Origin of the sequence: Flavobacterium tyrosinilyticum (genome assembly GCF_023656565.1) — a bacterium.
Taxonomy (GTDB): domain Bacteria; phylum Bacteroidota; class Bacteroidia; order Flavobacteriales; family Flavobacteriaceae; genus Flavobacterium; species Flavobacterium tyrosinilyticum.
In genome coordinates, this window is sequence record NZ_JAMOKG010000001.1 from 991,197 (window position 1) to 1,048,867 (window position 57,671).

Annotated in this window: 54 protein-coding genes and 3 tRNA genes (2 of these 57 cut by a window edge); 18 read left to right on the forward strand and 39 right to left on the reverse strand. The window is 34.3% G+C overall.

Annotation, left to right across the window (positions count from 1 at the left end):
• The 4 genes from NCC77_RS04365 to NCC77_RS04380 all read left to right on the forward strand — a co-directional run.
• On the forward strand, positions 1-113 hold the 3' portion of the coding sequence (locus NCC77_RS04365; RefSeq protein ID WP_250834509.1) for a SufE family protein. Its footprint begins 313 nt before the window's first position; only the last 113 of its 426 coding nucleotides appear in the window; the start codon falls outside the window, past its left edge; the stop codon is at positions 111-113.
• A gap of 170 nt (positions 114-283) precedes the next feature.
• Positions 284-607 (forward strand): SUF system Fe-S cluster assembly protein, encoded by a 324-nt coding sequence (locus NCC77_RS04370; protein WP_012023258.1) that lies wholly within the window; start codon positions 284-286, stop codon positions 605-607.
• Between the two features lie 82 nt (positions 608-689).
• Entirely contained in the window at positions 690-1,199 is a 510-nt protein-coding gene (locus NCC77_RS04375) for a DUF2480 family protein (RefSeq protein WP_095929598.1), read from the forward strand.
• A gap of 78 nt (positions 1,200-1,277) precedes the next feature.
• Positions 1,278-2,228: a DUF3078 domain-containing protein gene (locus NCC77_RS04380; RefSeq protein ID WP_250834510.1), complete on the forward strand. Its 951-nt coding sequence runs from the start codon at positions 1,278-1,280 to the stop codon at positions 2,226-2,228.
• Between the two features lie 170 nt (positions 2,229-2,398).
• On the opposite strand, the gene hflX is transcribed toward NCC77_RS04380, so the two are convergent.
• The 7 genes from hflX to NCC77_RS04415 all read right to left on the reverse strand — a co-directional run bounded on the left by hflX (position 2,399) and on the right by NCC77_RS04415 (position 13,074).
• Complete coding sequence (hflX, locus tag NCC77_RS04385; RefSeq protein WP_250834511.1) at positions 2,399-3,637, reverse strand: GTPase HflX; 1,239 nt, start codon at positions 3,635-3,637, stop codon at positions 2,399-2,401.
• A 170-nt stretch (positions 3,638-3,807) separates the two neighbouring features.
• Positions 3,808-4,665 carry a hypothetical protein gene (locus NCC77_RS04390; RefSeq protein WP_095929595.1) on the reverse strand — a complete coding sequence of 286 codons (858 nt, stop codon included), beginning with the start codon at positions 4,663-4,665 and terminating at the stop codon, positions 3,808-3,810.
• 136 nt (positions 4,666-4,801) lie between these two features.
• On the reverse strand, positions 4,802-6,139 hold the full coding sequence (locus NCC77_RS04395) for a DUF5689 domain-containing protein (protein WP_250834512.1): 1,338 nt from the start codon (positions 6,137-6,139) through the stop codon (positions 4,802-4,804).
• A 17-nt stretch (positions 6,140-6,156) separates the two neighbouring features.
• The gene (locus NCC77_RS04400; RefSeq protein ID WP_250834513.1) at positions 6,157-8,976 is read right to left on the reverse strand and encodes a carboxypeptidase-like regulatory domain-containing protein; all 2,820 of its coding nucleotides are present in this window, start codon (positions 8,974-8,976) and stop codon (positions 6,157-6,159) included.
• 216 nt (positions 8,977-9,192) lie between these two features.
• Positions 9,193-10,413 (reverse strand): MFS transporter, encoded by a 1,221-nt coding sequence (locus tag NCC77_RS04405; RefSeq protein ID WP_250834514.1) that lies wholly within the window; start codon positions 10,411-10,413, stop codon positions 9,193-9,195.
• Between the two features lie 358 nt (positions 10,414-10,771).
• Complete coding sequence (locus tag NCC77_RS04410) at positions 10,772-11,815, reverse strand: Gfo/Idh/MocA family oxidoreductase (protein WP_250834515.1); 1,044 nt, start codon at positions 11,813-11,815, stop codon at positions 10,772-10,774.
• Between the two features lie 188 nt (positions 11,816-12,003).
• Entirely contained in the window at positions 12,004-13,074 is a 1,071-nt protein-coding gene (locus NCC77_RS04415) for an NADH:flavin oxidoreductase/NADH oxidase (protein WP_250834516.1), read from the reverse strand.
• 201 nt (positions 13,075-13,275) lie between these two features.
• Here NCC77_RS04415 and rseP point away from each other — a divergent pair, with 201 nt between their 5' ends.
• The 3 genes from rseP to NCC77_RS04430 all read left to right on the forward strand — a co-directional run bounded on the left by rseP (position 13,276) and on the right by NCC77_RS04430 (position 14,889).
• Positions 13,276-14,619, forward strand: coding sequence for an RIP metalloprotease RseP (gene rseP, locus NCC77_RS04420; RefSeq protein ID WP_250834517.1), 1,344 nt, complete (start codon positions 13,276-13,278; stop codon positions 14,617-14,619).
• Positions 14,620-14,702: 83 nt separating this feature from the next.
• Positions 14,703-14,776, forward strand: a tRNA-Asn gene (locus NCC77_RS04425).
• Between the two features lie 39 nt (positions 14,777-14,815).
• A tRNA-Asn gene (locus NCC77_RS04430) sits at positions 14,816-14,889 on the forward strand.
• Positions 14,890-15,762: 873 nt separating this feature from the next.
• Here NCC77_RS04430 and NCC77_RS04435 read toward each other — a convergent pair.
• Positions 15,763-16,443, reverse strand: a complete 681-nt coding sequence (locus NCC77_RS04435; protein ID WP_250834518.1) for a hypothetical protein — start codon at positions 16,441-16,443, stop codon at positions 15,763-15,765.
• Between the two features lie 119 nt (positions 16,444-16,562).
• On the reverse strand, positions 16,563-16,841 hold the full coding sequence (locus NCC77_RS04440) for a hypothetical protein (protein WP_250834519.1): 279 nt from the start codon (positions 16,839-16,841) through the stop codon (positions 16,563-16,565).
• Between the two features lie 178 nt (positions 16,842-17,019).
• Here NCC77_RS04440 and NCC77_RS04445 point away from each other — a divergent pair, with 178 nt between their 5' ends.
• From NCC77_RS04445 to NCC77_RS04455, 3 genes are all read left to right on the forward strand, one after another.
• Positions 17,020-17,415, forward strand: coding sequence for a helix-turn-helix domain-containing protein (locus NCC77_RS04445; protein WP_250834520.1), 396 nt, complete (start codon positions 17,020-17,022; stop codon positions 17,413-17,415).
• A gap of 67 nt (positions 17,416-17,482) precedes the next feature.
• The gene (locus tag NCC77_RS04450; RefSeq protein ID WP_165352402.1) at positions 17,483-17,647 is read left to right on the forward strand and encodes a hypothetical protein; all 165 of its coding nucleotides are present in this window, start codon (positions 17,483-17,485) and stop codon (positions 17,645-17,647) included.
• Positions 17,640-18,233 carry an ATPase gene (locus NCC77_RS04455; protein WP_250834521.1) on the forward strand — a complete coding sequence of 198 codons (594 nt, stop codon included), beginning with the start codon at positions 17,640-17,642 and terminating at the stop codon, positions 18,231-18,233. The genes NCC77_RS04450 and NCC77_RS04455 overlap by 8 nt, the downstream gene beginning before the upstream one ends.
• Positions 18,234-18,301: 68 nt before the next feature.
• On the opposite strand, the gene NCC77_RS04460 is transcribed toward NCC77_RS04455, so the two are convergent.
• The 16 genes from NCC77_RS04460 to NCC77_RS04535 form a co-directional block, all read right to left on the reverse strand.
• Entirely contained in the window at positions 18,302-19,498 is a 1,197-nt protein-coding gene (locus tag NCC77_RS04460) for a C1 family peptidase (RefSeq protein ID WP_250834522.1), read from the reverse strand.
• Between the two features lie 221 nt (positions 19,499-19,719).
• Complete coding sequence (locus NCC77_RS04465) at positions 19,720-20,880, reverse strand: BamA/TamA family outer membrane protein (protein ID WP_250834523.1); 1,161 nt, start codon at positions 20,878-20,880, stop codon at positions 19,720-19,722.
• 56 nt (positions 20,881-20,936) lie between these two features.
• Positions 20,937-21,905: a SphA family protein gene (locus tag NCC77_RS04470; protein WP_250834524.1), complete on the reverse strand. Its 969-nt coding sequence runs from the start codon at positions 21,903-21,905 to the stop codon at positions 20,937-20,939.
• A gap of 71 nt (positions 21,906-21,976) precedes the next feature.
• The gene (locus NCC77_RS04475; RefSeq protein ID WP_250834525.1) at positions 21,977-23,152 is read right to left on the reverse strand and encodes a helix-turn-helix domain-containing protein; all 1,176 of its coding nucleotides are present in this window, start codon (positions 23,150-23,152) and stop codon (positions 21,977-21,979) included.
• A 130-nt stretch (positions 23,153-23,282) separates the two neighbouring features.
• The gene (locus NCC77_RS04480; protein WP_095930698.1) at positions 23,283-23,861 is read right to left on the reverse strand and encodes a DUF4136 domain-containing protein; all 579 of its coding nucleotides are present in this window, start codon (positions 23,859-23,861) and stop codon (positions 23,283-23,285) included.
• 288 nt (positions 23,862-24,149) lie between these two features.
• Positions 24,150-25,547 (reverse strand): DUF2252 domain-containing protein, encoded by a 1,398-nt coding sequence (locus tag NCC77_RS04485; RefSeq protein WP_250834526.1) that lies wholly within the window; start codon positions 25,545-25,547, stop codon positions 24,150-24,152.
• Positions 25,548-25,558: 11 nt separating this feature from the next.
• Positions 25,559-27,007 carry a DUF1254 domain-containing protein gene (locus tag NCC77_RS04490; protein ID WP_250834527.1) on the reverse strand — a complete coding sequence of 483 codons (1,449 nt, stop codon included), beginning with the start codon at positions 27,005-27,007 and terminating at the stop codon, positions 25,559-25,561.
• 53 nt (positions 27,008-27,060) lie between these two features.
• Positions 27,061-27,873: a hypothetical protein gene (locus NCC77_RS04495; RefSeq protein WP_250834528.1), complete on the reverse strand. Its 813-nt coding sequence runs from the start codon at positions 27,871-27,873 to the stop codon at positions 27,061-27,063.
• Positions 27,874-27,977: 104 nt separating this feature from the next.
• Positions 27,978-29,600: an arylsulfatase gene (locus NCC77_RS04500; protein ID WP_250834529.1), complete on the reverse strand. Its 1,623-nt coding sequence runs from the start codon at positions 29,598-29,600 to the stop codon at positions 27,978-27,980.
• A gap of 75 nt (positions 29,601-29,675) precedes the next feature.
• Positions 29,676-30,692, reverse strand: coding sequence for an HAD family hydrolase (locus NCC77_RS04505; protein WP_250834530.1), 1,017 nt, complete (start codon positions 30,690-30,692; stop codon positions 29,676-29,678).
• A 67-nt stretch (positions 30,693-30,759) separates the two neighbouring features.
• Positions 30,760-32,415 carry an arylsulfatase gene (locus tag NCC77_RS04510; RefSeq protein WP_250834531.1) on the reverse strand — a complete coding sequence of 552 codons (1,656 nt, stop codon included), beginning with the start codon at positions 32,413-32,415 and terminating at the stop codon, positions 30,760-30,762.
• 587 nt (positions 32,416-33,002) lie between these two features.
• Positions 33,003-34,436: a pyruvate kinase gene (pyk, locus tag NCC77_RS04515; protein ID WP_095930693.1), complete on the reverse strand. Its 1,434-nt coding sequence runs from the start codon at positions 34,434-34,436 to the stop codon at positions 33,003-33,005.
• Positions 34,437-34,441: 5 nt separating this feature from the next.
• Positions 34,442-34,930, reverse strand: coding sequence for an IPExxxVDY family protein (locus NCC77_RS04520; RefSeq protein WP_095930692.1), 489 nt, complete (start codon positions 34,928-34,930; stop codon positions 34,442-34,444).
• A 125-nt stretch (positions 34,931-35,055) separates the two neighbouring features.
• Positions 35,056-35,796 (reverse strand): ribonuclease III, encoded by a 741-nt coding sequence (rnc, locus tag NCC77_RS04525; RefSeq protein WP_095930691.1) that lies wholly within the window; start codon positions 35,794-35,796, stop codon positions 35,056-35,058.
• 10 nt (positions 35,797-35,806) lie between these two features.
• A complete protein-coding gene (fabF, locus tag NCC77_RS04530) occupies positions 35,807-37,060 on the reverse strand; it encodes a beta-ketoacyl-ACP synthase II (RefSeq protein WP_250834532.1) in 1,254 nt (417 codons plus the stop codon).
• Positions 37,061-37,297: 237 nt separating this feature from the next.
• A complete protein-coding gene (locus NCC77_RS04535) occupies positions 37,298-37,534 on the reverse strand; it encodes an acyl carrier protein (RefSeq protein WP_007137004.1) in 237 nt (78 codons plus the stop codon).
• A 175-nt stretch (positions 37,535-37,709) separates the two neighbouring features.
• Between NCC77_RS04535 and purN the strand changes: the two genes are divergently transcribed.
• The gene (gene purN / locus NCC77_RS04540) at positions 37,710-38,273 is read left to right on the forward strand and encodes a phosphoribosylglycinamide formyltransferase (RefSeq protein WP_250834533.1); all 564 of its coding nucleotides are present in this window, start codon (positions 37,710-37,712) and stop codon (positions 38,271-38,273) included.
• Positions 38,274-38,343: 70 nt separating this feature from the next.
• Positions 38,344-38,820 (forward strand): ribonuclease HI, encoded by a 477-nt coding sequence (gene rnhA, locus NCC77_RS04545; protein WP_250834534.1) that lies wholly within the window; start codon positions 38,344-38,346, stop codon positions 38,818-38,820.
• A 51-nt stretch (positions 38,821-38,871) separates the two neighbouring features.
• Here the strand turns inward: rnhA and NCC77_RS04550 are convergent, their stop codons facing one another.
• The gene (locus NCC77_RS04550) at positions 38,872-39,219 is read right to left on the reverse strand and encodes a DUF6249 domain-containing protein (protein WP_250834535.1); all 348 of its coding nucleotides are present in this window, start codon (positions 39,217-39,219) and stop codon (positions 38,872-38,874) included.
• A gap of 301 nt (positions 39,220-39,520) precedes the next feature.
• On the opposite strand from NCC77_RS04550, the gene NCC77_RS04555 reads away from it, so the two are divergent.
• From NCC77_RS04555 to NCC77_RS04565, 3 genes are read left to right on the forward strand one after another with little or no spacing between them, the layout of a single operon-like run.
• Positions 39,521-40,108 (forward strand): RNA polymerase sigma factor, encoded by a 588-nt coding sequence (locus NCC77_RS04555; RefSeq protein ID WP_111286420.1) that lies wholly within the window; start codon positions 39,521-39,523, stop codon positions 40,106-40,108.
• The gene (locus NCC77_RS04560) at positions 40,092-40,496 is read left to right on the forward strand and encodes a hypothetical protein (RefSeq protein WP_250834536.1); all 405 of its coding nucleotides are present in this window, start codon (positions 40,092-40,094) and stop codon (positions 40,494-40,496) included. The genes NCC77_RS04555 and NCC77_RS04560 overlap by 17 nt, the downstream gene beginning before the upstream one ends.
• Positions 40,497-40,504: 8 nt before the next feature.
• A complete protein-coding gene (locus tag NCC77_RS04565; protein ID WP_250834537.1) occupies positions 40,505-41,425 on the forward strand; it encodes an alpha/beta hydrolase family protein in 921 nt (306 codons plus the stop codon).
• A gap of 186 nt (positions 41,426-41,611) precedes the next feature.
• On the opposite strand, the gene NCC77_RS04570 is transcribed toward NCC77_RS04565, so the two are convergent.
• Positions 41,612-42,178 (reverse strand): hypothetical protein, encoded by a 567-nt coding sequence (locus NCC77_RS04570; protein WP_250834538.1) that lies wholly within the window; start codon positions 42,176-42,178, stop codon positions 41,612-41,614.
• Between the two features lie 235 nt (positions 42,179-42,413).
• Between NCC77_RS04570 and NCC77_RS04575 the strand changes: the two genes are divergently transcribed.
• Positions 42,414-43,337, forward strand: coding sequence for a PfkB family carbohydrate kinase (locus NCC77_RS04575; RefSeq protein WP_095930683.1), 924 nt, complete (start codon positions 42,414-42,416; stop codon positions 43,335-43,337).
• Between the two features lie 86 nt (positions 43,338-43,423).
• Positions 43,424-45,322, forward strand: a complete 1,899-nt coding sequence (locus NCC77_RS04580; RefSeq protein ID WP_250834539.1) for an amidophosphoribosyltransferase — start codon at positions 43,424-43,426, stop codon at positions 45,320-45,322.
• Positions 45,323-46,180: 858 nt separating this feature from the next.
• On the opposite strand, the gene NCC77_RS04585 is transcribed toward NCC77_RS04580, so the two are convergent.
• The 4 genes from NCC77_RS04585 to NCC77_RS04600 all read right to left on the reverse strand — a co-directional run bounded on the left by NCC77_RS04585 (position 46,181) and on the right by NCC77_RS04600 (position 49,794).
• Positions 46,181-46,792: a superoxide dismutase gene (locus NCC77_RS04585; protein WP_095930681.1), complete on the reverse strand. Its 612-nt coding sequence runs from the start codon at positions 46,790-46,792 to the stop codon at positions 46,181-46,183.
• A 140-nt stretch (positions 46,793-46,932) separates the two neighbouring features.
• Positions 46,933-47,562 carry an aminoacyl-tRNA hydrolase gene (gene pth / locus NCC77_RS04590; RefSeq protein WP_250834540.1) on the reverse strand — a complete coding sequence of 210 codons (630 nt, stop codon included), beginning with the start codon at positions 47,560-47,562 and terminating at the stop codon, positions 46,933-46,935.
• A 572-nt stretch (positions 47,563-48,134) separates the two neighbouring features.
• Complete coding sequence (locus NCC77_RS04595; RefSeq protein WP_026727205.1) at positions 48,135-48,746, reverse strand: 50S ribosomal protein L25/general stress protein Ctc; 612 nt, start codon at positions 48,744-48,746, stop codon at positions 48,135-48,137.
• A gap of 106 nt (positions 48,747-48,852) precedes the next feature.
• Positions 48,853-49,794 carry a ribose-phosphate pyrophosphokinase gene (locus tag NCC77_RS04600; RefSeq protein WP_177211423.1) on the reverse strand — a complete coding sequence of 314 codons (942 nt, stop codon included), beginning with the start codon at positions 49,792-49,794 and terminating at the stop codon, positions 48,853-48,855.
• Between the two features lie 288 nt (positions 49,795-50,082).
• On the opposite strand from NCC77_RS04600, the gene NCC77_RS04605 reads away from it, so the two are divergent.
• Positions 50,083-50,162, forward strand: a tRNA-Leu gene (locus NCC77_RS04605).
• A gap of 63 nt (positions 50,163-50,225) precedes the next feature.
• On the opposite strand, the gene NCC77_RS04610 is transcribed toward NCC77_RS04605, so the two are convergent.
• The 8 genes from NCC77_RS04610 to NCC77_RS04645 all read right to left on the reverse strand — a co-directional run.
• The gene (locus NCC77_RS04610; RefSeq protein ID WP_250834541.1) at positions 50,226-50,366 is read right to left on the reverse strand and encodes a hypothetical protein; all 141 of its coding nucleotides are present in this window, start codon (positions 50,364-50,366) and stop codon (positions 50,226-50,228) included.
• 100 nt (positions 50,367-50,466) lie between these two features.
• A complete protein-coding gene (locus tag NCC77_RS04615; RefSeq protein ID WP_250834542.1) occupies positions 50,467-50,943 on the reverse strand; it encodes an OsmC family protein in 477 nt (158 codons plus the stop codon).
• Positions 50,944-51,009: 66 nt separating this feature from the next.
• Positions 51,010-52,266 carry a toll/interleukin-1 receptor domain-containing protein gene (locus NCC77_RS04620; protein WP_250834543.1) on the reverse strand — a complete coding sequence of 419 codons (1,257 nt, stop codon included), beginning with the start codon at positions 52,264-52,266 and terminating at the stop codon, positions 51,010-51,012.
• Between the two features lie 246 nt (positions 52,267-52,512).
• Positions 52,513-52,839: a hypothetical protein gene (locus tag NCC77_RS04625; RefSeq protein ID WP_250834544.1), complete on the reverse strand. Its 327-nt coding sequence runs from the start codon at positions 52,837-52,839 to the stop codon at positions 52,513-52,515.
• A gap of 202 nt (positions 52,840-53,041) precedes the next feature.
• Positions 53,042-54,226 carry an aldose epimerase family protein gene (locus NCC77_RS04630; RefSeq protein ID WP_250834545.1) on the reverse strand — a complete coding sequence of 395 codons (1,185 nt, stop codon included), beginning with the start codon at positions 54,224-54,226 and terminating at the stop codon, positions 53,042-53,044.
• 140 nt (positions 54,227-54,366) lie between these two features.
• Positions 54,367-55,875 (reverse strand): L-arabinose isomerase, encoded by a 1,509-nt coding sequence (gene araA, locus NCC77_RS04635; RefSeq protein WP_250834546.1) that lies wholly within the window; start codon positions 55,873-55,875, stop codon positions 54,367-54,369.
• 149 nt (positions 55,876-56,024) lie between these two features.
• The gene (locus NCC77_RS04640; RefSeq protein ID WP_095930674.1) at positions 56,025-56,726 is read right to left on the reverse strand and encodes an L-ribulose-5-phosphate 4-epimerase; all 702 of its coding nucleotides are present in this window, start codon (positions 56,724-56,726) and stop codon (positions 56,025-56,027) included.
• Positions 56,710-57,671: the 3' portion of a ribulokinase gene (locus NCC77_RS04645; protein ID WP_250834547.1), read on the reverse strand. The gene runs 730 nt beyond the window's last position; only the last 962 of its 1,692 coding nucleotides appear in the window; the start codon falls outside the window, past its right edge; its stop codon occupies positions 56,710-56,712. The genes NCC77_RS04640 and NCC77_RS04645 overlap by 17 nt, the downstream gene beginning before the upstream one ends.

The window sequence follows — 57,671 nt, forward strand, 5'->3', positions numbered from 1 at the left end:
ACGAAATTGGACTAAAAGAACATTTGTCTGCAACTCGTGCCAACGGTTTGGTTTCGATGATAAAAAACATCAAAATGTACGCTTTGGCTTTTGATGCAAAAAACAAAAATTAAATTTTAATTAAACCATTAAGAAATTAAGTTTCATAAAGATGATATGCTTAATTTCCTTAATCGTCAAAAGTAAATTAAGCTTGCTGTTTTGACACAAAGCAAAACTTAATTTTCTTAATGTCTTAATGGTAAAACATAGAAAACACTTAGTGTTCAAAAACAAAAAAACAATGGAACAAGAAATAGACACAAACGAATTAGGAGAATCAATTGTAAGAGTTTTAAAAGGCATTTACGATCCTGAGATTCCGGTAGATATTTACGAATTAGGATTAATTTACGATGTAATGGTAAACACAGATTACGAAGTAAAAATCCTTATGACGCTTACTTCTCCAAACTGCCCAGTTGCCGAAAGTTTACCAAGAGAAGTAGAAGAAAAAGTAAAAACAATCGAAAACATTAAAGATGTTGACGTTGAAATTACTTTTGATCCGCCTTGGAGCAAGGATTTAATGAGCGAAGAAGCGAAATTAGAATTAGGAATGCTTTAATATTTGTTTCAGGTTTAAAGTTTCACGTTTCAGGTTACACAACTTGAAACATGAAACCTCAAACTTGAAACTAACTTTTCATATGGAAGAAATTATCAATAAAGTTGCCAATAGTGCTTTAGAAGTTTTTGATTTGGAGGATTATTATCCAAAAGGAATGCGTGTGCAGATTGACATTTCGCAATGGCTTTTGGAAGGATTTTTATTGAAAGAAAAAGACTTTAGAGAACACCTTAAAAACCACGATTGGTCACAATATCAAGATCAATATGTGGCTGTACATTGCAGTACAGATGCTATAATTCCTGCTTGGGCATTAATTTTAGTAAGTGTTCATTTAGCACCTTTCGCAAAAAAAGTCGTTAACGGAACAATTGAAGATCTTGACGCCAGTCTTTACGAAGAAATTCTAACTAAAATTGATTACTCTGCTTACAAAGGCAAACCTGTAATTGTAAAAGGTTGCTCTAGAAAACCCGTTCCTATGAGGGCTTACATTTTGGCAACAACTTATCTGCAACCATTTGCCAGAAGCATTATGTACGGCGAAGCATGCTCTGCAGTGCCTTTATACAAAGAATCTAAGAAATAACCTGCAATAACAGGATAACATCACTTAACTTTCCATTGGTTTTTAGTATATTTGATAATACACTCTAAACTAAAAACCATGAGAAAGATTCTATTATTGCTCTTCGTTTTAGCAAATCTTACTTTTGTTCAAGCCCAAAACACCGAAAAAGAACTAGCACAAAACACCGAAAAAGCCGTAAAAAAAATCAATGATACAATTGAAAAAGAAGGCTGGAAAGCAAAAGGAACCGTATCTCTTTTATTAAATCAGTCCAGCTTCAATAACTGGATTGCGGGAGGTGAAGACAGCTTTTCTGGAACACTCGGAATCAATTACGACTTCAATTACAAAAAAGAAGATATAACCTGGGATAACAAAATACTAGCGTCATACGGTCTTTTACAAACTAAAAATACTGATTTCGGAAAAAAAACAGATGACCGTTTAGAATTTAACTCCATTCTGGGTAAAAGAGCCTTTGGTGAATGGTATTACTCTTATTTCTTAAACTTCAGAACTCAATTTACTACAGGTTATATTTATGGGCAGGATGCCAACGGCAAAGAAATCAGAACTGAACAGACGAAGTTTATGTCACCAGGATATCTTACCACTGGACCTGGTATTTATTGGTCTAAAGATGAAAATCTGAAAATTAACTTCGCACCACTGACTTCAAAATTCACTTTTGTAGACAACGCTTATACAAGCGGCATAGATAGATTTACTGGTCTGCCTTATGTAGATGGAGATTATTTTGGTGTTGATGAAGGCAAAACCATGCGCTATGAACTGGGTTTTTATGCATCAGTTTATTACAAATTAGCCATTATGACGAATGTAACGGCAGAAAACGCACTTAATTTATATTCTAATTATCTAGAAGATCCTCAAAATGTAGATATCAATTATTCTTTGAATATCATTATGAAAATTAACAAATTCTTATCTGCAAATTTTGCTTTTCAAGCGATATATGATGACAATGCCTTCAGAGGACTTCAAACAAGACAAGTATTTGGTTTAGGCGTTAATTTTGGATTTTAATCTAAAAATTGAAGCCGCTAATAATTTACCGCAAAGAACGCTAAGATTTTCATAAGTTACATTTATATATAAATACAAAGTTCGCAAAGCTATATGTAGATTTAGCTTTGCGAACTTTGTATTTTCTAAAGATACTTTAAATAATCTTAGCGCTTTGTGCGGTTGATTAACTATTCCTCTTCTTCATCATCCTTTTCAACTGCATCCTTATAATCTGGATATAAGAAGTTGTTATAAGGAAAACGTGTTATATGAATCTGGCGAACAGCTTCATAAACTGTTTCTCTGAATTCTTCAAAATTTTCTTTGTTTCTTGCAGAAATAAATAACGCTTTATTCTGACCAACATTACTCATCCAAGTTTGTTTCCACTCGTCAAGTGTCCAGTGTTTTCTGGTTCTTTCCGTGATCAAATCATCTTCCTCGATAGTTAAATGTTTGTAAGCATCGATTTTATTAAAAACCATAATGGTTGGTTTATCGTTGCTTTTGATCTCTTGTAAAGTCTTATTTACAGACTCGATATGATCCTCAAAATCTGGATGCGAAATATCTACAACATGCAATAACAAATCTGCTTCCCGAACCTCATCTAGGGTACTTTTAAAAGAATCAACCAATTGTGTTGGTAATTTTCTAATAAATCCAACTGTATCAGAAAGCAAAAAAGGAAGGTTTTTGATAACCACTTTTCTAACTGTTGTGTCTAAAGTTGCAAATAATTTATTCTCAACAAAAACATCACTTTTACCAATTGCATTCATCAAAGTCGATTTTCCAACATTGGTATATCCAACCAAGGCCACACGAACCATTGCTCCGCGATTGCTTCGCTGAATACTCATTTGCTTGTCAATCGTTTTGATTTTATCTTTCAGCAACGAAATTCTATCACGTACAATACGTCTGTCTGTTTCAATCTCCGTTTCTCCAGGTCCACGCATACCGATACCCCCTTTTTGACGCTCAAGGTGTGTCCATAAACCAGAAAGTCTTGGCAACAAATATTGGCATTGCGCCAATTCTACCTGCGTTCTTGCGTATGAAGTCTCTGCTCTCTGTGCAAAAATATCTAGAATCAAGTTCGTTCTGTCTAAGATTTTGCAGTCAATTATTCTTGAGATATTTTTTTGCTGAGATGGCGTTAATTCATCATCAAAAATTACAGTCGATATTTTGTTCTCTTTTACAAAAAGATTGATGTCGTCAATTTTCCCTGTTCCAACAAAAGTTTTCGGATTAGGGCGTTCCATTTTCTGCGAAAAGCGTTTAATAACCTCACCTCCAGCGGTAAAAGTTAAAAACTCCAATTCGTCTAAATATTCATTTAGTTTTTCTTCACTTTGATTCTGAGTAACAATACCAACGATAACTGTTCTCTCAAAATTTATAACTTCTTTTTCTAACATAGTCTTGAATAAGGTGCAAATTTAATCATTTGTCAGCTACAATCAATTATACAATTTTGTTTTTACGTTTATATTAAGACATTATAATTCAAAAAAAAAAAAATGGAACCCGTCAAGATAAACTCAACTAAAGTTCCACTTTTCAAATGAATGGTCTAAGTTTAAAACCTTTATTCGTAAATAAACGTTTTTTCCGTTTTCACAATTCCGTTTTCTTCTATTTGAGAACAAGAAATTGGGTAATTTAATTTGTTGTATTTGTATTTTCTGCTCACCGCAACTAAAGCTGTAGATGATGGGCTGAAATTCATTTCGTTATTATAAGAAATAGATTCAAACTCAAATTCCTCTTCATGATAAGAAACCATCGGAACAATTACTTTGTAATTATCTCCAAAAAGACTCTGAACGATTAACTGGTCAACCGATTTTTTATCATCATAAGTATATGATTTAGAGATCTTATCTCCTACCAATCCTTTATGTCTTGATACATTATCGTTTACATAAACATATTCTAATTTTCCAATAATAGCTTTATTTCTATCTCGTGAAGTACGTCTTACAATAATTCCGTTTTCAACAAGATATTCAATATCATCTACTAAATTCTGATGGTTGGTACTCTTTTTTGTAGTCACTTTTACCCTTGCTCCTTCGTATACAAACGAAACCACTTTTGTAATATAATTAGGCCCTTCCTGATATTTTTTTACAAATTTGGTAATATTGTTATCAGCGTTGTAAGTATAGTTGATTACTTCTTTCCAATCGCTTCCAACTTTGTCTTTTACAGTCATATCCAGCAAGCCGTTTTTGTTGTAATAGAAATGCTGTACAACATCTGAAGTGGTTATGGTTTGAAGTTTACCTTCTTTAAAAACTATTGTTTTGTTAACAATTTCGCCGTCTTTAGAGTTTTGGTAATTTGTTCTTACAATGTTAATCTGCTTTAGTTTAACGTCGTCTTGACTGTGCATCAAGAAAGGAAACACCATCATTAAGATGGCAATAAAGTAGGTTTTCATGTGGTATTTGTATTGATTTGGGATGACCAAAGTACAAAATTCAATTAGATTTTAACGTTTTGAAATACAAAAACTACAAACTTTTCAATAATACTTTAAAAATCAGCAGATTATTTTCATTATTCTAAATTAGTTCTTACTTCTCTCCAAATATCTTTATGTCGTCTACCATAAAAGCGCCATTCAATGTTTTGTCTTTTCCAGAACCAATATATTTAAATGCAATATGTATGTTTCCAGAATAAGCAGAAAGATCGATTCCGCCAGAACTTATAAATTCTCGAGCAGGCGTTGAAAGCGTTGGCACCTTTGCTTCCAATTTTGTCCATTTTGCTTTGGTCACACTTGCACCGTCAAAATTGGTTGAAACATAAACTTCTAAAGTATTTAGAGGCGAATCTACTTTCAAATCATGCTGTGCACTTCTAAACGAAAGAACAGCATTTTTATACCCCGTAAGATTTATTTTTGGCGAAACTAACCAAGCTATATTCTCAGCTGCAGTTGTACTTGTGGTATTAAATTCTGCATAACCATTTCCAGAATACACCATACTTTTCCACAATTTTGCCGCTTTTTCAACAATATTACTCCAACCTGGAAGCGTAAAATTGACATTGTTTTTAACCGATTGGAAATCTTCTGAAAAAAACGGAGTATTTCTTTTTCCATTCATCACAATATCACTTTCATATCGGACCATAAATTGATAATCAGTTCCAAATTTTGTTAGAATACCTCTCACTTTTCCACTTCCCTCTGGCACAAAATGATCTGCAAATTTTGCATAAGCGCTTGTTCTAAAAATAATCTGATTTCCTGTTTTATCTCTCAAATACCAATTGGTAGAACCTCCAACGTTATTGGATTCTTCAAAATAATGGCGTCCTAATGCCGCTTCTGTAAATTCAACATCGTTTAATTCAATCAAAGTATTTAGTTTAGAATCTGAAAACGCTTCTTCCACAGAAAGTGATTTTACCAATTGATTCTCGTCTATAGTTGTACAGGAAGCATTCAGCACATTTCTATATTCGTTTTGAGAGATCCTTCCAATTGTCGGGTCTCCAGCATTGCTCACATACAAACTTCCGATTCTTAAACCACCATAATACAAATCTGTAAATTGATTTTTAAGTTTTACAAACACTTTATTTCCCACTCGATAATCAATATAAGTATTTGTGGCATCAACTGGAGCACTAAAACCAATAGCAGGTATATTTTCAGTTTCTTTTGTCTGTAATGAAATCGTTTTGAAAAAATTACCTCCTTCATCACTCGATATAACATAAGCTTCTATGATATCATCATATAAATATTGTTTAGCAGTCGTTCCCGAAAGCTCGTAGACTTTTGCTACCGATTTGTTTACAGTAAAATTGGGTTGATTACATTTTAATTCTGGTGTTTCAACTTCATTACTGCAACCATACAGTAACGATATAACAAAAAATAAAATTAGTTTTTTCATGAGAAGTAGGTTTTCGTTTATAAACCGATTGTAAGATTTAGAAAATAAGTTCGGCCATAGCCATAATAATATCTTGGTCCAAAAGATGGCGTTCCACTAGATGCGTCCTGATTTAGTGCTCTAAAATTGGCATTTCTTGCCTGTTCAAAACCACCAGTTTTATACATTAAATCGAAAACATTATTTATACTGGCAAAAAGTCCCACGTATTTTTTATGAATACGCCAAGATTTGCCTCCGCTAAAATTCAGTAACGTGGCAGGATTAAACTTTTCTTGTTTTAACAATTCATTTCCTCTTTCGGAAGTTGCTTCAGGAAAAGGAAAACCATTGGCTGGATTTATATAAAATTGAGAAGTACGAGAAATTGGTGAAACATCAATATAGTTTTCTGCCAAATAATTGATGTTGCCTCCAATCCACCAGAACTTTGGATCACGATATTCTAATCCAAAAGAATAGGCCTGTTGTGGAGTTCCTGGCTGCTTATAGTTCTTTAAATAAGCGCTTCCAAAATCAAAAGTTGTTTGCGCTCCTTCTTTCGCTCTATTGGCATCGTTTACAATGATTACGTTCGGATTGCTATTGTAGATGTAATTCCCGAATGCTGCAGATAAAGTTGTTTTTACTGTTGGCCAAATCTGATATTCAAAACTTAATTCTGCTCCAGTATTTTTCTTATCCAAATTGGTCAAAGTCTGACTTACAAATGCATTGGTTGAATCATAACCCGAACCGTTGTCAAAAATTCCTTCTGCATAGAAGTAAGAAGTTTTCGAAGTGTTTTTAATCAAAGAATAATATGCTGTTAAACGTAATTTGAGTTTTGCGGAACGATAAACATAATTAGCCTCGGCACTACTTATATTTTCACTTTCGATTCCGTCAACGACATTATTATTTAAGCGTGAATTTGAAAACGTATTACGAAGCGAAGGCGCTCTGGTAAAATGTGCAGCATTAAAAAACAACAATTGTTTTCCTGAAATTTTATAGGTAAAACCTCCTTTGAAACCGAAATTCTCAAAATTTACTTTCTCACTTTTACCTAGCGAATTTGTTGGATACAATCCGTTTTGATACAATCCTTCTCTTTGGTAATCTGACATGGAATAGGATTGCGCCAAAAAGAATTCTGTTTTATTATAGCTAAATTTAAACTGCGCAAAAACATCTAAAGTATTGGCCAGTAAATTATAATTGTATCCATAAATATCTCCTTTTACGACTTGGCGATCTGGATGCTGCAAATCGGACTGAGAAAGGCTTCCTTTATAAAACGGATCAATATCTTCAAAATAGGCTCCGCCCAGAAGATCTAATAGATACTGAAAATTATGCGATTTTAATTGCTTAAAAGTAAATCCACCATCAAAAGAAATATTTGGAGTTATCTGTGTATTTAGATTTGAATTTATTGCCAAAGTCCGATCATCTGTTCGGTCTTCATAAAGCACATAATGACTTTGAGCAGGCAAATAACCATTTTGCCCTATTTTTTGATTGGCAAAATACATCTCATCCCAATTTATATGCGGACGTTCCAGAAATACCACTTTGTTTTTTTCTGCATTTTCATAATCTGGAGTAAACGCGCCCGAAAATTCGCCTTGATCTTTCGCGTAAAGCGAACTAAAATAACTTGGCATTTTTTTATAATAAACAGGATCTGGACTATCAGCATTCTGATAATCAATATTGCTGTTTCCAACTTTTCCAAATTGATACATAATTGCAGAATTCAGATTGGTTTTATCATCTATTTTAAAATAATGATTCAGCATAAAGAGCGGCTCTTTTACATTTTTCACTCTTGCATTTCTCTTTTCACCATTCTGAAATCCCCAATACGAATTGTATTTTGCGCCCATTAAATCAGTAACCTCAGCCGTATTAGCAGAATTCTTTCCTCGAGAATTTGGCGTGTAAAATCCTGTAAAATTGAGAGAATGTCTGTTGTTTAATTTCTTTTCGACACTAAGAAAAAAAGAATCAGCATCGAAATTGGTTCCTTCAAAATACCCTTCATCTGTCCACCGTTTTCCTGCTGAAACGACATATGCCCAACCAGAGGCATTCATTCCTGAAGCATATGTTCCGATTGCTCGCCATAAATAAGTAGTATTGCTTCCCGAAAACGTGAGTGATGTTCCTTTTCTATATAAAGAAGCACGAGTAAAAATCTGTTGTGTTCCTAAAATGCCTCCAAAAGTATAATTGGAAGCGGCTGTTCCTACTGAGAATTCCTGATTTCGAAGCACATTGTTTAGGCCACCCCAATTTCCCCATTGTGGTCTGCCATCATAGATTTTATTCATTGGCATTCCGTTAAGCATCGTGACTGCATTTTCGCTGTCTAAACCACGCATACGAAATCTAGCCTGTCCCCAATTGAATGCCGATGCCTGCATAAAAGCATCTCTTGAGGATTGTAAAAGTCCAGATGTCATTTCTGATGAACTGTTGTCATCTGAAAAATCATTATCTGAGAGCGTAATCAATGCAGCTGGAACCTCGTCTGAATACGTATCTTCTAATTGTAAAATACCGAGATTAATATCCTGTCCAGAATTAGACTTTACTTTTAAAAGAAAATCTTTGTATCCTTGACTTCTTAGTAAAAGTAGCTGTTCTTTTTTAGGAAATATATGAAGTTCAAATTTCCCTGTTTTTGATGTAAGCTGCATCACGGCTGTGTTCTGGATCGTTACCACTACACTTTCCAACGGATTCTGCGTTCGGGCATCAATAACAATTCCTGTTACCGTAATTTCTTTCTGCGAAAAAGCAAAATTAAAGAACCAAAAAATAAAGAAGACTGCGTAATTTTTTACCATTAAAACCTATTATTAACTTTGAAAATACTCTAGGATTGTAATCCTTAATTCAAAAGATAAAATTGGTTTTTGGAAAAAAAGAAAATTTCAAACTTCTGTGCTTGAAGTTTGAAATTCAAAAATAAACAAATTTTTTAATTATAAGTAAATTCTCTCAAATTTATTTTAATGTAATGAAAGAATAGTTAATAAAAGACAATTTTAAAAGGCAAACTATTACGCTTCTGTTCTAATTTTAGAAACCATAAAAGCAATTAGAACTCCAAAAATTCCGATAAAGGCAAAAGAAAACTGCAGTCCGAAACTTTGTGCAATATGTCCAATTACAGGCGGCCCCATTAAGAAACCTAAGAAACTTACACTCGAAACAATGGTTAAAGCTTCACCCGCTGGAACTGTTGGGTTTTTACCTGCAATACTATATACGGTAGGAACGATCGTTGCAACGCCCAAACCTACAAACATAAAGGCGATTGTGCACGGAATGATATAAGGAAGAAAAACAGCTGTAAAAAGCCCAGCCGAAATCATAACACCGCTGATCTGCATAACGCGTTCGCGTCCAAATTTATTGATTAATCCGTCGCCAAGAAATCTTCCGCTGGCCATCATAATCATAAAAGAAGTGTAGCCTAAAACCACCAATGGCCCAGGGGCTTTTACAATATCTTTAAAGTAAACACCGCTCCAGTCGAACATAACACCTTCGCTGGCCATACTGCAGAATCCGATAACACCTAACCAAAGTAAAGCGGTATCTGGTTTCACAAATAGCTTTTTGCCTTCTTCTTTTGGTTTCTTTTTTTCTTTGGCTCTAACCAAAAATTTAAAGTTAAATGCCACCATCAATAAAACAATTCCGGCTACAATTATAAAATGATGCAGCGGACTTAATTTTAAAGCCAGCATTCCTAAACCTACAAGTGCACCTGTAAATCCAGCAAAACTCCACATTCCGTGAAAAGAGGACATGATTGTTTTTTTGAACAAAACTTCAGTATAAACCCCTTGCGTATTTACAGCAATATTGGCAAGATTTCCAAACACACCAAATAAAAATAATCCTAATGATAATTGTAACGATGTTGTTGCCAATCCTAAATTGATTAAGCACATAACATACATTATTAAAGAGAAAATTAGAATACGATGGCTGCCAAATTTGGTTACCATTTTTCCTGAAAAAGGCATAACAATCAGCTGTCCAACCGGAAGTGCAAAAAGAATAGAACCTAAATCTCCTTCTGTTAAATGCAAAGCTGTTTTGATATCTGGGATCCTACTGGCCCATGTGGCAAAACTCAAACCCATTCCGAAATAAAACATTCCCACAGCAAAACGAATCCGATTTAAATAGGAAGCCTTGGCTTCTCTAAATACTTTCTTGATTTTGGCTTTGGTCTGAAAAAGCGATAATGGATTAATGTTTAACAGCATATTGAATTTTATTGGAATAGGATCAAAAATACTAAAAACGCTCGTTAAAGTGCATAAAGCCTAATGTTATACACAATATACAACGTTATTGTTTATAAATTCAAAGGTTTTGAGTTGAATTCTTATTACTAAAATTACAATTTTTCGCCTTTAGTAGAATTATAATTAGTTTGATTTTTTTTATTGAAGCAAAAAAGGAGCATTCTCAAAATTGAAAATGCTCCTTTTTTAAATATTATACTTCTTTGTTCCTACAGAATGTGTTATGATATGCCTATTACCTTTTGCTGGGCATTACTCGCAATTGCAGCTTCTATAACATGCTTTACTACCGATCAGACATTCCTACGGAATGTTTTTATGATATGCCTATTACTTTTTGTTGTGCATTACTAGCAATTGCGGCTTCTATCACTTGCATCACTTTTACACCTTCATCTGCGGTAACAGGCTCTTTTTTATCGTTTGCAATAGAATCATAAACGCCATCGAAGAAACTGAAATAATTGCCTTGAAGCGTTGGTATTTTTTCTCGCACAATTTTACCGTCTATTTCGGTGTGTAAAAGTCCCTGTAAACTTTCATCTTCTGTTCCCCAAGAATCTAGGTTTGGTTTTTTGCCGACTTTTAAATCATCTTCCTGAACATCTCCGCGAGGTTTTAAGAAAGAACCTTTTTTTCCGTGCAAGGTATACGCCGGATTGGCTTCTCTCACAAAAAATCCTGCTTTTAAACGGACTCTGAAATTAGAATAAAACAAAGTAAGATCGATCCAGTCGTCTACAACAGAATTCTCTCTCGTTACCCGAATATCTCCAAAGACAGCTTTTGGACAGCCAAATAAACTTACCGCCTGATCTATAATATGAGGGCCTAAATCTTTTAGAACCCCTGCTCCATCATTGGCAGTTTCTTTATGAGCTTTCGGACTCAATAACGGATTGTATCTGTCAAAATGAAATTCGGCCTCAACCAAATCTCCCAAAAGACCATCATCGATTACTTTTTTAACGGTTTTAAAATCGCTATCCCATCTTCTGTTCTGGAAAACAGCCAATTTCAAGCCTTTTTCTTTTGTAATTTTTGCCAGTTCTTTTGCTTCTTCAGCCGTTGTTGTAAAGGCTTTTTCTACAACAGCATGTTTTCCTGCCAAAAGCACTTTTTTAGCATATTCGTAATGCGTTCCAACTGGCGTATTCACAATTACCAAATCGACATCATCGTTTAATAATTCGTCTAGCGAAGCATAGCTTTTTACGTATGGATAATCTTCTTGAATTAATTTTTTGCTTCTTTCCCAAGAACCTAAAAGTTCAAATCCTTCGTGAATATCTAAAAACGGAGCGTGGAAAACTTTTCCCGACATTCCGTAAGATAATAATGCTGTTTTTATCTTTTGCATGTTGTTATGTTTTTTTTGCCACAGATTATATGGATTAAAAGGATTTTCTGTCTGCCACGAATTACACAAATTTACACAAATCATAATGTTCAAAACCTAAATAAACTTTGTGAAAATTTGTGTAATTCGTGGCGAAAAAAAATAAAAAAAATCATTTTAATCTGTGTAATCTGTGGCTAATAAAAATATTAAAGTTTAGCTCTTTCGTATTGTTTTGGCCATTGAATATCGTCGTTTAGTTCTTTGGCAAAATCCAAGGGAAGGTTTGGGTTTCTTAAAGATTCTCTGGCAAATAAAATCAGGTCGGCTTGACTGTTATTTAAAATTTCTTCGGCTTGTTTGGCTTCTGTAATTAAACCCACCGCTCCTGTAGAAATTCCTGCTTCTTGTTTTACTTTTTCTGCAAAAGGAACCTGATAACCTGGTCCTAATGTGATTTTCTGATGCGAAACCAATCCGCCTGACGAAACATCAATTAAATCTACTCCTTTTTCTTTTAATATTTTAGAAAGCTGTACAGATTCTTCTGGATTCCATCCGTTTTCTGCCCAATCTGTTGCCGAAATTCTAACCAATAAAGGTAGATCTGAAGGCCATTCTGACTGAACTGCTTCTACAATTTCTAAAGTAAAACGGATTCTGTTTTCGAAACTTCCTCCATATTCATCGGTTCTTACGTTTGTTAAAGGCGATAGAAATTGGTGCAATAAATAACCGTGAGCCGCATGGATTTCTACAACCTGATATCCTGCTTCCACCACTCTTTTGGTTGCCGTTTTAAAATCGGAGATCACTTTCTGAATTCCGTTTTTATCTAACGCTTCTGGAAGAAAGGGTTCGTTGTCATGATACGGAATCGTACTTGGTGCAACGGTTTGCCATCCGCCTTGAGCGAAATCTAACTTTTTATTTCCCAACCATGGAGCCGAAACACTTGCTTTTCTTCCCGCATGCGCTAACTGAATTCCAGGAATTGAATTCTGAGAAACAATAAAAGCGTTGATTTGTTTTAGTTTTTCGATGTGTTCGTCTTTCCAGATTCCTAAATCGGCAGGAGAAATTCTCGCTTCTGGAGAAACTGCTGTCGCTTCCTGAATAATTAATCCCGCGCCGCCTGTTGCTCTACTTCCTAGATGAACGAGATGCCAATCGTTTGCAAATCCGTCAACGGCAGAATACTGGCACATTGGCGAGATTGCAATTCTATTTTTTAAAGTGATATTTTTTATAGTAAGCGGAGAAAATAATTTCGTTGCCATATACGTGTAACTTTTAATGAGTTTATACTACCAATTGAGTAAGGCAGTGTTCAAAAAGTAAAGTTACAGTATCTTGTTAAAACGAGAAATCGAAATGTTTATTAATTAACAAACATTTAAAACCTTAAACACTATCTTGCACTCTTATATTAAAATAGAAAACGCTACTTTTGTGCGTTAAATACGAATTAAAAACAAAAAATGGATATAGTTATCAAACTCTCTCAATTTCTATTGAGTTTATCTTTACTTATTATTCTTCATGAATTAGGGCATTTTATCCCTGCTAAATTGTTTAAAACCAGAGTCGAAAAATTTTATTTGTTTTTTGATGTAAAATATTCACTTTTCAAAAAGAAAATCGGAGAAACAGAATACGGTATCGGATGGCTTCCGCTTGGTGGTTATGTGAAAATTTCTGGAATGATTGACGAAAGTATGGACAAAGAGCAAATGGCGCTTCCGCCTGAGCCTTGGGAATTTCGTACTAAACCAGCTTGGCAGCGTTTAATTATTATGCTTGGTGGTGTTACTGTAAACTTTATTCTGGCTTTTATTATTTATATCGGAATGGCATTTGCTTACGGAGATACTTACATTGCAAACTCCGACTTAAAAGATGGTGTTGCGATCGAAAATCCTGCTATGCTTAAAGCTGGGTTTAAAACTGGCGATAAAATTATTTCTATTGATGGTAAAGCGGTAGAAAACTTTGACAGTGATATGAACATGAATGTAATCATGGCAAAACACGTTTTGATTGAAAGAAACGGACAACAGCAAACGATTACTATGCCAACTGATTTTGTTGATCAGCTTTCTAAAACAGAAAAAGGCTTATTAGTTGGCATTAGAATGCCATTTGTTGTGGGCAAAATTACTGAAGAATCTGAGAATACTGCTCTAAAACCAAAAGATTTAGTGGTAAGTCTGAACGGACAGAAAATTAAATATTTTGATGAAGCCAAAGTTATTTTAGAAAGCAATAAAGGAAAATCTATTCCTGCTGTTGTTTTGCGTGATTTAAAAGAAACTCCTATTACAGTAAAAGTATCTAATGCAGGGAAACTTGGAGTTGCTGTTGGTGGCTTAGGAATGGATTCTTTAGAAAAATTAGGCTACTATAAAGTAAGCAAAAAAGAATACGGTTTCTTCGAATCTATTCCGGTTGGTCTTCAAAAAGGAAAAGATCAATTAGTAGGTTACGGAAAACAATTGAAAATGATTTTTAACCCAGAAACAAAAGCTTACAAACAAGTGGGTGGTTTTGCTGCGATTTACAATATTTTCCCTAGTTCTTGGAGCTGGGAAGTTTTCTGGTCAATCACGGCTTTATTGTCAATTATGCTTGGAGTTATGAATTTATTGCCAATTCCGGCACTTGATGGTGGACACGTAATGTTTTTATTGTATGAAATTGTAAGCGGCAAAAAACCGAGCGATAAATTCCTAGAGAATGCGCAAATGGTTGGTTTTGTTTTACTTATTTCACTACTACTATTTGCTAACGGTAACGACATTTACAAAGCAATTGTAGGCAAGTAAAAAAAAGTCAAAAAAAGAGTGAAAATGTTTTTGAGAAACTAAAAATAGTTTTATATTTGCACTCGCTAAAAAGAGCAACACTTTCCTCCTTAGCTCAGTTGGTTAGAGCATCTGACTGTTAATCAGAGGGTCCTTGGTTCGAGCCCAAGAGGGGGAGCAACTTTTTTTAGCAAACATATTAACCTTTTAAGGTGATTCCTCCTTAGCTCAGTTGGTTAGAGCATCTGACTGTTAATCAGAGGGTCCTTGGTTCGAGCCCAAGAGGGGGAGCTTAAAAAAAGACGATCAAATTTGATCGTCTTTTTTTTTGTTCAAATTCCAATACTATAGGACTGCTTATTTAAACGCAAAGAGCGCAAGGTTTTTACGCAAATTTCGCTAAGATTTAACGCAGAGGTCGCTAAGAGTTTTTTTTTATGCGAGACTTAATAGGAATCTATAAAAGAGATGGCAAAGATTGCCAATCTTTGTCGATATACGAGTGTGATCCTTCGTTCCTCAGGATGACAAACTGTAAGTAAAACAAAAAATTCGCAAAGCATTATCTACACAAAGCTTTGCGAACTTAATCTTTAGATTTAACTCAAAATAACCTTAGCGAACTCTGCGTAAATCTTAGCGCTCTCTGCGGTAAAAAAATTAGAAATTCCAATATATTGGATTGTTTATTTAACCGCAAAGAGCGCAAGGTTTTTACGCAAAGTTCGCTAAGAGTTTTTTTTATGCGAGACTTAATAGGAATCTATAAAAGAGATCGCAAAGGCCACCAATCTTTGTCGATATACGAGTGTGATCCTTCGTTCCTCAGGATGACAAACCGTAGGTAAAACAAAAAAAATTCGCAAAACTTTATACACACAAAGCTTTGCGAACTTAATCTTTAGATTTAGGCTAAACTCCACATTAAAATAACTTTGTGCTCTTTGCGTAAATCTTAGCGCACTTTGCGTAAAAAAAATTAACCCAATCTTGTCATCCTGACGACTGTAGGTAAAACAAAAAAAATTCGCAAAGCCTTATACACACAAAGCTTTGCGAACTTAATCTTTAGATTTAGCTCAAAATAACCTTTGCGAACTTTGCGTAAAATCTTAGCATACTTTGCGGTAAAAAAACTTTACGTAAAGCTTAGCTAAAAAAAACCTATTTCATACTCAAAGTTTCACTCTTAAACCTTTTCATTAAAGTATTTGCTTTTTCATTTTCATTTATTGCTTTTAAGGACTGTGCATATCTATAATAATAAATAACCTCCAAATCTTTAGCTTCTTCAAATAATTGCGTGTAATAGCCCGCCGCGGCGCTTAGATTGCCTTCAAAATAAAAACGATCGGCTACTTTTTTCAGCATGTCGATAGATTTATACCCTTTATCAATAACTTTTTCGTACGTGTCAACCATATTAACGGTTACATATTTTGAAGTTGTCGGAGCGGGAGCTGTAATTTCGACTTTAACGGGCTCTACAGAGACAGACGAACTTGCAGCAAGCGTTTTGGTCTCTATTGCATTTGGAGCTACCTTAGGTTTTCTTTTTACATAATTCGGAATTACTGTTCTAGTATTGTTTGGCCCGAGATCGTAAGTGTCGACCATGTCCAATTTGGAAACTTGGTAGGTAATAATTCTACCTCCAAAAAGTTTATTTATTCTCTCTTCTACATAATAAGATTGAATGACCAAATCATCATTAGAAAGACTATCCGTCAAAAGTGTCGTTTTTCCTGTTGCTGGAGAAGCGGAGGCATGGTTGGTGCGCTGAGCAAAACAGCCGAGAGAAAATACGAACGCAAGTGTACATAAAATTGCTTCATACTTTTTCATGATTTTTGAATAAAATTAGATGCCCCAATTAAAAAACTCAGCCTAAAGTTACTGATTTTCTTTTAGTTAGCTTTTATTCTGACCACGAATTACTTAGAAAACCGATAAAATACTTCTTTTTACCCATTTATCATTTGAACACAGGCTTTTTGTATTTCTTCGTCTGAAAATGGTTCTAGCGCTTTTGCTACCATTTTACTGGTTCTAATGCAACTTAGCATTTTAATTCGTAAAGAACGGCTGTCTCCGGATTCTGTTTCTAGAAGATGCTCAAAAATCTCGGTTAAGTATTCTGGATGATTTTTATATTCTCCGTCGAAACAAAGATCTGATACCAATCTCGCTACCGATTCTATTATTTTGTTTTGATTGGCATTGCTTTCGTTTTCTGTTTTCATGGCGTTTATTTATGGTTCTGATTACGAATAATTATTGTACGAAAAATTGTATTTTTGTTTCGGCTAAATAAACGATAGAATGCATTCTAACAAAATAGATCGTGATTTTATCTCACAAGCAAAAAGATTGTATTTTACTATATTCCTAATTTTTAAGGATTTTTAATATCTTTGAAGTATGAGCACAGCAACAAAACCAAAACATATCGGGAGAAACATAAGCCGCATTCGTGAGCTTAGAGGAATGAAACAAGAAGCACTTGCCATCGCGATAGGTGTAAGCCAACAATATGTTTCTACGATTGAAGGAAGCGAAAATGTTGACGATGAAAGACTAAACTCTATTGCAGAAGCTTTGGGAGTTTCGGCTGATGCAATTAAGAATTATAGCGACGAAGTTGTATTAAACAACATTCAAAATAACCACGAAGGTTCTGTTATTCATAGCGGACCAACTGTAAACCATAATTGTAACTTCAACCCGCTTGATAAAATTGTAGAACTTTATGAGCGTTTGGTTCAGGCTGAAAAGGATAAAGTAGAGTATTTGGAAAGGTTGATGAAGGGGAAGTGATCTAAAAAACAGCATGAGGTTTACATTATATACATCTTTAATTTGTTTTTTGTAAATTTGCATCATTATGAAAGATATTTCTAACACATCCGAAAGAGTACAATTTGCTTTAAAGCAAATGAGTAAAGTTATGCCTTCTGTAAAGAAGCAAGTGGCTGTTTATGAAAGAAACATAGCTTTAGGAAAAAATCAAAAAAATCCTCCAGTAGCTCCTCAATTTAAGAATGTCTAAACCTATTTTGACAGTCATTGCTGGATGCAATGGCTCTGGAAAATCTACTTTTTCTAAAGTACTTTCTCCTGAAAAGTTTACTCCCTTTGATTACGATTTCTATTTTTTAAAATTTTACAACTCTTTATTCGATTCCGATATAAGAGAAGAGATGGCTCATAGCTTAGCATTTAATGAATTGGAAAATCAAATTAAAATAGCTATTGCCAATAAATCTAGTTTTTGTTATGAAACTAATTTCAATTCAACTCCTCTTCACTGGCCTGATATTTTTAAAAATAATGGATATGATTTACAACTTATTTTTCTATGCCTAAATTCAATTCAAGAGGCAAAGAAAAGAGTTGCTATTCGTGTAGAAAATGGGGGACACTTTGTTCCGGAAAATGAAATTGAAAGACGCTATCAAGAAGGATATGATAATCTCAATAAATTCTTTGATCATTTTGATTATGTTGACATATATGACTCTTCTGCATATAAGGAACAACCTTCGTATGTATTATCAATTGAATCAGGAAAAATTCAATCGATAAATTATGTGCCAGATTATTTAAAAGATTTGATACCTAATATAATTCCATAGAACAAAAAAAAAGCGCCGCAATCCAAAGATTACGGCGCTTTTCTATTTAATTAAAACTCTACGGTTAATTAAACCCCTAATTTCTTAGCAATTTCAGCAGGAATTCCTCCTTTGTTTACTAGTAATGCAGTAGTTTTATATTTTACGAAGTTCTTAGTTACAAACAAGAAACCTTTGTAGTCGTTTGTTTCTCCCCAAGAATTTTTTACGATATAGTATTCTTTTCCAGTTTGATCTTTTGCAAGACCAATAATGTGCATTCCGTGGTCGTCTGTTGTAGTGTAGTTATCAAACGCAGCCTGACGCATTTCTGGAGTAATTTCTGGTTCTGCTTTTGGTCCGTTAAACATGTCTGCTTTTTCTTCAGCTGTCATGTCGTCGAATTTTTTAGATGCTACATACGCTACACCGTTTTTCCAGCTAAAGCTTTTCTCGCTAACATCTGTTGCCCAAGCTACAGTGTATCCTTTTTTAAGTGCATTGTCGATAACGTCTGTCATATCGTTTACTTTTACGTTGTAAACTTGATCCAATGACCAGTTGTCTGGCACCATCATCGTTGTTTTTTGGTAGTATGGAGCGTTTGTAAAAGATGACATTTCTACGTAATCATCTGGGTTAATGCCTACTACTTCTTTAGCAAAAGTTTGTGGCGTATAGTTTTTCCCTTTGTAAGTAAAGCTATCTGGCACTTTTCCTAAGTAAGAATCAATAACTGCTGCGTACGCTTTTTGCCAGTTTGGAGTCAATTCTCCGTTCGGGTTTTTCACCACTGCTGCAAGAACACTTTCCATAAGAGCTCCCATTTCGGCAAATTTGTTTTTGTCTGTTCCGTAGTTTAATCCTGTATAAACTTCTCTTGGTACAGTTCCGTATTTTTTATACATATTAATTACATCGTGAAGAGCACCTCCGTCACCAAGCGTAATTGCTCCGTGCATACGAACATAGTTTACCCCCTTTTCTACATACACGTTTCTTGCAGAATAAATTTGAGAAAGCTCAACTGGCTGTTTTCCTAAACGAATCATTTCTGACTCTAAGAATGAGTTTGTTGAGTAACTCCAGCAAGTTCCAGATGATCCTTGAGATTTTACCGATGTTGTACCTAGGTTAATTACTTCTGTAAATTTGAAGTTCTCTTTACTTTTGTCGCTTGCATTTAGTTTAAGTGAATTTACTAAAATGTCTTGCGCAAAACAGCCTGCAGTTCCAGCCAAAAATACTGAAGCAGCAAACACTGATTTGAATGAAAATGTATTCATAATTTATGTTTAAGATTTAACAAAATTAGTCTCCAATGTTTCCAATTTGTTACAAAACAATTAAATATTATACAATTTGTGTAATGTTTAGTTGTTAATGTTTTCTTAACGGCATTAATTATTAAGGCATTTAACACAAAAAGCCTCCATAACGTATTATTGAGGCTTTTTGCGTTTATTAATTTATAAATTAACTTCTTACAAGTTTTTTTCTTCTAAAACTATCGCATCCAGTTGCTTCCAAAAACAATATAGTAGGCCCACTCTTCTGGCCCTCTGGCAACGTCTACTCCCATTCGGAGCTTAAACTTTCTGGCAATGAGATATCTAAAGCCTGTTCCGTAGCTGTAGACAATGGGTTTGGCAAAGGCCTGATCCCAATCGTTAAAGGCGCTGGCAAGACCTCCGTAACCCATTAAGCTCCATCGTCTGTAGAGATCCCATCTAAATTCTAACTCGCTCACAATACTGGTGTTTCCCATGTATCTCGCCGCTGGAATTCCACGCATATTAATTCCTGGTTTTAAATAAAAAGGCGGACTCCCCAACGCCTGCTCCCCTTCAATCCTGAGTCCGCCAATTAGTGTTTTGGCCAGAGGATAATATCCAATCGCCGAAAAGTTAATACGCCAAGCCTGATAATCGCTTCCCAGCGCTTTATCTGACCAGAAAAAATCGGACTGAAGCCGTATTCCTTTATCTGGCGTAAATATATTGTCACGTCCATCAAACTGGAGCGCGGCTCCAAGCTGACTTATGGTACTTTTTATGTCTTTTGGGTCTACAAATGGCGGCGGAAGATTAAAGTCGGGCAGGTTTATTTTTGAGTTTAAAAACAAATACTGAGGTCCTACACTCCATTTGGCATTATTAAACTGTTTGAGCCATTGTGTATAAAAAATAGTCGATTTAAAGTTCAATTTAAATTCCTCGTCTTTCTGATTGGGCAAGTTATTGGCATAAAAGGATAAATTCATATCGCCATAAGCCGCAAAAGCCCTGTAGAGAATTTTAGGTTTTACCAATGTTGCAGAACGAAAAGCGCCCACCATCCAGCTTTTGTTGGCCGTATACATTCCAAGTCCTCCTGTAATATCTGGATTTACAAATCGTTTTCTTCCGTCTGCTTCAATAACAGGAGCGCGTTTTTTGAGGAAAATTGGTGCAACTGCCGCTCCAAATCCTCCAACAGCGGGTTCTGTAATTATGGTTGGCACAACTATAAATCCGTTGGCATAAATAAGAAAGTCGCTTAAATCAAAAGCTCCGTCTAGCGAATCTTTTAAAACTGCATGGTGTTTTTGTGCATTTAAAACATTAAACGATAGAATTATACAAAGCAAAAACAGAACGCTTTTTATTGTTGTTTTTTTGTTTTCCATATAGTGTTTATCGTTTTAGATTTAAATTTTCACTTCGTCAAAAAAATCTCCAGCAATTATTTTTTCTTAAAACTAAATACGTGTGCCAGCGTAATAAAGAAAGTATTTCCCTGAAATCTATTTACTGCATTTACTTCGCCAATCCATCTAAAACCTGCCGAGGTCATACAGCCAAGATGCAAGTAATTTACCTCAGCGCCTAGTCCGCCCACTCGATCTTTGTCGGGTTCAACAACCAAAATGCTTCCTACTGGAATTTTATCGTCTGAAACTTTATATTGCAAGTAATAAATCAACCCTGCATTGAATATGCCTTTTGGAGCCGTTTTTTCGGCATTCATACAATAAAATGTTTTTCCTAAACCACCTTCAATGCTTAAAATATCTCCTGTTTTTATATCGGTGTCTTTCTTTTTTCCATTAATCTCATAGGAAGCCAAAGCAGAAAAATGAAATGTTTTTTTATCATTAAAAAATAAAGTTGTCCCTGCCGAAAACTCATTCATAAACATTCCTAAACCGCTATTATCGCTAGCTCCAAGTTCATACTTTCCTGTTGGCATATACAATTGGTAACTGAATACAAAATCGGCTCTTTTATTGTGCCAGCCTAACTGAACGGGCTGTATGTACATATCTGTAAAAGCAAAATTGCTTTTAGAATCTACATAACTTCCTTGAATAGTATTAGACGCTCCAGCCAACAGAATTGTAGCACCGTAATTGGCACCTAGAATTTTAAAATCAGTTACATAATTGGCTCCAGCACCAGTAATAAACATGGTAAGATCTGGATTGCCCATTTTATCTCCGTCAGCATTTCTTAAAGAAGATGCGCTATAAATATAACCTGGAATGTAGACGCTCAACGTTTTCTCTGGAGCCTGAGTTCCAGATTGGAGGCCCATTGCACCCAAAATATGTCCGCCTTTTAATTGAGCATTACCACAAAAAGAAATCAATAAAAGCATCGCTGCATATATTGATCGGAATGTTTGTATTGAAAAAATTTTTTTTGCCTTCATGCTGAAATGTTTTAAAATAAATTAAGACTTTACAACCGCTGTCAACAACGCTATTTTGGAAGGGGATAATTTTATTTAAAATAATACGCTCCTTTATGATCCGGATTTATTCGTATGGTTTTAAAATATTCTGAGGGAGATTTTCCAGTATGTTTTATAAAAGCTCTAAAACAAGTTGTTCGGGATTTAAAACCAGAACCCCAAGCCATACCTTCTAAGGATAAGTCTTTCCACTCGGGATCGTTTATTTTATCTTTAAAATATTCAATCCTTTTAAGATTAACATAATCCTGAAAATGAAGACCAAATTCGGAATTAATCAAATTGGATAAATGATGTACCGATATTCCTGTTTCTTCAGCCAAATCTCTTATTACAAAATCCTTTTTTAAGAATAGATTTTTAGAGTTTAACTCATAATCTAATTTTAAAAGGTATTCTTCTCTTTTTTCAAGAGTCAGTTCGTTTGCAATTGGAAGCGTATTCTTTGTTTCTTTTGTTTTTACCACTAATGTATTGTCGACAACAAAATCGAATGACTCTTCTTCGTCATGAAAGATTTGAGGTTTGAAATAAAGCCAACCGACCGTGAAAAACAATACAGAAGAAATGAGAATGTAACACGAAAGATCTGTGGTCTCTACTTTTTGCAATAAAAAATGATGCACAAAAAGTGTCGAAAATAAAAACAAAATCATGAGATTATATACTCTAATCCAGTTAATTACTTTATTATGATGAAATTGGTTTCCTGTAAATTTTTTCAGATCATAGTTTAAAATCAACATGGTTTGAAAAAAGACATAGAAAAGCCAAATCGTCAGTGTTAAAACAGAAAATGGATTTTTGATTAATCCCGCAATATAATGGACCACTTTTATATTTGTATAACTTCCGACATAAACAACGAGCGTTAAAAAGAAATAAATAGCAAATGGTACAAAATGCAGCCAGTCGTATTTTCTGAAACTTTTATTTAATGATAAAATGTTTCTAACGTACAAAAATGAGCAAGGAGCGGTTAAAAATATAAACGCTTTTGTGATAGTAAATAGATCTGGGAAATTTTTAAATAAATTGGCCGACAAATAAAAATTGTAGATACTTACCAACGCAAGACTCAATAAGAACATTCCCAAAAAGAAACTCTTTGAATAGTTTTTTTTGGAAAATAAAACCATAATTGCAGTAGCCAGGCCAGCAATTGTGGCTATAAAAAAGAAAAGGGAAAGTAAAATATCGATCATTTTTTTAAGCTTAAATTAGTAACAATTATTTTTCTTAAAATCTTAAAAATAGAATACGATGGGGGGGCGTATGCAGAAGTATAAAACATTGTACTTGCCAGACTTTGGCAAGTACAATGCTTGACTGTAGTTATTTTTTAACTGCTCCCGGAGGAAAACCAGTTAATATTTTTTTGATTGCATCGTTGATGAATTGTTCTGGATTGTCTGGTTTACTGTCAATTTCGGCATTTCCGATTCCCTGCCAAACCAGCTTATCTGTTTTTGAAGATACGATGTCTATAATTAATGATCCATCAACATAATCGTAAGAGTTAAATGTTGTGGTACCGCCACCCATCATAGCACCGCCACCCCAATATCCATACGGACGATACATTCCGCCATAGCCATAAAAATTACTATCGGCCGTTACTTGTGTTTTATTTTTTAAGATAGAAACGGCATTCACTTTTAAATCAGGATTGCTGGATTCTGTAAATCCTTTTGCTAGCATTTCATTTCGGATTGCTTTTGCAACACGATCAACATTTAACTGATTTACTTGACCTTGCTGCGCTTTTAAGTCATAAACCGCAAAAGTTTTGTATTCGCTGAAGTTAGCAGAATGATCATAATCAGTTGTAACTTTTACAGTTGGAGAGCAGCTGTAAAACAAACCCAAAAATAAGACTGGGAGTATACGAAGACTTGTTCTTTTAATATTCATGTTGTGGTATTTATTAAATTAATAATTAAATCAGTTTAACTCGAATGTATTAAAATCGTAAAAATCTTGAACGGAGGGCAAAATGCATTTATAATTGTCAGTATGACACAAAGACTTACTAAACAATCACTTACATCACTCTCAAAGATAAATCATTTTATTTAATTAACAGTATTAAATAAATAAAATCTTACTTTATCATTTTTTAACCTATTTTGTTCAAAATTTTAAGATTGTTTAAAGTTCTATTTACCTTGTACAGCTACATCATTATCTGTATGATGCTTATTAAATTTCTGCAGCTATAGGCAGTTTGCCATGTTTTATTGCTTCCAGCATTTTGTTGTAATCCGATTCGTTTTGATCGGCGTATAAAACTGAGAACTCCGAAATGGCATTGGCAAATTCGTTGGTATCTCCAATATAACCCGAAATTATAGAAGGATCTCCCGAACGTGCGTGAGCTCTTGCAAGTGCCCATCCGCAGGCTTTGGCGTACTCTGCCATATTTTTAGGCTTCATTACTTCTAGCACTGGTTTTACTTTAGCATCTCTAAGCTGGCGTATGTAGAAGAACTTGTTTTTGCTGTCGTCTGTCCAGCCCAGAAACATATCGGACGCCGACTGCATTAGTTTTTGTCCCATTACAATTCGTTCGCCCTGATGGCTGTATTTTCCTTGTGTTTTTACATTGCCTTCCAAGACGCTTTTTCGGGCTTCTTTAAACTGTAAAAAAATAGGCTCTCCAGATGCCGACATCAGCAAGCTAATGCCGCACAATGTTCCAACACTGCCAACCCCAACAACTTTTATGACTATATCATGAAGCTTGTATCTGCTTAGCAAAACTTGTTTTTCTTCTGAAAGGGATTCTAAATATCTATTATGGATAATTTCTCCTTCTTTGGCCACTTGTTTTTCAAGATCTCCGGTTGGATGAAATATCAAAGGCGGATCATCTTTTATACGTGCTCTGGCTCCATCAAAATAAGTCATTTTGGCAAACTCCTTTTCATGAGCGGTATATTCTGATGCTTTTTTTATTCTCTTTTGGTCAAATTCTTTAAAGTCTTTGTCTCGGCCTAATTCAATCAGTTCTGCGAGATCAATATCGGCATACCAAATTTGAAGCGCTGAGAGTTTACTATAATCCAACATGTGCCGCTTATAACTGTCTGCAACATTCCAAGCAAATTCTTTACAATTTTTATGGGAAAATTTGCGCCATCTTCCGGCAATAACAAAACTGGCCGCAAGTCTTTTTACATCCCATTCCCAAGGCCCTGGATAAGTTTCATCAAAATCATTAATATCAAAAACCAGTTTCCGTTCGGGAGTTGCAAATCCGCCAAAATTCATCAAATGGCAATCTCCGCAAAGCTGTAAATTTATACCCGATACCAGAGTGTGAGCCAAGTCGGCAGCCATGATAGCAGCGGCACCTCTGTAAAATGAAAAAGGAGATTCCATCATTCTTCTGTACCGAATAGGCAGCAGACTTTCAACCCTTCCCACACTGGTCTGAATTAAAATATCTACTGGATCTTTTCTGTTTTTAAAAGAATTCCATTCTCCATGCTTCGCTAAAGGGATTTTCTTTCTAATCGAAGCTCCTTTGTCATAACGTTCTGCCTTTGATGCAATGGGATCAAAACTTTTTTCGGCACTATCTGCTTTTTCGATCATGAGAATGCAAATTATTTTACTTCGGTTACATCACCCATTTTCCAAACTTTCTCAAAAAATCCTTTCTCTGGACCATAGAAACGAGCTAATAACTCAAATTTTCCTTTTGGATCTGTTGGAACCCAGTTTGATTCTTTTCCTGCAGGAGCTTTTGCACCAAAATAAATATCGACAGAACCATCACTGTTTTTCTGAATGCCTGGAGATGTAGAAGCGCGGCTGAAATATTTCATGCCTTTTATTAAAGCATGTGTTTCTCGATCATAAGCCGTTACAGACCAATATAATTTTACAGGAACATTTGGCGGCAAATGCAATTGATATAATTTTGAGCCGTCAAATTCTTGGCCTTTATCATCTTTAATTGTCATTAAATAAAACTGACCTGTTCCCAAATGTTTTGCACTGAAATAAGCTATTGAATAACTTATTGCTCTTTCGCTTACCGGATAAATATTTGGCACTGTATAATTAGACATTATAGCTTTTACTACATCTTGAGAAGCTGGTAAAGCCCAATTTGTATTATCGTAAAAAGGAGGTTTGAAAATAGCCTGATATTTGCTGTCAATCCATTTTCCTGCATCTTTTACTGCTGCTTCCAAAATCTCTTTTTTTCTAGCATTTGCTTCAAACGTTTTTCCTTTTTCAATACCAATTGATTTTAGAAAATCTACCATAACTAAATCTCGATTCAGCCAAGGTTCGCGCTGTACAAATTGGTTTAAGAGTTCGAAAAAATGAAAATTGTATGGAATTGTATTGCTGAAAGGAACTTCTAATAAATCTACAAATTTTGTTGCTGGCGGATTTGCTGCCTGAGAATAAGGATAAATCTTTACTTTTTTTCCATAATCAATGGCTCTCTTAAGATCATTCGGACTTCCGTCTGTAAGATTTGATCGGAGAATTGCAAATCCTGTATAGGTTGAAGAAGGCATCGGAATGTATCCAGCTGGTACTTTGTCTTTATAATCTGGCGGAAGAATGAGATATTTTCCTCCTTTTCCTTTGTCTACACCCGCTGGGCCAATATCTTCTATTGCAGTCTGCCATCCGTCATCTAAACTTCCTGTAATAGATGAACTGCCCTCCGCCGGCGGAATCTCTAATACAACAGGTCCTTTTCTAGTATCATACAAAGGATTGATATAAACCACATCTGGATTTGGCGTTAAGGTCTGATTTTTTGAATTTATCAACCCAGACCAATAAATAACTTCGTTAAAATTGCCTTTTGCGTTAGTTAGACTTTCGTTTAATAATTCAAAATTTACAGCTGGAACTCCCCAAACAACGGCTTCAATTGCACGATTATAAATGATCTGCTCTTGCAGATCCGTTGGTTTAAAAGTACCTAAAACAGATTCTGAAGAAACGGTTTCTGTTTTTTCTGTCGATTTTTTATTGCAAGAAATAAATAGCGCAATAAGGAAAAGTGAAATTATTTTAGTTTTCATTTTATATAGTATTAAAAATTTAAAATGATATTTTCTAAAAATTCTTATGGAAATTATTGAGGAAATATAAAGGCAACAACCGCTCTTAATCCCCAATCGGGTCTTATGCTTGAGTGGCCGACAACAGGAATTAAAGGCATAACGGCAAACTGCATGGTCTGTCCTCCTAATTTTGTAATGGCGCCAACGTTTGGGCTAACGGTAATAAGAGTTGTTTTTCCTTCCCAATTTTGGGTTATTTCTGAAGTGATTCCTAAACTTGCACCGCTTTTATAACTATGTGTTAGAAATAATTGCGTGTAAAACTGATTAAAATCTGCTCTGCCGGCATTTCCTGCAACAGACCAAATTTGATTGGCTAAAAAACCTATCGAAAGCCCTTTTCCTTGATGCATGACCAAAACGCTGGGTCCAATTCCAAATTTTTCTGTTCCTAAAAGTTTCTCTGTAGCCGTTGGTACCAAAAAAGCAGGACCAATTCCCAAAATAATTCCTTTGGTTTTAGGAGCAAAAAATGCTGTGACTGTTGCATCGCTCAAACCAAACTCATGTGTGTTTTCTCCCGTAACATCCTGCTGATCTACAACTGGAAGAATGTAACGCGTAATTAAGTTTAAATTTTCACTCAACTTAAAAGGAACAACGGGCTGTATATTGATCTGATATTTTGATCCATTATAAGCACCAATACCGTAAGTGAGGTTATTTTGCAGCGGGACACTAATTAAACTTGCTACAGGATTGGCCATTTTATCGGCGAGTTCCTGTGCACTATTTCCCGGCTTTGGCTCTTCTTGTGCAAAAACCGTAAATGACAGTGCAAAAAGACTTATACAGAAAAATAATTTATTGAAGATATAATTCATAAAACTGCCATTTTAAAAGATTAGTAACAATTATATTAATGAACAGCTTCTAGCAACTAGAAACTGTTCATTTTTTTAATAACTAACTCAAAATTTTAGTTTTATCACCCGCCTCCACTTCTTTTTGCAGTTGATATAGATTTTAATTTCTGTTGTGCCTCTTTAAGCTTCAAATAATTATCAATAGTAATTGGACCAGGATATAAGTTACTTTGCACTTCATGAGGTGGATATTTTTCATAGGTTTTAGCAAATTCTCCTATAATGTTCTGAATAGTTGGCAAGAACCAAGTTTTCTCTGTAAAATTGTTCATGAATAAATCATAGCGCTCTTGTGGATCTGCCCATAAGTCAAATATTTGCGGTACAGTTGCTACATAACTCGCAGCCCCTTTCCAACCTAAATTAGAATCTACCGCCAAGCCACCTGTTGCCTGTCCGTTATCACCACGTAAATTAAAGACTGCTTTGAATTTTCCAACTCTGATAGCTCCAGGCAATAATTCATCTTCAGTAAAATAAAACCACATGTTTCTTTTAGATTTTCCTGTACCAAATAAAACTGGAGACATATCATAACTATCAAAAATAGTTGGTTTTCCTTCTCTGTCTACCGTTGGCAATTCCTGCCCTGATAAAGCAGCAAAAGTTGCCATAAAGTCTAGTGTTCCTAAAATATCGCTGTTTTTACTATTGGGTTTAATTTTTCCAGGCCACCATGCTAAAGTTGGAATACGGCTACCGCCTTCACGATCAGTTCCTTTTGTTCCTCTAAAAGGAGTATAACCACAATCAGGATAAACGTCTTGCCAAGTTCCATTATCAACCGTATAAATGATTAATGTATTTTCGGCAATTCCCATGTTACGAACTTCATCCATAATACGGCCAATTCTTGAATCTAATTCAACAATACAATCGGCGTATTTATTTTTACCTGCAGATTTTCCTGCATAATCAGGATGCGGTAAATTGGGCTGGTGATTTTTTGCAAAAGAGATTTCCATAAAAAATGGTTTATCCTTTTTACCGTTTTCTTTCAGCCATTTTATAGACTCTTCTTCTGTATATTGATCTAAAAACGGAATTACTTTTCCGTCTATTTTTCTAACTTCTCTATATGGCTTTCCAGCCTCTCCCTCCAAAGCACCTTTGGTTCCTTTTACCCATGTTGCTCTAATATCATCTGGCATATCAGCATTCCAATCTGGATCTGTATACGTGTAAGCGTTTAAGTGATATAACGTTACGTTTTTCATCACATCAAAACCTTGTGCAATTGGCATAGAATAGTCTTCTTCACCCAAGTGCCATTTTCCGGCAAAAAAGGTATTGTAATTTTTTCTTTTTAATAAAGAAGCAAGAGTCCATTCTGCTTTTGGCAGACCGCCACCATCACCTGGAAAAGCAACGGTTGTCATACCGCTTCGATTAGGAATTCTTCCTGTAATTAGAGCTGCTCTTCCCGGAGTACAGCTTGGCTGTCCGTAGAAAGACCAAAATTGCATTCCTTCGTTTGCCATTCGATCGATATTTGGAGTTGCGGCACCTCTAGCTTCACCACCGCCATAAGGGCCTAAATCTCCCCATCCGGTATCATCTGATAATAAAATAATAATGTTTGGGCTTTTTTGCGCATAACCAACACTGGCTATCAAGAAGCAAAAAAGCAAGCCAAAGGTCTTCAGGAGACTGGCTGGTTTGTTTGATCTAAAATTTGTTTTCATAAGCTGTTCTGGAATAAATTAATACAATCTTTAATTCTAAACTTTTGGATAGAAAATATTTATTTCAAATTCGAACTATTTATCAGGAAATACTTTTTTCCAATCGTCTTTCACGCTTATTACATGATATTTGTATTTTGCTGCCGTATTTAATGAAAGATTATCTTTTTCCTGATAATTGTATTCTCTAATGGAGTCGTTGTGGTTTACAATTAATTGAAAAGATGGATATTTACTTCCAGAAGAATATCTCAACATGGCAAGATCTCCTGCTCCGCCTTCATTTCCACAGGCAAAAACAGGTCTTTGACCAATGTGTAGCTGTATGCCAACAGGTTTTCCTTCTTTATCATTAAAATGATCTAATGCCGGTTCTCTCAAAACTGCATTTTTAGCATCATCAAATTTGTATTTGAAAGAGGTTCCCACAACTTGATCTTTTGGAATTCCGTAAAAATCCTGAGATATTGCTCTAACCACTTCAACCGTTCCGCCAGTAACAATAAAAGTTTTAAAACCATTTGCACGCAAATAATTCAAAAGTTCCAATTGAGGCTGATATCTAATTTGTTTTACTGGAACATTTTTACCAGGATATTGCGCTGTTTTAAAAAAATCATTCACTGATGCTTCAAATTCATCTTCTGTCATTCCGGTATGAGTTGCTGCAACAAGTTCAATAAGTGCTTTATCCCCTCCTTTTTCAAAAAACGTTTTGTCTTTTTCTACAACGGCTTTAAATGGCTGTTTTTGAGCTAAAGCAGGATTGGCTTCAACCATTTTTTTTACTTTATAAAAAGCAAAAAGCTCTTGTACGTATGGTTTTTCTGCCCATAGAGTTCCGTCGTTATCAAAAGTTGCAATTCTGCTTTCTACCGGAATAAAATCTGGACTTCCTTCCTTGGTTACTTTTTCAACATAAGCGATAATGTCTTTTTTTAAAGCTCCATCATTCCAGCTCGGCAGCGGGTCACCACTGGTTGCAACGACAGCTGTACTATCCTTAGCATCTACAGTTGTAGTAGTCTCCGATTTTTTGCAGGAAACCAGTAAAAATAAAAACAAGGGCACTATATATATTTTTCTATACATGATGTTGATTTTTAAATCAATAGAGCTTGAACTATGATAAATTCAAGCTCTATTTTATTAGATCTTTTTATTTTTTCTTAGAGCCACCTTGAGCTGCATTAAGTGCTTTTTCTAACTTAATTTGATCCAAAGTTTCTTCCATAATGGTTAATGGAGAAAAACTTGGAGGAATTGATCGAGGAGGATATTGCTTAAATGTTTCAGCAAACTTCATCACTTCTACATTCATTCCGTAAATTGATCCCACATGGTTAATAAGCCAATCCCAGTACGTGTTTGAAGTAAAATCTGCTCTTTCATAAGGATCTTGGTATAAATTAAAGATTTTTTGTAAACGGAGTTTTGTAAAAGGCTCTGCCCATACTCCCATTGTTCCTGCTAAACGTTGTTCTGCGAAAACATATTTATAATCTCCTTGGCGCATACCTACAAGCAATCCATCATCATCAGAATAGAAAAATTCATTTCTAGCACTTTTTGGTGTTTTACCTTCTAAAAATGCAGACTGATCATAACCGTCTAAATGTATTTTATAAGTATTCCCGTTTGCTTTGTATCCTGTCAACATTTTTTTAACAATATCAGGTTCTCCAGCGATTGAAACCAAAGTAGGAAACCAGTCGTTGTGACTCATCATTTCAGTAGTTATTTGACCTGGTTTAATTACCCCTGGCCAACGTACCATACATGGAACTCTAAATGCACCTTCCCAGTTAGTGTTTTTTTCTGAACGGAAAGATGTCATTCCTCCATCAGGCCAAGTATTCATATGAGGGCCATTATCTGTAGAATATACAACCAAGGTATTATTTGCAATTCCTAAATCATCTAGGACTTTTAAAAGTTCTCCTACTGTTAAATCGTGTTCAATCATTCCGTCAATATATTCACTATCTCCATGTGTATATCTACCTCTATGTTCTGCTCTTACGTGTGTTCGCAAGTGCATACGAGTACCATTCCACCATACAAAAAAAGGTTTTCCCGCTGCATTCTGTCTTTTGATAAAATCAATTGCCGCAGCTACTGTTTCATCATCTACTGTCTCCATTCTCTTTTTAGTAAGAGCTCCAGTATCTTCAATTTTTTGTTTTCCTATTTTTCCAAAGCGAGGATCTGTTACAGTAGCATCATCGGCATTTGTAGCGATACATTTTAAAACACCTCTTGGGCCATATTGTTTTAAGTACGCAGGATCTTTTGGGTAGTCTGGTAATTCTGGTTCTTCTTCTGCATTTAAGTGATAAAGATTTCCAAAAAACTCATCAAAACCATTTACAGTTGGTAAACTTTCATTGCGATCGCCTAAGTGGTTTTTTCCAAATTGTCCAGTTGCATATCCCAATGATTTAAGAACTCCTGCAATTGTAGGATCTAATTGACTCATTCCCATTGGTGCTCCTGGAAAACCTACTTTCGTCAAACCAGTACGAATACCATGTTGTCCAGTTATAAACGCTGCACGACCTGCTGTACAGCTCTGTTCTGCATAATAATGCAAAAAGCGTATTCCTTCATTTCCAACACGATCAATATTTGGAGTTGTATACCCCATTAATCCATCACTATAAGCACTGACATTAGTTGTTCCAATATCATCTCCCCAAATTATCAAAATATTAGGTTTTTTGCTCTGTGCTGTAACAGAAACTCCCGAAAACAATAGCAATGCTAATACCTTCAAGGTACTTGCAAGTCTGTACTTAAATTTGATTTGTTTCATGATAAAAAAAATTCGTTAATGATATTTGTTAAATATGAGTTTGAAAGAAATAAATAGGAAAAATGATAAACTTTGAAAAGGCATTTCTAAATCGATGTTGCACTTTTTTGATGTTTCAAATTCATTTTTATTTTAAAATCTGAAACAAAATAATTTTAACTTTTTCTTAAGTATCTCAAATTTAACTAGTAAAAGAGCGAACTATTGAATTTATTCGGCATGAACTTGTTTCATTTTATAATATGAAACAAGAAAATTGGAGAATTTGCACCAAAATGTTTCATTTTAAAAAATGAAACACATTAAAACATCAGAAAATTAAGAAGTTATGTTTTAATTTAAAAAAGGACAAAAAAGAGGTAAATAACGATTTAAGTTCGTTTTTTGAGTAGGTATTTTTTAAAAAATGGTCAAATGAAACAAAAAATTCTTTTTTTTAGGTAAAATTTTAACAAATTTTGAATTGCAAAACATTCCTTAAAAGACAAAATAACAACTGGAGAAAAGCAAATGAAGTTTTGCAAAACAGTCTAAAACAAAAAAAGCCGCTTAAAAAAGCGACTTTTTTTAAATTATTAAAGAATAAATTATTCGATTTCAGAAACTCTCATCGTATTAACCATTCCTTTATCTTTAATTGGCATTGCAGCAAGGTTGATTAAATAATCTCCTTTTTGTGCGTAACCTTTTTCGATTGCAATTTGGTTTACATCTGTTACAGTATCATCTGTACTTTCTTCATTATCATAGTAGAAAGATTTAACTCCCCATAATAAATTCAATTGTGTTAAGATTCTTCTGTTTGAAGTAAATACTAAAATATGAGCTGTAGATGGTCTCCAAGCTGAAATTTGGAACGCTGTATAACCACTATTTGTTAGCGTACAAATCGCTTTAGCTTCAATTTCATTTGCTAATAAAGCTGCTTGGTGACAAACTGTTTTAGTAACAAAACGTTTAGTTTTAATTTGTGGTGTATTTTGGGGCACTTGAATAAGCGGAGAGTTTTCTACAGCCTCGCAAATTTGCGCCATTCTTTGAATTACTTGTACTGGATAGTTTCCTGTAGCAGTTTCTCCAGACAACATTACAGCATCTGCGCCATCCATTACAGAGTTTGCAACGTCATTTACTTCTGCTCTTGTTGGAGTTAAGCTTGTAATCATTGTTTCCATCATTTGTGTAGCAACGATAACCGGAATTCTAGCTGTTTTAGCTCTTCTGATCAAATCTTTTTGTACCAATGGAACTTCGTGAGCAGGAAGCTCAACACCAAGATCTCCACGAGCCACCATTAAACCATCGCAATACGCTACAATTTTATCCATATTCTCAAGAGCTTCTGGCATTTCAATTTTAGCAATAATTGGAATTTTAACTTCTGAATGTTTTGCAATTAACTCTTGCAAATCTTGTAAATCGCGTGGAGTTTTCACGAATGAAAGTGCGATCCAGTCTACTTTTTGTTCGATTGCAAAAATAGCATCTGCAATATCTTTTTCTGTTAAAGCTGGTAAAGAAATTTTAGTGTTTGGAAGATTAACTCCTTTTTTAGATTTTAATTCTCCTCCTTGAATAACTTTAGCAACAACCTCTGTTTTTTTATCCGTTGAAACAATTTCAAAAATAAGTTTACCATCGTCAAGCAAAATACGCTCTCCAACATTTACATCATTTGGGAAATTTTGATATTTCATAAATGCTTTTTTTGCATTTCCGATAATATCTTCTGCAGTTGTAAAAGTGATTTCATCACCATCATTTACCACAGTTCCTTCTTCCATTACACCAACTCTAAGTTTTGGTCCTTGCAAATCTCCTAAGATTGCAGTTGTGTAACCAAACTCTTCGTTTAATCCTCTAATAATGTCGATTTTTTCTTTTACTCCTTCGTAATCTGCATGCGAAAAATTGATTCTAAACACATTAACACCTGCATCGATCATATCTTTAATGATCTCTCTTGTACTACAAGCGGGGCCAAGTGTAGCAACAATTTTGGTTTTCTTGTTTGTTAGCATTTTTTTTAAAAAATTAGATTGTTTTTTGATTTTATTTTGTCTGTATCAACGGCATAAATAGCCGCAATACTTTCTATTGTGTTTAATTTTTGTTGAATTTCTGAAAAATTAAGCGCCTCTTCGCTATTATCAATTTTCAGGAAAAAATCGACTTTTTTAAATTCAGGAAGTAAATGAATTGTTGTAGAAACCTCACTTGTTTCATTAGAAAACAAATTCTGGAAATCATTTGTACTCACAGAAATGATTTCATTTTTATTCTGAATTAAATTCCAGGAAACAGCTTTTTCTTCATCATAATAATAGAATCTGGAAAAATTTGCTTCACCTTCCTTAGTTTGAGCATGAATCTCGTTTTTGCTCTTACTTAAGTTGATCGGAAGGATTTTATTGATAAAATAGGCTAATCTATAATCTTCTAATGAAGTATGAATTGCCATTAAATAATAATCAATTTCGTCAAATTCGTCTAAATCCAATTTATGAATAGCCATGTCTTGAAAAATCAAGTTGTAAATATACTATTTCTAAACGGAGCATCAACAGTTATGACATGCTTGTTTTGTTAAATTATAAACGAAAACGTTGTAGCCTTGTGATAGTTACAACATTTTTGCAGCTATTTCTTGTCAATTTTCTCTTGAAATGCAAAATACGCTCTTTGCGATGCTTTTTCTTCTGCTTTCTTTTTTGATGTTGCGCGCGCTCTTGCGACAACTTTATCATCAATGCTCAATTTGACACCAAATAAACGCTGGCCGTCTATACCATTGTCTTCAAAAATGTCATAATGAAAAACTCTTTTTTCCTTCTGACACCATTCGATAACAAGGCTTTTATAACTTATAACTTTTCCTTCTAGTCGAGCAATGTCGACATAAGGAGTAACTACTCTTTTCTGGATGAATTTCTCGCAAAAAGAATAGCCTTTATCTAAGTAAATTGCTCCAATTAAAGACTCAAAAATATTACCATGAATGTTTTCTCCAAAGTGCTGAATAGGCACTTTACTTTCTACAAACTGCACTAAATTTAAATCTTTTCCTAATTCGTTCAAATGTTCTCGGCTCACAATTTTCGAACGCATTTTGGTTAAATAACCTTCATCGCCATTGGGAGCTTTGTTGAACAAATGTGCAGCAATAACGGCACTTAACATAGCGTCTCCTAAAAATTCTAAGCGTTCATAATTTATAGGGTGCCCATTTTGATCTAATTTATTAGAAGAGCGATGTGTGAAAGCTCTTCGATAAAAATCAACATTTGTAGGCGGAAAACCAAGAATTTTCTGAATAGTGTCAAAAAAAATCCCGTCTTCTAGAGAACGGGATTTAGAAAATATTTTTTTGATAATATTCATATACAGAAAATTAATCAGCTAGTTTTTTAAACAATACGCAAGCATTGTGTCCACCAAAACCAAATGTATTACTCATAGCAACATTTACTTCTCTTTTTTGAGGTTTGTTTAGAGTAAGGTTTAAAGATGGGTCAATGTTTTCGTCAACAACTGTATGGTTAATCGTTGGAGGAACAATACCGTGTTGCATTGCCAAGATAGAAGCAATTGCTTCAATAGCTCCGGCAGCACCAAGTAAGTGTCCTGTCATAGATTTTGTAGAGTTGATGTTGATGTTTTTAGCATGCTCACCAAAAACTTTACTGATTGCTTTTAACTCTGCAACGTCTCCTAATGGAGTAGAAGTTCCGTGAGTATTGATATGATCCACTTGATCAGGAGTCATACCAGCATCTCTCAATGTGTTTTCCATTACTGCAATAACTCCAATTCCTTCTGGATGTGGTGCAGTTAAGTGGTAAGCATCAGATGACATACCTCCACCGCCAATTTCGCAGTAGATTTTTGCACCTCTTGCTTTAGCATGCTCGTAATCTTCAAGAACTAAAGCTCCTGCTCCTTCTCCTAAAACGAAACCATCTCTAGTTGCATCAAAAGGTCTTGAAGCCGTTTCTGGGCTTTCGTTTCTTGTAGATAAAGCGTGCATTGAGCTAAATCCTCCCATACCAGCAATTGTAACTGCAGCTTCAGAACCACCAGAAACAATAACGTCGCACATTCCTAAACGAATGTAGTTGAAAGCATCGATTAATGCATTTGCAGAAGATGCACAAGCAGAAACCGTTGTATAATTTGGTCCCATATACCCGTTACGCATAGAAATATGTGCAGGAGCAATATCGGCAATCATTTTAGGTATAAAGAAAGGATTGAACTTTGGAGTTCCATCACCTTTTGCATAGTACAATACTTCATCCTGAAAAGTTTCTAAACCTCCAATTCCTGCTCCCCAGATAACACCAACTCTTTGTTTGTTTACGTTATCATTTGTGATTCCAGCATCTTTAATCGCTTCATCACTGGCAGCAATTGCATATTGTGCAAACTTATCTAATCTACGAGATTCCTTGCGATCCATGTAATCTTCAATATTGAAGTTTTTTACTTCGCAGGCAAATTTCGTTTTGTGTTTCTCGGTATCATAATATGTGATCGGAGCGGCTCCGCTAACTCCATTCACAAGTGCATTCCAATATTCCTGGATATTATTCCCAATAGGAGTAAGTGCACCTAATCCTGTTACAACAACTCGCCTTAATGCCATAAATATGTATTTTGTGTCTTAAACAAATAAAACCCATTGCTTTCTTAATCGTATTGCTACTTAAGAGCCATGGGTATTTATATAAATATATCTTGTTTGATTGAAAATCAATCGAAATTTAAAAATTTAAAAAATAATAACACCCGACTCTTAAAAATTTCAAATTTCAAAAATCAAATTCCAATTGGAATTTGGAATTTCAAAAATTGGGATTTTTAGAAATCGGGTGTGGTATTATTATTTTTTTGCTTCTTCGATATAAGAAATAGCTTGACCAACAGTAGCAATGTTTTCTGCTTGATCGTCTGGAATTTGAATATCAAATTCTTTTTCGAATTCCATAATAAGCTCAACAGTGTCTAATGAGTCAGCTCCTAAATCATTAGTGAAGCTTGCTTCTGTTACAACTTCGTTTTCGTCAACACCTAATTTGTCTACGATAATCGCTTTTACTCTTGATGCAATGTCTGACATAATCTTTAATTTTAGAATTTAATTTGTTGGCAAAAATAAAAAACTTTATTTTAAAACAACTATTTAGTTTATAAATGTGACACTAATTTATAAAATTAATTTCAAGAAAGGTCTTTTAAAGCTATTTATTTTCGATTTTTATTCCGTTTTTTGCAGTCTTAAAACACACAACTCTATGAAAAAAATCATCGTTTTCGCCTCAGGATCAGGAACTAACGCAGAGAACATTATAAAATATTTTTCGAACACCGAAATTGCAAGGGTCGTTTCGGTATTTACAAATAATGCTTCGGCAAAAGTGATTGAAAGAGCAAAAAATCATCAAATTCCAGTCGAAATCTTCTCAAAAAACGAACTTTTAGAAAGAAACGTACTACAAAAAGTACAAGAAATCGACCCAGATTTAATAATCTTGGCTGGCTTCTTACTAAAGTTCCCAGAAAACATAATCGAACAATATCCAAACAAAATAATTAATATTCATCCTGCACTTTTACCAAATTACGGAGGTAAAGGAATGTATGGAATGCACATTCATAGAGCAATTGTAAATAATAAGGAGAAAGAAACAGGAATCTCGATTCATTACGTTAATGAAAACTATGATGAAGGTGCCATTATCTTTCAAGCAAATGTTGCCTTAACCGACGAAGACACACCCGAAACAGTTGCAGAAAAGATTCATGAACTGGAACAGAAACATTTTCCAGAGATTATTCATAGCATATTGGAAAAATAAATCAATTCAAAAATCAATTACAATTACAAAAATCATCCCGATAGCTATCGGGACTGAAATCTAAAATTAAATGAATCACGAAGTACATATATATACTGATGGCGCAGCAAAAGGAAATCCTGGCAATGGAGGTTACGGCGTGGTAATGGAATTGGTTGGCACTCCTTATAAAAAAGAATTTTATGAAGGTTTTCGTCTAACTACTAATAATAGAATGGAACTTCTAGCCGTAATTGTAGGTTTAGAAAAACTCAAAAAACCAAACATGAAAGTCCTTGTAGTTTCTGATTCTAAATACGTCGTCGATTCTGTCGAAAAAAAATGGGTTTTTGGCTGGGAGAAAAAAGGATACAAGGATAAAAAAAATCCAGATTTATGGAAACGTTTTTTAATTGTCTACCGCAAACATCAAGTCGACTTTAAATGGATTAAAGGCCACAACAATCATCCGCAAAATGAGCGTTGCGATCAATTGGCTGTTATGGCATCTATGCAACCAAAACTTTCGGTTGATGTTTATTACGAAACCATCGGATCAAAAGAATAAAAAAACGCATCAAATTACTTGATGCGTTTTTTGTACTAACTTTAATTTTATTTACTCTTTATCCAAATCTTTTGCTGTTTTAAATCCGGTCAAAAGTCCGATTCCCGCCATGATAAAAATGATTGAAGGATAAACCGCTCCGTCGTTTAAAGAGGTGTAAGTTATAATTAACAGCGCAAGAAAAATTCCAACACCGCTACCTATTAATAAGAATGCAAGATTTACCACAAAGATTTTCCAAGCCGGAACTCCATTTCCTTTTCCCTGAATAAAAATACTGGCATCTACTCCTTTTTCTATAAGAGCCAGACGCTCTCTGTTTCTTGTTGAATAAATAAGATAAACAATTCCGAAGACCATTAAGAAAAAGCTAATTGGAATTAAAATTTTGTCGTCCATGATATTTTACGTTTTTAATTGATTGATATATCCCATATGACGAGGTTTTTTAAAATCAGGTTACAACTTTTGGTGAAAAATTTTAAATTTTAAATCATAAATTCCAAAACTAATTGATAATCAGTTAATTTTGATTCAAAATTAATTCATCCCCGCAACTTTGTCAAAGTTTTAAACTTTGACAAAGTTCAACCTTATACTTATTATATATTAAAGATTGGAATTTGGAATTTAAGTATTGAAATTTATTTTTTTTCAAAATTCTTGTAACCTAAACAAACAACTTGTCGTCCTATATAATATGAGCACAATACATGATCAACATTATATCGATAAAATTCTGCAAGGCGAGACCAATGCGTTTGCCGTTCTTGTGGATCGTTATAAAGATATGATCTTTACTTTGGCTCTTAAAATGGTTAAAAACCGAGAGGAAGCGGAAGAAGTTGCACAAGACACTTTTATAAAGATTTATAATTCGCTGACGAAATTTAAAGGAGAATCTAAATTTTCGACCTGGATTTATAAAATTGCTTATAATACTTGCCTAGATCGTTTAAAGAAAAATAAAAAAGAAGATTTAAATATTTCTATTGATGATTTTTCATCTCATTTAATCAAAACAATGGACAATGCTTTGAGTGCCTTGGAAGAAAAAGAACGAAAGCAAACCATTCAAAAATGTTTAAATTTATTACCCAGCGACGAAAACTTCCTTTTAACCTTATTTTATTTTGATGATCAGAATTTAGAGGAAATCGGAAAAATAATGAACATTTCGGCCAATAATGCGAAAGTAAAATTATTTAGGAGCCGACAGAAATTAGCTGTAATTTTGAGACAGCAGTTAGAACCAGAAATAATCGAATGTTATGAAAGAGAGCGATAAAAATATAGAACAACTTATTGAGAAAATGATGGCTGAGGAAAAACTGCAGTCACCATCAATAGATTTCACTTCAAAAATTATGGCAAATGTTCAAATTTTAGAAGAGAAAAAATTGAAAGTATACAAGCCTTTAATTTCTAAACCAATCTGGATTTCGATTGGCTTGGCGGTAGCGGCATTAGTAATTTATGTATCCCTATTCTCAGTTTCAGAAACTGATTTCAAAATTGACGAAGTCGGCAAATTATATTCTGATAGAATGTCAACAGCGTTTTCAGGAATTCATTTATCTAAAAATATCTTGTATGCCATTTTAATTGTTCCCATTATGATTTTGATTCAGGTTGGGATTTTGAAGAATTATTTTGATAAAAAGTATCAACTATAAATTTAAAGATGAAAAATAAAACAACAATATTTAAACACTCTCTAAGAGCAAAAAAAACATATAGATATTCTCTTTTAATATTGTTGTTTTCTGTCGCTAATTATGCATTAGCAATTCCAACAAACTTTACTACTAAGGAAATAAAATTTGCTAGTGAAGGAATTTCACTCGCTGGAACCGTTTTTATACCCAACAACATTGAGGCTGCCGTTGTTATTGTTCATGGATCTGGGCAAGAAAAAAGAATGATAGATTTTGCTACAACTCTAGCCAACAATGGAATTGCAGTTTTAACGTATGACAAACGTGGAGTCGGAGAATCAGGCGGTGTATATGCCGGACCTGAAGTAGGAACTAACAATGTCGATTTCTCCAATCTAAATCTTTTGTCTTTAGATGTGAGTGCTGCTGTAAACACTTTATCTAAATCTCTATCCAATAATAAAATACCAGTCGGTTTAATTGGAGGCAGTCAAGCTGGATGGATCATTCCATTGGCTGCAGAGAAAAATAAGAAAGTTAAATTTATGACCATATTTAGCGGAGCTCTTATAACGGTTAAAGAACAATTGAGATTCCAGTTTTATACCAATGGAGATCAAAATTTTTGGAATACACATTCAGAAGAAGAGGCAAGAAAGCACGTATTTAATGATCCAGACAAGTATGAGTTTATTGACACAGACCCTAAAGGTATTCTTGCTAAAGTATCTATTCCAGGAATATGGATTTTTGGAGGCAAGGATATTCAAGTTCCTGCGAATCTATCAATCGAATATCTTGATCAATTAAAATCTAAAGGAAAACCTTTTGAATATAAATTATTTCCAGACTTGGGGCACAATACAGCTTTTTCAGACGATGAAGAGCCTATGAAAGATGCAATTAATTGGATGAAAAATATAAGTAAATCAAAGAATCATGAGTAAAAAAATCACTTACTATACTTGATATTTAAATAATAAAAGAAAAATGAAAATTGTCAAAACCAAAAGTAAAATCTCTATGCAAGATTTCAAAATGTGAATAGAAACTGCTGAAAAATTACCAAGAATAATTTTAGAAGAATTTAATGAGAAGTGGGAAAAGAAAAAACAAGAAATTAATTGTAGAAATTATTTAAAGAAATCTTCTCTTTTTCTGACAAAATCAATTCCTAGATAACAATCAGAGCTTATATCATATCTGTTTTTAAATAAAAGATATACTACAGTTGAATATTCATCATCTTTAATAATTGCTCGATTAAGAGCTACTCTTTTTGATGCAGTTTCTTTTGAATATTTCTTTAGAAAATTATCAAATCCTAAAACAGTATATTCTTTTTCTATTTTTGAATTAAGTTTGAAACTTTCAAAATGAGTGATTTTTTTTAACCTTTTCTTTTCAATAACAAATGATTTATTTAAAACAGCATCTAGAAAAGTCTTAAATGACCGAAATTCTTTAGCATAATATTTATTATGAATATACCACAACTCGCTCTTGAAGCTGCGATGAACTTCATTATTATCTATTAAAACATAGAATTCTAAAAAATTATAGGGATCCAAACGAACAATTCCATCCTTTGAATGGTCTTCATTAGCCAATTTCTCTATCATTTCCTCAGAAAAATTAGGCTCCTTTCTTTCGCAAGAGAACAAACCGAAAAACAGCAATAAAAAGATAATTTTCTTCATTCTTAAGATTTCATATTTAAACAAATCTAATGAAAAAGATTTTTCAAAATATAAATTGCATTTTAAATCCAGAAAACCTATTTTAAGCTTTCAAAAAAATCAATTTTAACCAATTCATTTACAATAGTTTTACCCCGAAATCGTTGTCATTTTTTTAAGAAAATTTTGAGAACCTAAACCATTGCAAGATTGTAACTTATGAAGTATCTTTGCACCCTAATTCGAAATTCATAAAATGAATAAACTATTGATTGTTGGAACAGTTGCTTTCGACGCGATTGAAACTCCTTTCGGAAAAACAGATAAAATTTTAGGTGGTGCTGCAACGTATATTGGTTTATCAGCTTCATTTTTTAACTTGCAATCGGCCATTGTTTCTGTAGTTGGCGACGATTTCCCTCAAGAACATTTAGATCTTTTAACTTCAAAAAATATTGATATCTCTGGTATCGAAATTGTAAAAGGTGGAAAGACTTTTTTCTGGAGCGGTTTATACCACAACGATTTAAATTCTAGAGACACTCTTGTAACGGAGTTGAACGTTTTAGCTGATTTTCAGCCAAAGGTTCCTCAAAACTACAAAGACGCTGATGTTGTCATGTTAGGAAACTTACATCCATTAGTTCAAAGCAGTGTTTTAGATCAAATGGAGAAAAAACCAAAATTAGTTGTTTTAGATACAATGAACTTTTGGATGGATTGCGCTCTTCCAGAATTATTAGACGTTATTAAACGTGTAGATGTTATTACAATCAATGACGAAGAAGCTAGACAACTTTCTGGCGAATATTCATTAGTAAAAGCAGCTTCTAAAATCCAAGACATGGGACCAAAATATGTGGTGATCAAAAAAGGAGAACATGGAGCACTTTTATTCCACAACAGAGAAGTATTCTTTGCACCAGCTTTACCATTAGAAGATGTTTTTGATCCAACAGGAGCTGGAGATACTTTCGCAGGTGGTTTCTCTGGATTTATTGCACAGAGCGAAAACATCTCGTTTAACAACATGAAGAATGCGATTATTTATGGTTCAAATTTAGCTTCGTTCTGCGTTGAAAAATTTGGAACCGAAAGGATGGAAACATTAAGCAAAGCCGAAGTAGCGATTCGATTACAACAATTTAAGTCGTTAACTCAGTTTGACATAGAAATATAATGCCTAAGAGCCTCGATAAAACGGGGCTTTTTTTATTACGTTAATACACACAACTTACAACAACAACACACAAATAACAAAAAACAATGAGCGACGCTTTAAAACACGAATGTGGTATAGCCTTAGTTAGACTACTAAAACCGCTTGAATATTATAAAGAAAAATACGGAACTGCTTTCTACGGAATCCAGAAGATGTATTTAATGATGGAAAAACAGCACAACCGCGGACAAGACGGAGCTGGTTTTGCTAGCATTAAATTTGATGTTGAACCTGGACAGCGCTACATTAGCAGAGTTCGTTCAAATCATTCGCAACCTATCCAAGATGTTTTCAAACAAATCAATGAGCGCGTTAGTGAAGAACTAAAAGCGCATCCAGAACTGGGAGACGACATGAAAGAATTAAAAGCAAATATTCCGTACGTTGGAGAATTGTTTTTAGGCCACGTTCGCTATGGAACTTTTGGAAAAAACAGCATTGAGAGCGTTCACCCATTCTTACGTCAAAGTAACTGGATGCACCGCAACTTGATTTTGGCAGGAAACTTCAACATGACCAATGTTAAAGAGCTTTTCGAAAATCTGGTTGAATTAGGACAGCATCCAAAAGAAATGGCTGATACTGTTACGGTAATGGAAAAAATTGGTCACTTCTTAGATAAGGAAGTAATGCAATTGTACCAAGACTGTAAAGCTGAAGGATATTCTAAAAGAGAGGCTTCTCCAGTAATTGCAGAACGTTTGGATATTGCCAAAATATTAGGCCGTTCGGCTAAAAACTTAGACGGAGGTTACGCTATGGCTGGCTTATTAGGTCATGGTGATGCGTTTGTTTTTAGAGATCCAGCAGGAATTCGTCCAGCTTACTTTTATCAAGATGATGAAGTTGTGGTTGTAGCTTCAGAAAGACCTGTTATTCAAACTGTATTCAACGTTCCTTTTGAAAGTGTTCAGGAAATCGATCCTGGCCACGCTTTAATCATCAAGAAAAACGGAAATGTTTCTATGAATCAAATCTTGGAACCAACAATCAAAAAAGCTTGTTCGTTCGAAAGAATTTATTTCTCAAGAGGAAGCGACGCCGAAATTTACCAAGAACGTAAAGATTTAGGAAAATTAATTTTACCTGCTGTTCTTAAAGCTATTGATAGCGATACAGATAATACTGTTTTCTCTTATATTCCAAATACAGCCGAAACATCATTTTACGGTTTAGTAGAAGCTGCTCAAGATTTCTTAAATCAGAGAAAAAACAATTATATTTTAGAAAACCGAAACACATTAACTGCTGAAACGCTACAGGAACTTTTATCTGTAAAAATACGCACAGAAAAAGTAGCAATAAAAGATGCTAAACTTAGAACTTTTATTACCGAAGATAGCAGCCGTGATGATTTGGTAGCTCACGTTTACGATGTTACTTATGGTGTAATTAAACCAGAAGATAATTTGGTTATTATCGACGACAGTATTGTTCGTGGTACTACATTGAAAATGAGTATCATTAAAATGATGGATCGTTTGAAACCAAAACGTATCGTAATCGTTTCATCTGCGCCACAAATTCGTTACCCAGATTGTTACGGAATTGATATGGCAAAATTAGAAGGTCTAGTTGCTTTTAGAGCAGCTCTTGCTTTATTAAAAGAGAGAAATCTTTACCATATTGTAGATGAAGTATATGCAAAATGTAAAGCTCAAGAAAATTTCCTTGACAAAGATGTTGTAAACTATGTAACAGCAATCTACGACCAGTTTACAGACGAGGAGATTTCAGATAAAATTGCAGAAATGTTAAGCTCACCAGAAATTAATGCCGAAGTAAAAATCATCTTCCAAACTGTAGACGATTTACACAAAGCATGTCCTAAAAATTTAGGAGACTGGTACTTTACAGGAGACTACCCAACTCCTGGTGGAAATAGAGTTGTAAATCGTGCCTTCATGAATTTTTACGAAGGAAAAGATGCTCGAGCTTATTAATAAAATACTAACAAAAGGTTAAATTGTGCATTTCATCGGTTTTTTTTGCCGTTCATCCTATTTCTTTGGTGAAATTGAAAAGCTATGATACTTTTGAGATACCATAACATTAGTAGGTTAAGTTTATGGTAGATTTGGGGCAAAAAGGGTGGAAGAAATTCCACCTTTTTTATTGGAATTAACTCAAACAATTTATAAACAGCCGATTATATCTCTTAATCGGATTTACTTACCTTTCATCTAAATTTTTTTCATCACAAAAATATCCACCATACATTTACTAGACCATAACATTAGTAGGTTAGTTTATGGTAAATTTGGGGCAAAAAAGGCAGAGTAACATCTGCCTTTTTTACTTTAACACATAAGATACTGATTATCAATTACTTAAATGGTTTTTATCGGATATAATTGCGTTTCATCTAAAAAATTTTCTTTATCAAAATGTCCGCCATACATTTACTGAACCATAACATTAGTAGGTTAGTTTATGGTAGATTTGGGGCAAAAAAGGTGGAAGAAATTCCGCCTTTTTTATTGAAATAAATCCGCGATTCACAAAAACAAGCATTATACGCCTTTAATCGGATATACTTGCTTTTTATCTGATAAGTTTCTTTAAAAAAAACATCTGCCATACCTTTACAGGACCATAACATTAGTAGGTTAAGTTTATGGTAGATTTGGGGCAAAAAAGGCAGAGTAATATCTGCCTTTTTTATTTTTCTTTTTTTTGAGAAGAGAGGAAAGAAAATAGAATAAAGAGAATAGAATAACTATTGTTGACGAAAATGCATATATAAAAAAAGACGAGCACCTTTGGGCTCGTCTTTTATCTTTATTCTTTACTCTATTTTCTTATTTGTCTAAAGCAAATCTTCTAGCAACTTCTGTCCAGTTAATTACACTGAAAAAAGCTTCAATATAATCTGGTCTTCTGTTTTGGTAGTTTAAGTAGTAAGCGTGCTCCCAAACGTCCATTCCTAAGATTGGAGTTCCACCGTTACCAGCAACTTCTGGCATTAATGGATTATCTTGATTTGGAGTACCTACAACTTCTAATTTCCCTCCTTTTTGAACTGTTAACCAAGCCCATCCAGAACCGAATTGTGTAGCTCCAGCTTTAGCAAATTTTGCTTTAAATTCTTCGAATGATCCGAAAGAAGCTTCGATTGCAGCCAATAAATCACCTGTAGGCAATCCTCCTCCGTTTGGAGACATTACAGTCCAGAATAAATTGTGGTTGTAAAAACCTCCACCATTGTTACGAACTGCAGCGTTAGATTTATCTAAGTTGATTAAGATATTTTCGATTGTTTTTCCTTCTAAATCTGTTCCAGCAATAGCTGCGTTAAGATTTGTAGTATAAGCGTTGTGGTGCTTTGTATGATGGATTTCCATTGTACGTGCATCAATATGTGGTTCTAATGCATCGTATGCATAAGGTAATTGTGGTAATTCAAAAGCCATGGTATTATGATTTTTATGGTTTATAAATAATTTATCCCAAATTTAGACATTTAACTTTGGAATTGAAAATACTATTTCGTTATAATTGAATTAAATTCTCTGATAATTTACATTTTTACAACATAAATATCTGAAAATCTTTATTTTCCATTAAATGTTGTCATTGTATTTTCTAAACCAGCAGTTCCAAAAGTTCTAATAATTTCTGCAGAAGTTTCTAAACGTTCTGGAAGTTTTGCTTCTTCTTCGGCCGTCCATTCTCCTAAAACATAATCTACTTGCTGTCCTTTTTTGAATTCATCACTAATACCAAATCTATAGCGTGTATAATTTTGTGTATTTAAAACCAAATTAATGTTTTTTAAACCGTTATGACCACCGTCGCTTCCTTTTGGTTTTATTCTAATAGTGCCAAATGACAGATTTAAATCGTCTGTAATGACCAAAATATTCTCTAATGGTATATTTTCTTTATCCATCCAATATTTTACCGCTTTACCGCTTAAGTTCATGTAAGTGTTTGGTTTTAAAAGAAAAAAGGTTCTTCCTTTAAATTTGTATTCAGCCAAAGCGCCTAATTTTACGGTTTCAAATGAAAGCCCTTCTTTTTTTGCTAAAAAGTCTAGGACTTTAAATCCGATATTATGTCTGGTGTTTACGTATTCGGCTCCGATATTTCCTAAACCTACAATTAAATATTTCTTCATATTGTCTTCTATGTTCTCTTCTTTTGATTTTGATGAAAACAGTTTTGTTATCCATTTTATCATGATTACAAAAGTAAGATTAATTAGAGAATGTGGCAATTGGTTAATTGGATAATTTGAAAATGTGAAAATTAGAGAATTGTTTGCCGAATGAATTTTAACCGCAAAGGACACAAAGGTTTTACGCAAAGGTCGCTAAGAAATAGTTTCTATCGAGATGCGCAAAGGACACAAGCAAAATCTCTCTCGCAGATTCTCTTGTCACCCTGAGCGAAGTCGAAGGAATGCAAGAAGCTCGACAATCTAAATTCCATACTTTGAGCGGGCTTCGACTTCGCTCAGCCTGACAATAATGATAAACTTAACACCTCAGGATCTTAGCAACTTTGAATCTTATGAAAAAGATATTTTCTTGCTAGCCCTGACAGGAGCGGCATCCTTTTTCCTGCTCCTTTAGCAGGGAAAAGATATAGCGGATGGCAGGAATTTCACGTCTTGAAAAACCCGCAAACATTCTGCTTCTAAAAACAAATCATAAAAAATAAAAAACCTTAGCACCTCAGCATCTTAGAAACTTAGCATCTAAAAAAAGCCCCAATCGTAAGATTGAGGCTTTTTGTATAGTTTAAAAAAAATTATTTTTTCTTTCCTTTTGCAGGAGCTTTTGCAGCTTTTGCAGCCTCTTGAGCAGCTTTCATAGCAGCACGAGAGATTCTCACTTGACAAACAACTGTGTTGTCTGGGTGCATAATTTTGTACTCTGGTTTTCCAACTTTAGTAACGTATAATTTGTTACCCATTTCAAGTGGAGTGATGTCAGCTTCAACAAAATCAGGAAGATTTGCTGGTAAAGCTTTAACTTTTAATTTACGTTGGTTTAAACGTAAAACACCTCCCGCAAGAACACCTTTAGATGTACCAACGATTTTCACAGGAACTTCCATTGTGATTTCTTTATCATCAAATAATTGGAAGAAGTCAATGTGTAAAATTTTGTCAGTTACTGGGTGAACTTGGATATCTTGCAAAATTGCATTGAATGATTTTCCTTTTCCAAGCTCAATCACAACTGTGTGTGCATTTGGAGTGTAAACCAAGTTTTTGAACGCTGCAGCGTCTGCTGAGAAGTGTACTGCTTGATTTCCTCCGTATAACACGCAAGGAACCGCTCCAGCATTACGTAAGGCTTTAGTTGACACTTTGCCCACGCTTTCTCTTTCTGATCCTTTAATTGTAATCGATTTCATTGTAAAAAAAATATAGTTATTAATATAAATATTCAATTTTGTTGCCAGCTTTAAGCACTAGGCTTTAAGCTTTTTTGTAATTGCGATAGCTTATAGCCTATTGCTTTTACATAATAAATTTTCCACTGATGGAATTGTTGTGGTGAACCATCTGCATAACCTCAGCAAATAGAGGCGCACAGCTTACCACTTTTATCTTTTTTGACTCTTTCTTTAACGGAATAGAATCTGTTACGATTAACTCAGTTAATTTTGAGTTTTCGATTTTTTCGTATGCTCCACCAGATAAAATAGCGTGCGTACAAATTGCTCTTACACTTAGCGCTCCTTTTTCGATCATTAGGTCTGCCGCTTTCGCTAAAGTTCCTCCTGTATCGATCATATCGTCTACTAAGATTACGTTACGTCCTTTTACTTCACCAATAAGCTCCATAGTGTCGATAACGTTGGCTGCTTTTCTTTGTTTGTAACAGATTACTACATCTGATTCTAAAAACTTAGAGTAAGCATATGCTCTTTTTGAACCTCCCATATCTGGAGATGCAATTGTTAGATTTTCTAATTTTAAACTTTCTACGTATGGTAAAAAGATGGTAGATGCAAATAAATGATCTACTGGTTTTTCGAAGAATCCTTGAATCTGGTCTGCGTGCAAATCCATAGTCATGATTCTTGTTGCTCCTGCAGCTGTTAGTAGATTTGCTACTAATTTAGCTCCAATTGGAACTCTTGGTTTGTCTTTTCTATCTTGTCTTGCCCAACCAAAATAAGGCATAACAGCTGTAATATGTCTTGCTGATGCACGTTTTGCCGCATCAATCATTAACAACAATTCCATCAGATTATCTGCACTTGGAAAAGTTGAACATACGATGAATACTCGTAAACCTCTTATTGATTCTTCGTAAGATGGCTGAAATTCTCCATCACTATACGTTGACATCGTTACTTTTCCTAACGGAATCCCGTAATCTTTTGCAATTTTTTCTGCAAGATAAACACTTTGTGAACAAGCAAAAATTTTAGCTTCTGGTTCTAGGTGCGACATTGTAATTTGTTGTTTTATCCCGTTACTTTTAAAAAAATTCAGCTTTATATTTCAATAAAGCGGAATGCGTATAAATGTCTCGGATGTAGTTAGTTGTGTGTGCTTCGTTTTAACGAGCTGCAAATTTATAAAATTTATTGAACACTGAAAGCAAAAATTTAAGTATTTTTAGTAGTTCGTTTAAAATTATTTTTTACATTTGCACCGTGTTAAAGGAATGACGTCATTTATGACTTCATTCTATTGCGTTAAAATAATTGATTTATCATTTATTTTTTCGTCTGCTAAGCCCGGATGGCGGAATTGGTAGACGCGCTGGTCTCAAACACCTGTGGGAAACCGTGCCGGTTCGACTCCGGCTCCGGGTACATAAAAACCTCTTCTTAACGGAAGAGGTTTTTTTAGTTAAATCAACTTCTAACTTACCATATTTAATCCTTTGGCTTGTGAATATGAGGTTTTAAAATTGGATGTTTTGGTTGATTTGGCGGCGTAACTCGTCTTCTTTCGTCTGGCGTCCCATCTGGCGTTTTAGGTTTTGGACCTGGTTTAATTGCTTCAATTGTTTCCATAATTGATTTTTTAAGTTTAAAAATATTTTTCATGAGACTATCTCTAATCCACAAATAACATTAACATTTACCTTAAAATATTACGGAAAACCATAGTCTTTTATATTTTTAAAACCTCACAACTCCCCTTATGCAAAACAGGAAAATTGCAAGAATTAGCAATAAAACACAATTGATTTGCTTTATGATGCAAGTCTAAAGCCAATTCTATTTGGTCTGGATTTGAGATTTTCACTTTCGGATATAATCTTGCCTCAACAAAACGACCGCTACCATCTGGATTTACTTCTAGAGTTGCTTCGGCATTGTCTGAATACTCCAGAACTTCTATTCCGTTTTGCGAGCAGACATATAAATATGACATCATGTGGCAGGAAACCAAACTGCTCAATAACAAATCTTCGGGATTATATAATGATGGATCGCCTTTGAAGACTTTTGCTGCCGAGACGTCCAAAATTGGTTTTCTTTCAATTTTTATTTGATGGGTTTTGCTGTAGAATCTTTTACCTGTATCTTCTTGATTTTGTTTGGAAGTCCAGTTTAGTTGTGTTTTGAATAAATGTTTGAAGACCATAATACTTCAATTTTTTGAACTTCTAATAATTGAATTTCTAACAAATATAAAAATATTAACAACAGCTTATCTAAACGAAGGTCTTGTACCAATAATTGGCTTTTTGACTTCTGGTTCATTATAAATTTCTCTTACCAAATCATTGTAACTGTTTAAAAAATTCTCATCATTCCTAGTATCAATATGAATAAACTGTTGCATAAAAGTTGGAATACTTTCTTCTGACGATCCATGTCGCAATATTGGAATTATTTTTTCATTTGAAGTTTGATTCTTATACAGTTCAACATTCATTATAGAATACTCATAACCCACACCTCCTGCTCTTTTATCAGCTTTTAGTTTATAATTTGGCGTAAAAATTATCAATACTCGATCTGCTTTATTCAAATTATCTTCCACAAAATGAGGCAAATTAGTTCCTGGTTTTAAATAGTACCTATCTAATATAACATCAATTCCATCTGCACAAAGTTTATCTGCCAAATCAAGAACCCATTTCTTATGCTCTTCATTATCCCAAGAATATGAAATAAAAACAATTGGTTTTCTAGAATCAGAACTTGATTCGTGTATTGGTTTCGATATAGGCTTTCTATCTTCTATAATATTTTCAATTTGTAAAACCTTATCTTCTGAAAATGGCTTCACTATTTCCAATATTCTATTAATAACTTTAACTCTAACATCATCACTTAAACCAAGTAAAATATCATAATAAAAAATTTTCCTGCTTGTACTTTTGCCTTCAACATTTCTTTGATTTATAAATTGAGCGTAGTCTGGGAAATATGGCTCATATTGTCTTACTGTATCTATAAATCTTGGACCTGAAAAATATGTTGCAGGATCTCCTTGATTATTAATCAATTCAAAAAGTCTATTATAAATTTCTATCCAATTCATAGGTAATTTGCTTGTTTTTTTAAGTTTAAATCCTTCTTCCTTAACTTTCAAAAAATTATACTCAGAAATTATTTTTTTACAAATTTCTTCATTTGGAAGTAATGTTGCGTAACCATACGCTTCTTTCAGTTTTTTTCTTTTAACGATTTCAACAATTAATATTTTATAATTTTCATCGGTTAGTTTGTAAAAACCTCCATGATGCAATAAAACAAAGTTTTCTAAATATTGTATTATTTCTGATCTTGAATGGTCGTATTCTTGTGTTTTCCTCAAAAATTCAGTTTCAAAAGTTCTAGCTGCAAAGCCTAGGAGAGCGTCATTATTAATTTGCTTTTTATATTTATACAAAATATCTAGTATCTCTTTCCAATTTTCCTTTGCTAAATATTGATATAATTCTTCTTGACTTATCATAAATGTTTTTTCTCAAATTCGCCTCTAACTTGCTTTTCTATGACCAAATTTCTGTTCAGCCAATAATAGCACAATTACAACATAAATTATTTCAACAAATTTAATAAAGAATTTATCCCCTTTGTCAAATTCAATATACTTTAAAATACAACCAAAAAACCTCGAAAGCTAAACAATTTCGAGGTTTTTTAGAGAATTACTAAACTGTTCAATAATAAATCTTCTGGATCACATAATATTATCTTTTTAATCTTTATTCCATTGATGCTGATGATAACTACACATGCTCCCTTCTAAAAATAAAACTTCGCTCAAAGGTATTAAGTCATCACAAACACTACATCTTATATCATTATATCTATCAAAAATTTTTTGCAAATGATACGATTGTTTTTCACTTAAACCTTCCGTTCCTTCATCTCTTACTTTTTTAGCTATACCTATTTCTATACTGCTTTCTAATTCATCTCGATCTATTAGTTCGCTAATTAAATCTGCAAATTCAGAATTATAAAACTCTCCTTCCATCTGCTCTCTCATCAATTGATTACTTTTGTAAATTGGAAATTCCATAGTTTAAAATTTTAGAATACAGAGTTACAAAAAATAGAGGATAAAAGAAAATTTTCCACACAACATTTTCACATTAAGCAAATAGATTTAAAAGATTATTAATTCTTTTACTGAAGTTTTTAATCAAAAACAAAAAACCTCGAAAGCAAAACACTTTCGAGGTTTTTCAGAGAATTAGAACTAACTAAACAAATTCTAAAGATTATTTTTGAACAGAAAACTTAAAAGTAGTTTTAGTTTTATAATTTTCTCCCGGGTTTAAAACCGTTGTTGGGAAATTTTTCTGGTTTGGAGAATCTGGATAATGTTCTGTTTCTAGACATAATCCTGTTCTGTGTGCAAAAGTTCCTCCGTTTGGCATTGGCAAGGTTCCGTCAAGGAAGTTTCCAGAGTAGAACTGAATTCCAGGCTCGTCTGTTGTCATTTCCATAATCCTTCCGCTTGCTGCGTGGTATACTTTTGCAATGATTGTTTTTCCTTTTTCAGGGTTGTTCAATACCCAGCAATGGTCGTAGCCTTTTCCTTTTTCTAATTGATCATTTTTAGCATTGATATCTTTTCCAATTAATTTCGGAGTTCTGAAATCGAAAGGTGTACCAGCAACATCTTCTAATTTTCCTGTCGGAATCAAATCTGCATCAACTGGAACTAATTTATCAGCATTTAAAGTCAATTCATGATCCAAGATTGTTTTGGTAAAATCTCCTGACAAATTGAAGTATGAATGTTGTGTCAAATTAACAACCGTTTTTTTGTCTGTTGTAGCTTCATACAAAACTTCCAACTGATTATCATTTGTCAAAGTATAAGTCACAAAAACCTTTAAGTTTCCTGGATAACCTTCTTCCATATCTTTACTTAAGTACGATAATTTTAAAGAAGCTGTTTGACCAGATTTAACCTCATCTGCTTTCCAAACGACATTAAAAAATCCTTGCGGACCTCCGTGTAAAGCATTTGGAGCATTGTTTAAAGCCAATTGATATTCTTTTCCATCTAATGAAAATTTACCTTTTGCAATTCGGTTTCCGTATCTTCCGATCAAAGCTCCAAAGAATGGATTTTCTTTTTCGTATTGCGCTAAAGAACTAAAACCGATTACTACATTTTCAGAAACACCTGCTTTATTAGGCACTTTTAAATCTGTAATTCTTCCACCAAAAGTGATGATGTCCACTTCCATCCCGTTTTGGTTTTTCAATTTATAGCTTTCTACTTTTTCTCCTTTAGCAGTAGTTCCATATTCCGATTTGTCAATTGTAACTAAAGCTTTTGCATCGGCTTCCGTTTTTTCTGTATCAGCTTTTTTATCGCCTTTACACTGAACTGAAACTATAGCAATACCAAGCATGCTTAATATGAAAAGAGAGCGTTTTAATACATTCATAAATGATAATTTTGGGTTTGTAAAAAAGTTAAATGTTAGATGTAAATTGTTAGATGTGAAATTTAATCATTTTAAAAATGTAAAAATTACCTTTTTAAGTTTTTTCACATTTTACATCTTACAAATTACATTTTACCACCTTACAGGCCGTGTTGAAACAAATGGAAATACGCTTCGTTAGCATTGATTTTATCTTTAAACTCTCTTACAGTTGTTTTCTCATCAATTACCAATAATTCGATTCCAGCAATGTCTGCGAAATCTTCCATATATTCTGTTGTAATCGATTGGCTGTAAACCGTGTGGTGCGCTCCTCCAGCTAAAATCCAAGCTGTTGCTGCAACTTCTAAATTTGGTTTACAATCCCATAAAACTCTCGCAACAGGAAGTTTTGGTAATTCTGCCATTGGTTTTACAGCTTCTACTTCGTTCACGATTAAACGGAAACGAGTTCCCATATCCACCAAAGAAACATTGATTGCGTCTCCTGCAGGCGAATTAAACACCAAACGAGCCGGATCTTCTTTTCCTCCAATTCCTAATGGATGCACTTCGCAAGAAGGCTTTCCGTCAGCGATTGATGGACAAATCTCTAACATGTGAGAACCTAAAACGTATGATTTTTGTGGTGTGAAATGGTAGGTATAATCTTCCATGAAAGAAGTTCCACCTTCTAAACCAATACACATTACTTTTAAAGCTCTAACCATTGCAGCTGTTTTCCAGTCTCCTTCTCCACCAAAACCATAACCATCGGCCATTAATCTTTGTGTTGCGATTCCTGGCAATTGTTTCCAAACTCCAAGGTTTTCAAATGTATCTGTAAAAGCACCGAATCCTCCTTCTTCAAGGAAAGCTCTTAATCCTAATTCGATTTTTGCCGCTTCAACCAAAGAACTTCTTTGTGCTCCGCCTTCTTTTAAAGAATCCGTTAAGTTGTATGATTGCTCGTAAACGGCTAATAAATCATTTAATTCTTTGTCTGTTACTTTCTCGATATGTTTTGTGACGTCTGAAGAATCATATCCGTTTACAGACATTCCAAAACGAATTTGAGCTTCAACCTTATCACCCTCTGTTACAGCAACTTCACGCATATTATCTCCAATACGAGCAACTTTTAAGTTTTGAAGTTCATCCCATCCAAGAACTACTCTTGACCAGATTCCTAATTGTTTTTGAACTCTTTGATCTTCCCAGTGACCAACGACAACTTTACGTTTTTTACGTAATCTAGACATGATAAAACCGAATTCACGATCTCCGTGAGCCGATTGGTTCAAGTTCATGAAATCCATGTCGATGCTTCCCCACGGAATTTCAGCATTGTATTGTGTATGCAAGTGGCATAATGGTTTTTTAAGGATATTTAATCCGCCAATCCACATTTTTGCTGGAGAAAAAGTATGCATCCAAGCAATAATTCCGATACAGTTTTTAGCCGAGTTTGCTGCCAAACATACATCCAAAATCTGCGAAGGCGATTTCACCACATCTTTGTAAACCACTTTTACTGGAATTGAAGATGAAGCATCTAATCCTTTTGCAATAATCTGTGAATGTTCTGCTACTTTTCTAAGTGTTTCTTCACCGTATAATTCCTGGCTTCCTACTACAAACCATACTTCTTTTTGAGAAATGTCTATCATTTTGTTATTTTTTGTTTCAAGTTTCAGGTTTCAGGTTATTGGAATCTGAAAAGCTTGAATTGTTATTTTATTGTTTTGTTTTTGTTTGTTTCAGGTTTCACGTTCCAACAACTTGAAACTTGAAACAAAGAAAACCTGAAACAAAATATTTACTGTCCGTAATACGAATCTTTTCCGTGTTTACGGTTGTAATGTTTCTTTATTAATGAGTCTTTTAATCTTGGCGCGTTTGGGTTTATTTGTAAAGTCAAGTATGCCATTTCTGCCACGACTTCTAAGACTTTACTATTATAAACCGCTTTTGCTGCATTTTTTCCCCATGCAAACGGACCGTGATTTCCAATCAAAATCATTTCTACTTCTTCATAAGAAAGATTCTTTTCTTTGAAGCAATCTAGAATCTGAATTCCGGTATTGTGTTCATAGTTTCCTTCAATTAAATGATCTGCCATCGGGGGTGCACACGGAATATCAGCCGTTAAATGATCGGCATGCGTTGTTCCGAAAATCGGAATATCTTGTTGCGATTGTGCCCAAGCCACAGAATAAGTAGCGTGTGTATGAGCCACTCCGCCAATATTTGGCCAATGTTTGTATAAATAAGCATGCGTTTTTGTGTCAGATGACGGACGCATTGTACCTTCAATAACATTATTATCAAAATCGACAATTACGATATCTTCAGGTTTTAAATCTTCATAAGGAACACCGCTTGGCTTAATGGCAAAAACACCATTTTTTCTATCCACGGCACTTACATTTCCAAAAGTGTATACCACCAAATTCAATGCATTTAACTGCATGTTGGCTTCGTAACATTCTTGTTTTAAATCTTTATATTGAGAGCTCATGTTGCGATATTTTAAGGTTTGGATCTGCAAAAGCACTTAATTTTTCGTATCCCAAAAGCAGTTTATGATATGCTTCAACTTTATCTGTCTGAGGGAAATATTCTCCGTCAAAATCACTTCCGATTTTCTGGCTTGCTTCGATTACATTTGGGTAAATTCCAGCTGCAACCGCTGCGTAAATTGCCGCTCCTAAAGCTGGTGTTTGGTCTGAAGCTGCAATTTTAATTGGCTTATTTAAAACGTTAGCCAAAGTCTGCATGATGAAAGGAGATTTTCTAGCAACACCGCCAATTCCGATTACGCTGTCGATTTTTACACCTTCTTCTTCAAAACGATCTACAATTTTCTTCGCTCCAAAACAGATTGCGTTTACTAAAGCTTTAAAAATATGAGGCGCTTTTGTTCCTAATGATAAATTTGAAATCGCACTTTTTAATTCCTGATTGGCATCTGGAGTTCTACGTCCGTTAATCCAGTCTAAAGCAATTGGAAGACTTTCTGAAACCGGAATTTTGGCTGCTTCTTTTGTTAATTCTACAATTAATTTATCGCTGAATTCTTCTCTTAACTGCTCTTTTTGAGCATCATTTAAAAGTGACGAAGAACCTAGTAAATGTTCTGTCGGCCAAAGCAATAATTCCTTATACCAAGCCAATAAATCTCCAAAAGCAGATTGTCCCGCTTCTAAACCAATAAATCCTGGAATAACTGAACCATCAACTTGTCCGCAGATACCGCGAACGGTTTTTGTTCCCACCTCATCATAAGAACCCACTAGGATATCACAAGTTGAAGTTCCCATAACACGAACCAAAGTATTCTCTTCGATTTTAGCTCCAACTGCACCAGAATGTGCGTCGAATGTTCCAACAGCGATAACTGTTTCTGTCGAAAGTCCTAAACGCTCTGCCCATTCTTGGCTTAGATTTCCAGCAACTAAATCTG

What these genes read in the sequence shown, in the direction of transcription:
- NCC77_RS04630 (WP_250834545.1), bottom strand. Translation starts at nt 54,226, where the DNA reads ATGAATGTATTAAAACGCTCTCTTTTCATATTAAGCATGCTTGGTATT.
- NCC77_RS04585 (WP_095930681.1), bottom strand. Translation starts at nt 46,792, where the DNA reads ATGGCTTTTGAATTACCACAATTACCTTATGCATACGATGCATTAGAA.
- fabF (WP_250834532.1), bottom strand. Translation starts at nt 37,060, where the DNA reads ATGGCATTAAGGCGAGTTGTTGTAACAGGATTAGGTGCACTTACTCCT.
- NCC77_RS04445 (WP_250834520.1), top strand. Translation starts at nt 17,020, where the DNA reads ATGAGCACAGCAACAAAACCAAAACATATCGGGAGAAACATAAGCCGC.
- NCC77_RS04560 (WP_250834536.1), top strand. Translation starts at nt 40,092, where the DNA reads ATGAAAGAGAGCGATAAAAATATAGAACAACTTATTGAGAAAATGATG.
- NCC77_RS04610 (WP_250834541.1), bottom strand. Translation starts at nt 50,366, where the DNA reads ATGGAAACAATTGAAGCAATTAAACCAGGTCCAAAACCTAAAACGCCA.
- NCC77_RS04480 (WP_095930698.1), bottom strand. Translation starts at nt 23,861, where the DNA reads ATGAATATTAAAAGAACAAGTCTTCGTATACTCCCAGTCTTATTTTTG.
- NCC77_RS04620 (WP_250834543.1), bottom strand. Translation starts at nt 52,266, where the DNA reads ATGATAAGTCAAGAAGAATTATATCAATATTTAGCAAAGGAAAATTGG.
- NCC77_RS04470 (WP_250834524.1), bottom strand. Translation starts at nt 21,905, where the DNA reads ATGAAGGCAAAAAAAATTTTTTCAATACAAACATTCCGATCAATATAT.
- NCC77_RS04465 (WP_250834523.1), bottom strand. Translation starts at nt 20,880, where the DNA reads ATGGAAAACAAAAAAACAACAATAAAAAGCGTTCTGTTTTTGCTTTGT.
- NCC77_RS04625 (WP_250834544.1), bottom strand. Translation starts at nt 52,839, where the DNA reads ATGGAATTTCCAATTTACAAAAGTAATCAATTGATGAGAGAGCAGATG.
- NCC77_RS04415 (WP_250834516.1), bottom strand. Translation starts at nt 13,074, where the DNA reads ATGGCAACGAAATTATTTTCTCCGCTTACTATAAAAAATATCACTTTA.
- NCC77_RS04580 (WP_250834539.1), top strand. Translation starts at nt 43,424, where the DNA reads ATGAGCGACGCTTTAAAACACGAATGTGGTATAGCCTTAGTTAGACTA.
- rnc (WP_095930691.1), bottom strand. Translation starts at nt 35,796, where the DNA reads ATGAATATTATCAAAAAAATATTTTCTAAATCCCGTTCTCTAGAAGAC.
- NCC77_RS04370 (WP_012023258.1), top strand. Translation starts at nt 284, where the DNA reads ATGGAACAAGAAATAGACACAAACGAATTAGGAGAATCAATTGTAAGA.
- NCC77_RS04555 (WP_111286420.1), top strand. Translation starts at nt 39,521, where the DNA reads ATGAGCACAATACATGATCAACATTATATCGATAAAATTCTGCAAGGC.
- NCC77_RS04600 (WP_177211423.1), bottom strand. Translation starts at nt 49,794, where the DNA reads ATGTCGCACCTAGAACCAGAAGCTAAAATTTTTGCTTGTTCACAAAGT.
- rseP (WP_250834517.1), top strand. Translation starts at nt 13,276, where the DNA reads ATGGATATAGTTATCAAACTCTCTCAATTTCTATTGAGTTTATCTTTA.
- hflX (WP_250834511.1), bottom strand. Translation starts at nt 3,637, where the DNA reads ATGTTAGAAAAAGAAGTTATAAATTTTGAGAGAACAGTTATCGTTGGT.
- NCC77_RS04410 (WP_250834515.1), bottom strand. Translation starts at nt 11,815, where the DNA reads ATGCAAAAGATAAAAACAGCATTATTATCTTACGGAATGTCGGGAAAA.
- pyk (WP_095930693.1), bottom strand. Translation starts at nt 34,436, where the DNA reads ATGCTAACAAACAAGAAAACCAAAATTGTTGCTACACTTGGCCCCGCT.
- NCC77_RS04440 (WP_250834519.1), bottom strand. Translation starts at nt 16,841, where the DNA reads ATGAAAACAGAAAACGAAAGCAATGCCAATCAAAACAAAATAATAGAA.
- NCC77_RS04450 (WP_165352402.1), top strand. Translation starts at nt 17,483, where the DNA reads ATGAAAGATATTTCTAACACATCCGAAAGAGTACAATTTGCTTTAAAG.
- NCC77_RS04565 (WP_250834537.1), top strand. Translation starts at nt 40,505, where the DNA reads ATGAAAAATAAAACAACAATATTTAAACACTCTCTAAGAGCAAAAAAA.
- NCC77_RS04495 (WP_250834528.1), bottom strand. Translation starts at nt 27,873, where the DNA reads ATGAATTATATCTTCAATAAATTATTTTTCTGTATAAGTCTTTTTGCA.
- NCC77_RS04485 (WP_250834526.1), bottom strand. Translation starts at nt 25,547, where the DNA reads ATGATCGAAAAAGCAGATAGTGCCGAAAAAAGTTTTGATCCCATTGCA.
- NCC77_RS04615 (WP_250834542.1), bottom strand. Translation starts at nt 50,943, where the DNA reads ATGGTCTTCAAACATTTATTCAAAACACAACTAAACTGGACTTCCAAA.
- NCC77_RS04520 (WP_095930692.1), bottom strand. Translation starts at nt 34,930, where the DNA reads ATGGCTATTCATAAATTGGATTTAGACGAATTTGACGAAATTGATTAT.
- NCC77_RS04500 (WP_250834529.1), bottom strand. Translation starts at nt 29,600, where the DNA reads ATGAAAACAAATTTTAGATCAAACAAACCAGCCAGTCTCCTGAAGACC.
- NCC77_RS04595 (WP_026727205.1), bottom strand. Translation starts at nt 48,746, where the DNA reads ATGAAATCGATTACAATTAAAGGATCAGAAAGAGAAAGCGTGGGCAAA.
- NCC77_RS04510 (WP_250834531.1), bottom strand. Translation starts at nt 32,415, where the DNA reads ATGAAACAAATCAAATTTAAGTACAGACTTGCAAGTACCTTGAAGGTA.
- rnhA (WP_250834534.1), top strand. Translation starts at nt 38,344, where the DNA reads ATGAATCACGAAGTACATATATATACTGATGGCGCAGCAAAAGGAAAT.
- NCC77_RS04575 (WP_095930683.1), top strand. Translation starts at nt 42,414, where the DNA reads ATGAATAAACTATTGATTGTTGGAACAGTTGCTTTCGACGCGATTGAA.
- NCC77_RS04380 (WP_250834510.1), top strand. Translation starts at nt 1,278, where the DNA reads ATGAGAAAGATTCTATTATTGCTCTTCGTTTTAGCAAATCTTACTTTT.
- NCC77_RS04435 (WP_250834518.1), bottom strand. Translation starts at nt 16,443, where the DNA reads ATGAAAAAGTATGAAGCAATTTTATGTACACTTGCGTTCGTATTTTCT.
- NCC77_RS04405 (WP_250834514.1), bottom strand. Translation starts at nt 10,413, where the DNA reads ATGCTGTTAAACATTAATCCATTATCGCTTTTTCAGACCAAAGCCAAA.
- NCC77_RS04395 (WP_250834512.1), bottom strand. Translation starts at nt 6,139, where the DNA reads ATGAAAAAACTAATTTTATTTTTTGTTATATCGTTACTGTATGGTTGC.
- NCC77_RS04475 (WP_250834525.1), bottom strand. Translation starts at nt 23,152, where the DNA reads ATGATCGATATTTTACTTTCCCTTTTCTTTTTTATAGCCACAATTGCT.
- NCC77_RS04505 (WP_250834530.1), bottom strand. Translation starts at nt 30,692, where the DNA reads ATGTATAGAAAAATATATATAGTGCCCTTGTTTTTATTTTTACTGGTT.
- NCC77_RS04375 (WP_095929598.1), top strand. Translation starts at nt 690, where the DNA reads ATGGAAGAAATTATCAATAAAGTTGCCAATAGTGCTTTAGAAGTTTTT.
- NCC77_RS04460 (WP_250834522.1), bottom strand. Translation starts at nt 19,498, where the DNA reads ATGAATACATTTTCATTCAAATCAGTGTTTGCTGCTTCAGTATTTTTG.
- NCC77_RS04400 (WP_250834513.1), bottom strand. Translation starts at nt 8,976, where the DNA reads ATGGTAAAAAATTACGCAGTCTTCTTTATTTTTTGGTTCTTTAATTTT.
- NCC77_RS04390 (WP_095929595.1), bottom strand. Translation starts at nt 4,665, where the DNA reads ATGAAAACCTACTTTATTGCCATCTTAATGATGGTGTTTCCTTTCTTG.
- purN (WP_250834533.1), top strand. Translation starts at nt 37,710, where the DNA reads ATGAAAAAAATCATCGTTTTCGCCTCAGGATCAGGAACTAACGCAGAG.
- araA (WP_250834546.1), bottom strand. Translation starts at nt 55,875, where the DNA reads ATGATAGACATTTCTCAAAAAGAAGTATGGTTTGTAGTAGGAAGCCAG.
- pth (WP_250834540.1), bottom strand. Translation starts at nt 47,562, where the DNA reads ATGATAAAATGGATAACAAAACTGTTTTCATCAAAATCAAAAGAAGAG.
- NCC77_RS04570 (WP_250834538.1), bottom strand. Translation starts at nt 42,178, where the DNA reads ATGAAGAAAATTATCTTTTTATTGCTGTTTTTCGGTTTGTTCTCTTGC.
- NCC77_RS04640 (WP_095930674.1), bottom strand. Translation starts at nt 56,726, where the DNA reads ATGAGCTCTCAATATAAAGATTTAAAACAAGAATGTTACGAAGCCAAC.
- NCC77_RS04550 (WP_250834535.1), bottom strand. Translation starts at nt 39,219, where the DNA reads ATGGACGACAAAATTTTAATTCCAATTAGCTTTTTCTTAATGGTCTTC.
- NCC77_RS04535 (WP_007137004.1), bottom strand. Translation starts at nt 37,534, where the DNA reads ATGTCAGACATTGCATCAAGAGTAAAAGCGATTATCGTAGACAAATTA.
- NCC77_RS04455 (WP_250834521.1), top strand. Translation starts at nt 17,640, where the DNA reads ATGTCTAAACCTATTTTGACAGTCATTGCTGGATGCAATGGCTCTGGA.
- NCC77_RS04490 (WP_250834527.1), bottom strand. Translation starts at nt 27,007, where the DNA reads ATGAAAACTAAAATAATTTCACTTTTCCTTATTGCGCTATTTATTTCT.